General features: G+C 64.6%; 43 protein-coding genes. 27 read left to right on the top strand and 16 right to left on the bottom strand.

The window, feature by feature from the left end; all coding sequences use genetic code 11:
• Positions 1-171 precede the first annotated feature (171 nt).
• From HNR59_RS18410 to HNR59_RS18350, 13 genes are all read left to right on the top strand, one after another.
• Positions 172-1,383, top strand: coding sequence for an isochorismate synthase (locus HNR59_RS18410; protein WP_425488679.1), 1,212 nt, complete (start codon positions 172-174; stop codon positions 1,381-1,383).
• The gene (locus HNR59_RS18405; protein WP_183832509.1) at positions 1,380-3,008 is read left to right on the top strand and encodes a (2,3-dihydroxybenzoyl)adenylate synthase; all 1,629 of its coding nucleotides are present in this window, start codon (positions 1,380-1,382) and stop codon (positions 3,006-3,008) included. Before HNR59_RS18410 ends, HNR59_RS18405 begins: the two co-directional genes overlap by 4 nt.
• A gap of 4 nt (positions 3,009-3,012) precedes the next feature.
• Positions 3,013-3,648, top strand: coding sequence for an isochorismatase family protein (locus tag HNR59_RS18400; protein WP_183832508.1), 636 nt, complete (start codon positions 3,013-3,015; stop codon positions 3,646-3,648).
• An 11-nt stretch (positions 3,649-3,659) separates the two neighbouring features.
• Complete coding sequence (locus HNR59_RS18395; RefSeq protein ID WP_183832507.1) at positions 3,660-3,926, top strand: phosphopantetheine-binding protein; 267 nt, start codon at positions 3,660-3,662, stop codon at positions 3,924-3,926.
• Between the two features lie 2 nt (positions 3,927-3,928).
• Positions 3,929-7,816, top strand: a complete 3,888-nt coding sequence (locus HNR59_RS18390; protein WP_183832506.1) for a non-ribosomal peptide synthetase — start codon at positions 3,929-3,931, stop codon at positions 7,814-7,816.
• Positions 7,817-7,829: 13 nt separating this feature from the next.
• Complete coding sequence (locus HNR59_RS18385; RefSeq protein WP_183832505.1) at positions 7,830-8,606, top strand: 2,3-dihydro-2,3-dihydroxybenzoate dehydrogenase; 777 nt, start codon at positions 7,830-7,832, stop codon at positions 8,604-8,606.
• A gap of 101 nt (positions 8,607-8,707) precedes the next feature.
• Positions 8,708-10,135 (top strand): YncE family protein, encoded by a 1,428-nt coding sequence (locus HNR59_RS18380; protein WP_210307432.1) that lies wholly within the window; start codon positions 8,708-8,710, stop codon positions 10,133-10,135.
• Between the two features lie 113 nt (positions 10,136-10,248).
• A complete protein-coding gene (locus HNR59_RS18375; RefSeq protein WP_246374850.1) occupies positions 10,249-11,235 on the top strand; it encodes an aldose epimerase family protein in 987 nt (328 codons plus the stop codon).
• A 150-nt stretch (positions 11,236-11,385) separates the two neighbouring features.
• On the top strand, positions 11,386-12,702 hold the full coding sequence (locus HNR59_RS18370) for an NAD(P)H-dependent oxidoreductase (protein ID WP_183832503.1): 1,317 nt from the start codon (positions 11,386-11,388) through the stop codon (positions 12,700-12,702).
• Positions 12,703-12,713: 11 nt separating this feature from the next.
• Positions 12,714-13,739, top strand: coding sequence for a thiamine pyrophosphate-dependent dehydrogenase E1 component subunit alpha (locus HNR59_RS18365; protein WP_183832502.1), 1,026 nt, complete (start codon positions 12,714-12,716; stop codon positions 13,737-13,739).
• Positions 13,739-14,737, top strand: coding sequence for an alpha-ketoacid dehydrogenase subunit beta (locus tag HNR59_RS18360; protein ID WP_183832636.1), 999 nt, complete (start codon positions 13,739-13,741; stop codon positions 14,735-14,737). Before HNR59_RS18365 ends, HNR59_RS18360 begins: the two co-directional genes overlap by 1 nt.
• A 3-nt stretch (positions 14,738-14,740) precedes the next feature.
• A complete protein-coding gene (locus tag HNR59_RS18355; RefSeq protein WP_183832501.1) occupies positions 14,741-16,063 on the top strand; it encodes a pyruvate dehydrogenase complex dihydrolipoamide acetyltransferase in 1,323 nt (440 codons plus the stop codon).
• A gap of 165 nt (positions 16,064-16,228) precedes the next feature.
• Positions 16,229-16,597, top strand: a complete 369-nt coding sequence (locus tag HNR59_RS18350; RefSeq protein ID WP_183832500.1) for a hypothetical protein — start codon at positions 16,229-16,231, stop codon at positions 16,595-16,597.
• Positions 16,598-16,606: 9 nt separating this feature from the next.
• Here the strand turns inward: HNR59_RS18350 and HNR59_RS18345 are convergent, their stop codons facing one another.
• Positions 16,607-17,590, bottom strand: coding sequence for a sugar-binding transcriptional regulator (locus HNR59_RS18345; protein WP_183832499.1), 984 nt, complete (start codon positions 17,588-17,590; stop codon positions 16,607-16,609).
• Positions 17,591-17,910: 320 nt separating this feature from the next.
• On the opposite strand from HNR59_RS18345, the gene HNR59_RS18340 reads away from it, so the two are divergent.
• The 5 genes from HNR59_RS18340 (at position 17,911) to HNR59_RS18320 (ending at position 23,803) form a co-directional block, all read left to right on the top strand.
• The gene (locus tag HNR59_RS18340) at positions 17,911-18,897 is read left to right on the top strand and encodes an ABC transporter substrate-binding protein (protein WP_183832498.1); all 987 of its coding nucleotides are present in this window, start codon (positions 17,911-17,913) and stop codon (positions 18,895-18,897) included.
• Between the two features lie 217 nt (positions 18,898-19,114).
• The gene (locus HNR59_RS18335; RefSeq protein ID WP_183832497.1) at positions 19,115-20,818 is read left to right on the top strand and encodes an ABC transporter permease; all 1,704 of its coding nucleotides are present in this window, start codon (positions 19,115-19,117) and stop codon (positions 20,816-20,818) included.
• A complete protein-coding gene (locus HNR59_RS18330) occupies positions 20,806-21,900 on the top strand; it encodes an ABC transporter ATP-binding protein (RefSeq protein ID WP_183832496.1) in 1,095 nt (364 codons plus the stop codon). Before HNR59_RS18335 ends, HNR59_RS18330 begins: the two co-directional genes overlap by 13 nt.
• Positions 21,897-23,066 (top strand): MBL fold metallo-hydrolase, encoded by a 1,170-nt coding sequence (locus tag HNR59_RS18325; RefSeq protein ID WP_343060865.1) that lies wholly within the window; start codon positions 21,897-21,899, stop codon positions 23,064-23,066. Before HNR59_RS18330 ends, HNR59_RS18325 begins: the two co-directional genes overlap by 4 nt.
• Positions 23,066-23,803 carry a 5'/3'-nucleotidase SurE gene (locus HNR59_RS18320; protein WP_183832495.1) on the top strand — a complete coding sequence of 246 codons (738 nt, stop codon included), beginning with the start codon at positions 23,066-23,068 and terminating at the stop codon, positions 23,801-23,803. The genes HNR59_RS18325 and HNR59_RS18320 overlap by 1 nt, the downstream gene beginning before the upstream one ends.
• A 97-nt stretch (positions 23,804-23,900) precedes the next feature.
• Here the strand turns inward: HNR59_RS18320 and HNR59_RS21050 are convergent, their stop codons facing one another.
• Positions 23,901-24,035: a DUF1127 domain-containing protein gene (locus HNR59_RS21050; protein ID WP_425488681.1), complete on the bottom strand. Its 135-nt coding sequence runs from the start codon at positions 24,033-24,035 to the stop codon at positions 23,901-23,903.
• 247 nt (positions 24,036-24,282) lie between these two features.
• Between HNR59_RS21050 and HNR59_RS18310 the strand changes: the two genes are divergently transcribed.
• Positions 24,283-25,011: an ArsR/SmtB family transcription factor gene (locus HNR59_RS18310; RefSeq protein WP_183832493.1), complete on the top strand. Its 729-nt coding sequence runs from the start codon at positions 24,283-24,285 to the stop codon at positions 25,009-25,011.
• A gap of 76 nt (positions 25,012-25,087) precedes the next feature.
• On the opposite strand, the gene HNR59_RS18305 is transcribed toward HNR59_RS18310, so the two are convergent.
• From HNR59_RS18305 to HNR59_RS18295, 3 genes are all read right to left on the bottom strand, one after another.
• Entirely contained in the window at positions 25,088-25,765 is a 678-nt protein-coding gene (locus HNR59_RS18305; protein ID WP_183832492.1) for an HAD-IA family hydrolase, read from the bottom strand.
• A 145-nt stretch (positions 25,766-25,910) separates the two neighbouring features.
• The gene (locus HNR59_RS18300) at positions 25,911-26,561 is read right to left on the bottom strand and encodes a hypothetical protein (RefSeq protein WP_183832634.1); all 651 of its coding nucleotides are present in this window, start codon (positions 26,559-26,561) and stop codon (positions 25,911-25,913) included.
• 156 nt (positions 26,562-26,717) lie between these two features.
• Positions 26,718-27,551: a hypothetical protein gene (locus tag HNR59_RS18295; protein WP_343060864.1), complete on the bottom strand. Its 834-nt coding sequence runs from the start codon at positions 27,549-27,551 to the stop codon at positions 26,718-26,720.
• A 268-nt stretch (positions 27,552-27,819) separates the two neighbouring features.
• Between HNR59_RS18295 and HNR59_RS18290 the strand changes: the two genes are divergently transcribed.
• Entirely contained in the window at positions 27,820-28,788 is a 969-nt protein-coding gene (locus tag HNR59_RS18290) for a sugar-binding transcriptional regulator (protein ID WP_343060868.1), read from the top strand.
• Between the two features lie 15 nt (positions 28,789-28,803).
• Here HNR59_RS18290 and HNR59_RS18285 read toward each other — a convergent pair whose 3' ends face one another.
• The 8 genes from HNR59_RS18285 to HNR59_RS18250 all read right to left on the bottom strand — a co-directional run bounded on the left by HNR59_RS18285 (position 28,804) and on the right by HNR59_RS18250 (position 42,705).
• Entirely contained in the window at positions 28,804-29,256 is a 453-nt protein-coding gene (locus HNR59_RS18285) for an RrF2 family transcriptional regulator (RefSeq protein WP_183832491.1), read from the bottom strand.
• Positions 29,257-29,438: 182 nt separating this feature from the next.
• Positions 29,439-30,425 carry a sulfate ABC transporter substrate-binding protein gene (locus tag HNR59_RS18280; protein WP_183832490.1) on the bottom strand — a complete coding sequence of 329 codons (987 nt, stop codon included), beginning with the start codon at positions 30,423-30,425 and terminating at the stop codon, positions 29,439-29,441.
• 135 nt (positions 30,426-30,560) lie between these two features.
• A complete protein-coding gene (locus HNR59_RS18275; RefSeq protein ID WP_183832489.1) occupies positions 30,561-31,616 on the bottom strand; it encodes a sulfate/molybdate ABC transporter ATP-binding protein in 1,056 nt (351 codons plus the stop codon).
• A gap of 13 nt (positions 31,617-31,629) precedes the next feature.
• A complete protein-coding gene (gene cysW / locus HNR59_RS18270; protein ID WP_183832488.1) occupies positions 31,630-32,511 on the bottom strand; it encodes a sulfate ABC transporter permease subunit CysW in 882 nt (293 codons plus the stop codon).
• Positions 32,504-33,355, bottom strand: coding sequence for a sulfate ABC transporter permease subunit CysT (cysT, locus tag HNR59_RS18265; protein WP_183832487.1), 852 nt, complete (start codon positions 33,353-33,355; stop codon positions 32,504-32,506). The genes cysW and cysT overlap by 8 nt, the downstream gene beginning before the upstream one ends.
• Before the next feature lie 37 nt (positions 33,356-33,392).
• Positions 33,393-34,421: a sulfate ABC transporter substrate-binding protein gene (locus HNR59_RS18260; protein WP_183832486.1), complete on the bottom strand. Its 1,029-nt coding sequence runs from the start codon at positions 34,419-34,421 to the stop codon at positions 33,393-33,395.
• Between the two features lie 196 nt (positions 34,422-34,617).
• On the bottom strand, positions 34,618-36,693 hold the full coding sequence (gene pbpC / locus HNR59_RS18255; RefSeq protein WP_183832485.1) for a penicillin-binding protein 1C: 2,076 nt from the start codon (positions 36,691-36,693) through the stop codon (positions 34,618-34,620).
• Positions 36,694-37,245: 552 nt separating this feature from the next.
• The gene (locus tag HNR59_RS18250; RefSeq protein WP_183832484.1) at positions 37,246-42,705 is read right to left on the bottom strand and encodes an alpha-2-macroglobulin family protein; all 5,460 of its coding nucleotides are present in this window, start codon (positions 42,703-42,705) and stop codon (positions 37,246-37,248) included.
• Between the two features lie 267 nt (positions 42,706-42,972).
• Here HNR59_RS18250 and HNR59_RS18245 point away from each other — a divergent pair, with 267 nt between their 5' ends.
• Together HNR59_RS18245 and HNR59_RS18240 are read left to right on the top strand one after the other, a co-directional pair.
• Positions 42,973-44,904, top strand: coding sequence for an autotransporter assembly complex protein TamA (locus HNR59_RS18245; protein ID WP_183832483.1), 1,932 nt, complete (start codon positions 42,973-42,975; stop codon positions 44,902-44,904).
• Positions 44,905-44,929: 25 nt separating this feature from the next.
• Positions 44,930-49,108, top strand: a complete 4,179-nt coding sequence (locus HNR59_RS18240) for a translocation/assembly module TamB domain-containing protein (RefSeq protein WP_183832482.1) — start codon at positions 44,930-44,932, stop codon at positions 49,106-49,108.
• Between the two features lie 264 nt (positions 49,109-49,372).
• On the opposite strand, the gene HNR59_RS18235 is transcribed toward HNR59_RS18240, so the two are convergent.
• On the bottom strand, positions 49,373-49,969 hold the full coding sequence (locus tag HNR59_RS18235) for a transglycosylase SLT domain-containing protein (protein ID WP_183832481.1): 597 nt from the start codon (positions 49,967-49,969) through the stop codon (positions 49,373-49,375).
• 263 nt (positions 49,970-50,232) lie between these two features.
• On the bottom strand, positions 50,233-51,006 hold the full coding sequence (locus HNR59_RS18230; protein WP_183832480.1) for a VOC family protein: 774 nt from the start codon (positions 51,004-51,006) through the stop codon (positions 50,233-50,235).
• Positions 51,007-51,267: 261 nt separating this feature from the next.
• Between HNR59_RS18230 and HNR59_RS18225 the strand changes: the two genes are divergently transcribed.
• From HNR59_RS18225 to HNR59_RS18210, 4 genes are all read left to right on the top strand, one after another.
• Complete coding sequence (locus tag HNR59_RS18225) at positions 51,268-52,635, top strand: NAD(P)-dependent oxidoreductase (protein WP_183832479.1); 1,368 nt, start codon at positions 51,268-51,270, stop codon at positions 52,633-52,635.
• 2 nt (positions 52,636-52,637) lie between these two features.
• Entirely contained in the window at positions 52,638-53,951 is a 1,314-nt protein-coding gene (gene preA, locus HNR59_RS18220; RefSeq protein WP_183832478.1) for an NAD-dependent dihydropyrimidine dehydrogenase subunit PreA, read from the top strand.
• Positions 53,952-54,143: 192 nt separating this feature from the next.
• Entirely contained in the window at positions 54,144-54,647 is a 504-nt protein-coding gene (locus HNR59_RS18215; protein WP_183832477.1) for an RrF2 family transcriptional regulator, read from the top strand.
• 37 nt (positions 54,648-54,684) lie between these two features.
• Entirely contained in the window at positions 54,685-55,143 is a 459-nt protein-coding gene (locus HNR59_RS18210) for a carboxymuconolactone decarboxylase family protein (RefSeq protein ID WP_183832476.1), read from the top strand.
• Between the two features lie 78 nt (positions 55,144-55,221).
• Here the strand turns inward: HNR59_RS18210 and HNR59_RS18205 are convergent, their stop codons facing one another.
• Positions 55,222-55,845 carry a TetR family transcriptional regulator C-terminal domain-containing protein gene (locus tag HNR59_RS18205; protein ID WP_183832475.1) on the bottom strand — a complete coding sequence of 208 codons (624 nt, stop codon included), beginning with the start codon at positions 55,843-55,845 and terminating at the stop codon, positions 55,222-55,224.
• A gap of 225 nt (positions 55,846-56,070) precedes the next feature.
• Here HNR59_RS18205 and aptA point away from each other — a divergent pair, with 225 nt between their 5' ends.
• The gene (gene aptA, locus HNR59_RS18200; protein WP_183832474.1) at positions 56,071-57,399 is read left to right on the top strand and encodes an omega-aminotransferase AptA; all 1,329 of its coding nucleotides are present in this window, start codon (positions 56,071-56,073) and stop codon (positions 57,397-57,399) included.
• Positions 57,400-57,671: the final 272 nt, after the last annotated feature.

Below are 57,671 nucleotides of genomic sequence, written 5' to 3'. Positions count from 1 at the left end.
TGTTTTCGCTCCCTGCTGGCACGGCATTATATGGCTGGCATCCCGGATTCATGTCTACATTGCAAGTTTGTAAGTTGACATAGGCATTCATATTTTGTTGGTGCCCGCAAAGTGACGTCGGATCATCGCTAAAGATGCTCTGCATCCAAGGCGGCGATAATCAAAATTCAGGTGCTGGTCTTGTCGTCGGGAAATGAAAGTTCAAATTCCGCTTCCGCGCAGGGGGTGGATGAGGTGTTCCGCCTGCAGGGCAGTGCGCGCAGCGTGACCGGGCAGGGGCTGCGCGCGGAAGTCGAGCGCGGGGCGATCGACAGTCTGGCCGCGCGGGTGGCTGCGTTTTTCGCGGAAAACCAGGGCGGTCCGCGGGTGGTCATGGGTGCGCTGCCGTTTGACCGTTCGCAGGCGGATTATCTTTTCCAGCCGCAAATCTGTGCCGACGCTGCCGATGACAGGGGCAGCGCCGGAAAGCGCATGGCGCTGCCGGATGCAGTGCGCTGCGCCATCACGCCGGTTCCGGCGCCCGTTGCGTATGGTGAAGCCGTTGCGGCCGCTCTGAAGCTGATTGCCGGGTCGGCGGGCGAGCCCGACCCGCTCACCAAGGTTGTGTTGTCGCGCAGTCTTGAGCTGGCTTCGACGCATGAATTCGACGCCGCACGCCTGCTGGCGGCGCTGGCCCGAGACCCCAGCATCACCGCTTTTTCGACGCTTCTGCCCGCCGGGGCAGACGCAGCGCGCCCGCTGCTGGTGGGGGCGACGCCGGAATTGCTGGTGTCGCGCAAGGGCAGTGAGGTCGTTTCGCATCCGTTGGCCGGTTCGGCGCGCCGTTATGCCGACCCTGCCGCGGATCGCGCTTCCGCCGCCGCGCTGGAGACATCGGAAAAGGACCGGCGCGAGCATCAGGCGGTGGTCGATGCCGTGTTCGACGCGCTGTCGCCCTATTGCCGCGATCTGAATGCGCCGGAAGGCACGACGCTGCGCTCGACCGCTTCCATGTGGCATCTGGGCACGCGCATCGTCGGCACGCTGAAGGATGCGCAAACGCCGGTGGCGGAACTCGCATCCGTGCTTCACCCGACGCCGGCCGTGTGCGGCCTGCCGCGCGAGCGCTCCGCCGAGGTGATCGGCCAGCTCGAAGGCTATGACCGCGGCTTCTATGCGGGCGCAGTCGGCTGGGCCGACGAGGCGGGCGACGGTGAGTGGTATGTCTCGATCCGCTCGGCGCGGCTGGCTGGCAGGCACGCGACGCTCTATGCCGGGGCGGGCATCGTCGCGGGCTCCGACCCTGCCGGCGAGACCGACGAGACCTCGGCCAAGTTCGTGGCGCTGCTTTCGGCACTCGGTATTGACGAGCACGGTCGACCCCTGCGAGAGCATGCGGCATGAGTGAAGTCAGCCAGACATGGCCGGAGGAATTCGCCCGGCGCTACCGCGACAAGGGCCATTGGCGCGGTGAAACTTTTCCCAAGATGCTGCGCGAGCGCGCCGCCGCCTTTCCCGACCGCATCGCGGTGGTGGGCGGCGATCAGCGCTGGAGTTATGGGGAGTTGCATGCGCGCGCCGAGACGGCGGCGGCCGGTTTCCTCAAGCTCGGGCTGAAGCCCGGCGAGCGGGTGATCGTGCAGATCGGCAACCGGCCGGAGTTTCTGTCGGTGGTGTTCGGCCTGTTTTATGCCGGGCTGATCCCGGTCTACGCGCTGCCGGCGCACCGCCGCACCGAGATCGCGCATTTCGCCGGGAAGGCCGAAGCTACCGGCTATGTGGTGGCCGACAGGGGCGACGGCTTCGACTATCGCGCCCTTGCGCGCGAGGTGAAGGCTCAGGCGCCGACGCTTCGCCATGTCGTGGTGCTGGGCGAGGCGGAGGAATTTGCGCGCTTCGAGGATTTTGCCGCCGATCCGGCGCTGCTGCCGGGCGATCCTTCGCCTTGCGCTGTCGCCTTCCTGCAGATTTCGGGCGGCAGCACGGGGCTGTCGAAGCTCATTCCGCGCACCCATGACGACTATATCTATTCGTTCGGGGCGAGCGCCGAGATTTGCGGGCTGGACGAGAACAGCGTCTACATGGCGGCATTGCCGGTGGCGCATAATTTCCCGATGAGCTCGCCGGGCGTGATGGGTGCGCTTTACGCGGGCAGCCGTATCGTCATGTGCCCTTCGCCCGACGCGCAGACGGCTTTCGCGCTGATCGCTGAGGAGAAGGTGACGATCACCGGGCTGGTGCCGCCGCTGGCGCTGTTATGGATGCAGGCGGCGGCCAATGCGAAGCACGATTTGTCCAGCCTGAAGGTGCTGCAGGTGGGCGGGGCGAAATTCATGCCGGAAGCCGCGCGCCGCGTGCGCGCCACACTTGGCTGCCAGCTCCAGCAGGTGTTCGGCATGGCCGAAGGGCTGGTGAACTATACGCGCCTCGACGATCCCGATGAGATCGTGGTGGAAACGCAGGGACGGCCGATCAGTCCGGACGACGAGGTGCTGATCGTCGACGATGCGGGCAATCCCGTGCCGGAAGGCGAGGCCGGCAATCTCCTGACGCGCGGGCCTTATACGATCCGCGCCTATCACAACGAGCCGGGCGCCAATGCGCGCTCCTTCACCGAAGACGGTTTCTACCGCACCGGCGATGTGGTGAAGCGCACGCCGAAAGGCTATCTCGTGGTGCAGGGGCGGGCGACCGACCACATCAACCGGGCCGGCGAGAAGGTTTCGGCGGAAGAGATCGAGGACCATCTTCTGGCGCATCCGAACGTATTCGACGCGGCGGTGGTGTCGATCCCGGACGAATTTCTGGGCGAGCGGAGCTGCGCTTTCATCATTGCGCAGGGCGAGAAGCCGAAGGGCGCGGCGATCAAGGCGTGGATGCGCACCCGCAACGTGGCCGAATTCAAGGTGCCGGACCAGATCCTGTTCGTGGACGCGTTCGAGACCACGGCGGTCGGCAAGATCAGCCGCAAGGAACTGCGCGCGCGGCTGCGGCAGGCGTTCCTCGACGCCGAAGCGGAGAAGGGGTGACGCCATGGGGCTTCCAACCATACAGCCATATGATTTGCCGTTGGCGGCGGAGCTTCCAGCTTCGCGCGGGCCTTGGCAGGTCGAGACCGGCCGCGCGGCGCTGCTGATCCACGACATGCAGAACTATTTCGTGCGGCCCTTCGTGGCGGATGCTTCACCGCTTGCGCCCGCGACCGCGAATATCGCGCGGCTCGCGGCGCATTGCCGGCAGAAGGGCATTCCGGTTTTCTACACCGCCCAGAACGGCGATCAGGACCGGCGCGACCGCGGCTTGCAGGCCGACATCTGGGGGCCGGGCATGGGCTCGGCCGAGACGGATCAGGCGATCATCGCGCCGCTTGCGCCTGAAAAGGGCGATTTCGTGCTGGTCAAGCAACGCTACAGCGCCTTCCAGCGCTCCAATCTGGAGACGCTGATGCGGGTGCGCGGACGCGACCAGCTCATCGTCACCGGCATCTATGCCCATATCGGCTGCATGATGACGGCGGCGGAAGCCTTCCAGCGCGACATCGAGGCGTTCTTTGCAGCCGATGCGCTGGCCGATTTCTCACGCGAAAAGCACGATCTGGCGCTGGACTGGGTGGCGGGGCGCTGCGGCGTCGTTGCCGGCACCGACAAGCTCATCGCCGCTTTGGTCTGACGGAGGCTCATATGGCCATCACGCTGGAGCGCATGCGCGCCGACATCGCAGGCATGATCCACGAGGACCCGGAGGAGATCGGGCTCGAGGACAATCTGATGGACCTCGGCATCGATTCCATGCGTCTGCTCAACCTCATCCTGAAATGGCAGGAAGACGGGCTCGACCTCGAATTCGCCGAACTGGCCGACCGCTTCACGCTGGCCGGCTGGTGGGAGGCGGTCGAGGCGAAGCGGGCGGGGCAGGCCGGGCAAACGGGTACGGGCAGCGGGGCATAGAGATGGATGCGAAGCCGCCTGCCGCCATTTCAGGGACAGGCGCGCCGCTGACCGAGGCGCAGACGGGCCTGTGGTACACGCAGCGCATCGACCCGACCAATCCGATCCTCAATACGGGGCAGTATCTCGATATTTCCGGGCCGCTCGACGTCGACGCCTTCCGCAAGGCGGTGGACGCGACTGTTGATGAGGCGGAGGCGCTGTCCTTGCGTTTCGAGGACCGTCCCGACGGGCCGGTGCAGGTGGTGGATCCGTCGCGGCGGCCATTGCTCGAAGTCATCGACGTTTCGGGCGCGGACGATCCGGCGGCGGAGGCGCTCGCCGCGATTGAAGCCGACACCAACACGCCGGTGGACCTCGCCCGCGACCGGATCGCGGCCTTCCGGCTCTATCGGCTGTCGGATGAGCGGCATTTCTTCTACGAGCGCATCCATCATCTGGCCATCGACGGCTTCGGCATGGTGCTGGTCACCAACCGGGTGGCGGAGCGCTATTCATGCCTGATGAAGGGCACGGAGCCGGCGGCGAATTTTCCGCCGTTGCAGGTGGCGCTGGACGATGACCGCGCCTATGCCGGCTCTGAAAAGCGCGCGGCGGACCGCGCCTTCTGGCACGAGGCGATGGCCGGGCTGGAGCCGGTGAGCGGCATGGCGCCGGGGCGCGCCATCTCCGGCCCGAGCTTCCACCGGGAAAGTCTCTACCTGCCGCAAAGATTCATGGAACGGCTGCAAGCCTTTGCTTCGGAGGCGAAAGTGACGTGGCCGGATGCGCTGACGGCGCTGGTCGCGGCCTATTGCCGGCGCTTTGCCGGGACGGAAGAGATCGTCGTCGGCGTGCCCCATATGGGCCGGCTCGGCAATGTGGCGGCGCGCGTGCCATGCATGCTGATGAACGTTCTGCCGCTGCGCGTAGCGCCCGACGAGGCGCAGGCGACGGGCGATTATCTGGTCGGCGTGTCGAAGCAGATGATGCGCGCGCGCCGGCACGGGCGCTACCGCTCGGAGCAGTTGCGCCGCGATCTGGGTCTCGTCGGCGGCTCGCGTCGGCTCTATGGGCCGCTGATCAACATGCAGCCCTTCGACCTGCCGCCGACCATGCCGGGGCTGGACGTGAGGCTGAACATTCTGGGCGCGGGGGCGGTGGACGACATCACTTTCACCTTCCGGGGCGATGCGCTGAGCGCGCTGCTGATGGAGGTCGATTCCAATCCGGCGCTCTATTCGGCGGAGGCGACGAAAGCGCATTCGCGGCGGCTGGCGGCTTTTCTCGAAAAGGCCATGGACGCGACGACGCTGGCCGATGTGCCGATCGCCTGCGATGCAGATGTCGAGCGCTATCTGGTGGAGGCGAACCGGACCGAGCATGACGTGCCAGACACGACGCTGACGGCGCTGATCGAGGCGAAGATGGCTCAGACGCCGGATGCGCCGGCGCTGGTGTTCGGCGACACGATGCTCAGCTATGCCGAGCTTGACCGGCGCACGGCAGCACTTGCGGGCGAACTGGTGAAGCGCGGCGCAGGGCGCGACCGGATCGTGGCGGTGGCGCTGCCGCGCTCGGCTGAACTGGTGATCGCGTTGATCGCGAGTTTGCGGGCGGGAGCGGCTTACCTGCCGCTCGACCTCGACAATCCGCCGCAGCGTCTGGCTCGCATCGTGGCTGCGGCAAAGCCTGTGTGCGTTCTGGCAGAGCCGGGCAACGAAGCCTTTGCGGGGGCGCAGGTGCTGGCCCCGGCCGACTGGCCGCAGGAGCCGGGCGAGGGCGCGCTGCCGCAGGTTGAGCCCGGCGATATGGCTTATGTCATCTACACCTCGGGCTCGACCGGCGACCCGAAGGGCGTGGTGATCGAACATCGCGCCATCGTCAACCGGCTGGAATGGATGCGCACGCATTATGGCTTCACGGCCGATGATCGCTTCCTGCAAAAGACGCCCGCCACCTTCGACGTGTCGGTGTGGGAGTTCTTTCTGCCGTTCCTGTGCGGGGCGCGGCTGGTGGTGGCACCGCCCGGCGCGCATCGCGACCCGGCGGCGATTGCGGCACTGGTGCGCCGGCACGGCATCACCACGCTGCATTTCGTGCCCTCCATGCTCTCGGCGTTTCTCGCTTCGCCGGCCTCGCAGGGCTTGAGCGTCGCGCGCACCTTCTGCAGCGGCGAGGAACTGACCGCCGACCACCGTGACCGCTTCCATCAGCGCATTGCCGGCGAGTTGCACAATCTCTATGGGCCGACCGAGGCGGCTGTCGATGTCAGCTACTGGCCGGCGGGGCCGGACGATACGTCTTCGCCGGTGCCGATCGGGTTTCCGGTGTGGAACACGCGGCTTTACGTGCTGGACGCGCGGTTGCGGCCGCTGCCGCCCGGTGTTGCAGGTCATCTCTATCTTGCGGGTGTGCAGCTTGCGCGCTGTTATCTCGGGCGGCCGGATCTCACGGAAGAGCGCTTCGTGGCCGATCCGTTCCGGCCGGGCGAGCGCATGTACATGACCGGCGACCTGGCGCGGCTGCGTGAGGATGGCGCGGTCGTCTATCTCGGGCGCTGCGACTATCAGGTGAAGATCAGGGGGCTGCGCATTGAGCTTGGCGAGATCGAGGCGGCGATTGCCGGTTCCGCTCTGGTGAGCGATGCGGCGGTGATCGTGCGCGAGGACCGGCCGGGCGACAAACGCATCGTCGCCTATGTGGTGCCGGGCGAGGGCTACGAGGCGGAGCGGCTGCGCCGGAATATGGCGGCGCGGCTGGCGGATTATATGGTGCCTTCGGCCGTGGTCGAGATGCAGGCGATGCCGGTCAACGCCAATGGCAAGCTGGACCGCAAGGCGCTGCCGGCGCCGAGCTTCGAGGTGCAGGCCGTGCGGGAGCCGGCGACGTCGACCGAGGCGGCATTGTGCCAGCTCGTGGCCGATGTGCTGGGGCTTGAAGCGCTGCCCGATCCAGATGCGGATTTCTTCAATCTCGGCGGCGATTCGCTGCTGGCCGTGCATCTCTTGTTGCGGGTGCAGGAGCGGTTCGGCTTCGATCCGGGTCTCGGCGTGCTGTTCGAGCACCCGACCATCGCCACGCTCGCCGCTTCCATCGATGCCGACCGGGTGCATGACAGCGGACTTGAGCCGATCATAAAGCTGCGCGGCGGTGATGAAGGCAGGCCGCCGCTGTTCATCGTGCATCCGGCAGGCGGTCTCTCGTGGGGGTATCGCACGCTGGCGCGGTCGCTGGGAACCGGGCGCGCGGTCTATGGGTTGCAATCGCCTTCCATCGACCCGGAGCATCCGCTGCCGGACAGCCTCGACGCGCTGGCCGCCGATTATGCCGAGAGGATCGCGGAGCTTTATCCGCAAGGGCCGTATCATCTGGCCGGATGGTCGGTGGGTGGCATCATCGCGCATGCCATGGCTGTGCATCTGAAAGCGCGCGGGAAAGAAGTCGGCGTGGTGGCGATGCTCGATTCCTATCCGGCCGAATGCTGGCGGGCCGAACCGGAACCGGACGAGGCGGCGGCGCTGCGGGCGCTGCTGGCGATTGCCGGGTACGATCCGAACGCACATCCCGAACTGACGACGCGCGCCGCCATCATCGAGTTCCTGCGCGAAGGCGACAGCCCGCTCGGCAATTTGCCGGGCACGGCGCTGGACGGCGTGGTGCGGGTGGTGCTCGACACCAACCGGCTGGTGCGTACCCATTATCATGGCCGCTACGAGGGCACGGTGATGCATGTGCGCGCCGGGCTCGACCACGAGGACAGGCCGGACCTCAAGCCGGAGCTGTGGCTGGCGCATGCAGCGGCGCTCGATTGCGTCGAGGTGCCGTTCCTGCATCCGCAACTGACCGCGCCCGCGGCTTCGGCGCTGATCGCGCCGGAGCTGGACCGCCGGCTTGCCGAACACGACTGAAGGAGTTTTTGCCATGCGCCCGACCGGACTTGAGGGAAAGACCGCGCTGGTGACGGGTGCCGGCGGCGGCATCGGCGTCGAGGTGGTGCGGCTTCTGGTGGAGGAGGGCGCAAGGGTTCTGGCGACCGACTTCGATGCGGCGGCGCTGGACGTGCTGGCCGATCTGCCTGAAGACAAAGTGAAGCGCGCGGCGCTCGATGTTCGCGATTCTTCCGCCGTGGAAGCGCTGGTGGCGGCGCATGAGGCCGATGCCGGGCCGATCGATCTGGGCGTCAGCGTGGCCGGCATTCTGGCTACCGATCTCGTTACAGAAACTTCGGACGAGACATGGCGCAATGTCTTTGCCGTCAACAGCGACGGCGTGTTCCATGTGATGCGGGCCTTGTCCCGGCGCATGACGGAAAGACGGCGCGGTGCGCTGGTGACGGTCAGTTCCAATGCCGCCGGCATTCCGCGTCACGCCATGGCCGCCTATGCGGCCTCCAAGGCGGCGGCCACCATGTTCACCCGCTGCCTCGGGCTGGAACTGGCGCCGTTCGGCATACGCTGCAACATCGTGGCGCCCGGTTCGACGCTGACGCCGATGCAGACCGGCATGTGGTCCGACAAAAGCGGTGCGCAAAAGGTCATCGCAGGGTCGCCTGAAACCTTCAAGAGCGGCATTCCGCTGGGCAAGCTGGCGACGCCCGTGGATGTGGCAGAAGCCGTGGTGTTCCTGCTCTCCGACCGCGCCGGCCATATCACCATGAGCGATCTTTATGTGGACGGTGGCGCAACGCTGAGGGGGTGACTGCAATATAACTTGAGAAAAAATATCATGTTATGTAGAACGATCCCGTATCATGAAATGATCGCTTTTTGAGGCGGTCTCAACTGACAGGAAGGCTATCCATGCACGGCACTTCATCCTCCGTTTCCCGAAACCGGTCCGCTGCGGGGTTGCGCTTCATCATTGCCGCTGGCGCGCTGGCGCTCAGCCTTGGCACCGCGCTGGCGCAGGTCGCCTTCGATGCGCCGGATTCCGATTATCAGGGCCGCGTGCGCGCTTCGGCCGTCGAGCAGGGCAAACCGATCTATTCGGGCTCGGAGATCAAGGTTTCGGGCCAGGACTTCAAGCCCGGCCAGTCGGTGACCTTCCTGCGCGGGGCGCAGGTTCTGGGTGAAGGCCCGCTCACGGCCGATCAGGAAGGCAAGTTCGAGGTGACCTTCAAGCTGCCCGAGGACGCTGCCGTCGGCACCCATCCGCTGGTGCTGACCACTGCCGCACCCTACCACGCCGAAATCGTGGAACTGAAGGTTTCGCCGCAGGTGCCGCTGTCGGGTGCAGACAAGTTCGAGGTCAAGGATAACAAGCTCGTGCCCGGCCTCTATCAGAGCGCATACAGTGCCAAGAGTGACGCCGTGTTCGTGACGTCCGCCGTCGGCCGCCCGCCGGTCAAGGCGTCTGCTCTGGTGAAGGTGAACCCGGAGACGCTTGAGATCGTGGCGCAGGTCTCGCCCGGCGAAGCCCCGGCGCGCGAGGACGGCAAGGAAGGCGGCCTTTATGCCGTGTATGGCGTTGCCGTCGATGACGCCAACGATACCGTGTGGGTGACCAACACCCGCCAGAACACGGTTGCGGTCTACAAGCAGTCCGACCTTTCGCTGGTCAAGCAGTTCGAGCCGGGCGCTGCCGCGCATGCCCGTGACGTGGTCGTGGACGAGAAGGGCGGCAAGGCCTATGCAACCGCCTCCGGTTCGCCGGAAGTGGTGGTGTTTGACGCCAAGACCCTTGAGCCTGCCGGCGTGATCGAGATCAAGAGCGGCAAGCGCGGTCAGAACTTCTCCGTCGGCAGCCTCAAGTTCGACGCCGATTCCGGCAAGCTGTTCACCGTCAGCATGTCCACCGACGAGGTGGCGATCATCGACTCCGCCAGCGGCGAGGTGGAAAAGGTGATCCCGATCAAGGGTTCGCGTGGCGCCATTGGCGTTGCCTATGACGGCGAGACGAAGCGTGTCTTCGTGGCTTCGCAGGGCAGCGACAACCTGCTGATCGTGGACACCGACAGCGGCGAGACGCTGCACAATGTGCTGGTGGGTGCCGGCGCGCTCAACGTCGCCTTCGATCCGGTGTCAAAGCACGCTTATGTCAGCAATCGCGGCGCGGGCACGGTTACGGTCGTCGATACGGACGGCAACATCGTCGCCAACCTCGAAAATGCGCCGTTCGCCAACCACGTCGCAGTCGACGACAAGGGTGACATTTTCGCCGTCAACAAGGCGCAGGGTGAAGACAATCCGGCAAACGACCGGATCAGCAAGATCACTCCCAAGAAGTGATCGCGGGACGCCGGTCGGGCCATCGCGCCCGGCCGGCCGTCTGAACGCAGGCTGCATGGCGGCTCTGTTGCGGTTACACTGGCAGCGCAATGATGTGGCGCACAGGGGAGCCGATGATGGAAGATCGCCATGACGTGATCAGGATTGGCGCCGGCGGCATCACCGCCGGCGTCATTTCTTTTGGGGCCTCGCTGACGGAACTGATTGTGCCCGGACGGGACGGTCCGGTGAATGTCGTGCTCGGCTTCGACAACCTCAGCGCCTACCGGACGCATGGCGCATTCTTTGGCGCTATTGCCGGGCGCTGCGCCAACCGTATCGCCGGGGGCAGGGCGCATATCGGGGGCAGGGATCACCGACTCGATCTCAACGAACATGGCCGCACCCATCTGCATGGCGGGGCGGAGGGCTTCGCGGTGCGCGACTGGACGGTGGAGCGGCGCTCCGCCGATTGCGTGCTTCTTTCGCTGGTGTCGCCGGATGGCGATCAGGGCTATCCCGGAGAGATGCATGCAAGCTGCTTCTATCGGGTGGAGCCCGGCCGGCTGGTGATCGAACTGGAGGCGCGCACGGACCGCGAAACGCTTGTCAACCTCGCGGCCCATGCCTACTTCAACCTCGACGGCGGCGGCAGTGCGCTGGACCACAGGCTGCGCATAGCGGCGGATGCCTATACACCGGTGGATGCCGACAACATCCCGACCGGCGAAATCCGTGCAGTGGCCGACAGCCGATTCGATTTTCGCAGGCTGCGGCCGGTCTGTCGTGAAGGCGGGCGTTTTGAAGGCTACGATCATAACTTCGTGCTGGCGCGTCAGGCGCGCGAGGCGCCGGCCTTCGCCGCCCAGCTGGAAGCGGCGCGTTCCGGCATCGCGATGGACGTGCTGACCACGGAGCCCGGCCTGCAATTCTATGACGGCGGCAATCTGCCGGTGCGCGAAAGGCTGCACGGCGGTGTGCAAGGCGTGCGCCATGGCGGGCTGTGCCTTGAGCCGCAGCGCTTTCCCGATGCCGTCAATCATCCGGGCTTTGCCGATGCCGTTCTGAGGCCCGGCGAAACCTATCGCCAGATCACCGAATACCGGTTCGGATTGCTCTGAACGGCTATTATTTCACATTCTCTGCTGCCATCCACATTCTGTCGCCGCGAAGCCGCGGCGAATGGGTGCTATTATGCAAGCAATGAACATTCGACTTGATTGAAAAACACATGTTCATTATTGATGGTTCAACTACGGAGGATTCACGAAATGGGCATCAACATCTCCCCGACCGGTCTGGCGCGGGATCTTCAGGAGCGCGCAGCTTCGGGCAAGCCTATACGCATCGGCCTCATCGGCTCCGGCGAGATGGGCACCGATATCGTCACCCGCGTGGCGCATATGGCCGGCGTGGAGATCGGTGCGATCTCCGAGCTCAACATGCCCAACGCTCACAAGGCGGTCGACATCGCCTATCGGAAAAAGGGGCACTCCCGCGAGGTCGGCACCGCTTCCGACATGACGGCAGCCATGGAAGCCGGCAAGATCGCGGTGACGGATGATGCCGATCTGGTGCTTGGCAACGATCTGATCGACGTGGTCATCGATGCCACCGGCGTTCCGGCCGTGGGGGCCGAGATCGGCCTGCGCGCCATGGAGCACGGCAAGCATCTGGTGATGATGAACGTCGAGGCCGACGTCACCATCGGCGCTTACCTGAAAAGCGAAGCCGATCGCCTCGGCGTCACCTATTCGCTGGGCGCGGGCGACGAGCCGTCTTCCTGCATGGAGCTGATCGAATTCGTCTCGGCCATGGGCCATCCGATCGTCGCCGCCGGCAAGGGCAAGAACAACCCGCTCAACATCGATGCGACGCCGCCCGCCTATGAGGAGGAAGCGCACCGCCGCAACATGAATGTGCGCATGCTGGTCGAGTTCGTTGACGGCTCCAAGACCATGGTCGAGATGGCGGCGATCGCCAACGCCACCGGTCTGGTGCCCGACAAGCCCGGCATGCACGGCCCCGCCGCCACGCTGGACCAGCTTTCCAGCGTGCTGGTTCCGGAAAAGGATGGCGGCGTGCTCTCCAAGATCGGCGTTGTCGACTACTCCATCGGCAAGGGCGTGGCGCCGGGCGTGTTCGTCGTCGCCGACATGTCGCATCCGCGCATTTCGGAGCGCATGGAAGACCTGAAGATGGGCAAGGGCCCGTATTTCACCTTCCACCGCCCCTATCACCTGACGTCGCTGGAAGTGCCGCTGACCTGCGCCCGCGTCGTGCTCTACGGCAAGGCCGACATGGTGCCGCTGGCCAAGCCCGTCGCCGAGGTCTGCGCCGTCGCCAAGAAGGACATGCAGCCGGGCGAGAAGCTCGATGCCATCGGCGAATATTGCTACCGCGCCTGGATCATGACGGCGCCGGAAGCACGCGCCGCCAAGGCCATTCCCTGCGGCCTCCTGCAGGGCGGCGCGGTGACCGCGCCGATCAAGAAGGGTGAACTGATCACCTATGCCAACGCCGCGCCGGCGCCGGGATCGAAGATCGCCGAACTGCGCGCCCGGCAGGACAAGCTCGTTTACGGTTAAGGAGCCTGAATATGGCCACAGCGAACAAGGCGGCGGGGCAGACGAACCTGCCCTTCGCCTACACCCGGTACAGCCACGAGCAGCTCAGGGACGTGCTGCGCAAGATGTATCTGATCCGCCGCTTCGAAGAGGGCGCGGAAGACAGCTACATGCGCGGCCTGATCCACGGCACCATGCACCTGTCGATCGGGCAGGAGGCGAGCGCCATGGGCATCTGCATGCCGCTGACCGACGAGGACCAGATCACCTCCACGCACCGCGGCCATGGGCACTCCATCGCCAAGGGCGCGGACGTGAAGAAGATGTTCGCGGAGTTCTTCGGCAAGACGACCGGCTACTGCAAGGGCCGGGGCGGCTCCATGCACATCGCCGATGTCAGCAAGGGCAATCTGGGCGCCAACGGCATCGTCGCGGGTGGCATCCCGATCGCCGTGGGTGCGGCGCTGTCGGCCAAGCGCCTCGGCAACGGCAAGGTCGTGGTCTCCTTCTTCGGTGACGGAGCCAACAATGAGGGCGCGTTCCACGAATCGCTCAACATGGCCTCGATCTGGAAGCTGCCGGTGATCTTCGTGTGCGAGAACAACGGCTACGGCATGTCCACCTCCACGGCGCGCTCGACGGCCGTGGCCAACATCGCCGACCGCGCCGCCGCTTATTCGATGCCGGGCGTGATCGTCGACGGCAACAATTTCTCGGAAGTGGCGGAAGCCTCGCATGCGGCAATCGAGCGGGCGCGGGCCGGCGAGGGGCCGACGCTGATCGAATCCAAGACCTACCGCTATCGCGGCCATTCCAAGAGCGACCGCAACCGCTATCGCACCAAGGAAGAGATCGAGGACTGGATGACCAACCGCGATCCGATCACGCTGTTCGAGACCGAGCTGAAGGAATTCGGCGTGATCGACGATAAGGGCATCGAGGCGATCCGCGAGGACGTGGCGCGCGAGATCGCGGAAGGCATCGAATACGCCAAGGAAGGCCCCATGCCCGAAATCTCCGACCTTGCCCGGTTTGTCTATACGGAAGAGGTGGCATGATGGATGCGGCTGTGCGCGAACTGAGCTACTCGCAGGCCATTCAGGAAGCCATGGCGATTGCCATGGAGGCCGACGAGCGCGTCATTCTCATGGGCGAGGACATCGGCGTCTATGGCGGCGCGTTTCAGGTGACCGGCGATCTGGTCGAGCGCTTCGGTCCCGACCGGGTGATGGACACGCCGATCTCCGAGCTTGGTGGCGCGGGCGTCGCCGTGGGTGCTGCCGTGACCGGCCTGCGCCCGATCTTCGAGTTCCAGTTCTCCGATTTCGCCACGCTCGGCATGGAGCAGATCGTCAATCAGGCTGCCAAGATGCGCTTCATGCTGGGCGGCGAGGTTTCGGTTCCGGTCGTCATGCGCTTTCCGGCCGGTTCCGGCACGGGGGCTGCGGCCCAGCACAGCCAGAGCCTCGAGGCGTGGCTGGCGCATGTGCCGGGCCTGAAGGTGATCCAGCCGGCAACCCCGCATGACGTGAAGGGCATGCTGCTGGCGGCCGTCGCCGATCCCGACCCGGTGATGATCTTCGAGCACAAGCTGCTCTACAAGATGAAGGGCCCGGTGCCGGAAGGCCATTACACGGTGCCGATCGGCAAGGCCGAAGTGCGCCGCGAGGGCAGGGACCTCACCATCGTCGCGACCTCCATCATGGTGCACAAGGCGCTGGAAGCGGCGGAAGTGCTGGCCGGCGAGGGCATCGACATCGAGGTCATCGATCTCAGGACCATCCGCCCTATCGACCGCGAGACGGTGATTGCGAGCGTGAAGAAGACCTCGCGCCTGCTGTGCGTCTACGAGGCGGTCAAGACGCTGGGCATCGGCGCCGAGATCAGCGCGATGATCGCCGAGAGCGAGGCGTTCGACTATCTCGACGCGCCCATCGTGCGGCTTGGCGGGGCCGAGACGCCGATCCCCTACAATCCGGAGCTGGAAAAGGCCGCCGTGCCGCAGGTGCCCGGCATCATCGCCGCTGCCCGCGATCTGGCGAAGGGAGTGCGCTGAGACATGGCCGTCGAAGTCATCCTCCCAAAGGTCGACATGGACATGGCGACCGGCCAGATCTCGCGCTGGTTCTTCAAGGAAGGCGACGCCGTCAGGCAGGGCGACGTGCTGTTCGAGATCGAGACAGACAAGGCCTCGATGGAGATCGATGCGCCGGCCAGCGGCATCCTGCGCAACATCACCAGCAAGGAAGGCGTTGACATTCCGGTCGGCCATGCGGTGGCTTGGATCTATGCCGAGGGCGAGGATACGGGTGTTGCCGCTCGTCCGGCTGCCGAAGCCAAAGCTGACAAGCCTGAATCTTCATCTGCTGAATCGTCCTCCCAGGACAGGTCCGCGCAGGCTGCGCCCGCCGTACGGGATATGCCCGTGCAGGCGGGTGCGGTCCGCGCCACGCCGCTGGCGCGGCGTCTGGCCCGCGAGGCCGGTCTCGACCTGTCAGGCGTGTTCGGTTCGGGTCCGCAGGGGCGGGTGGTGAAGGCCGACGTGGAAGCCACGATTGCCGGGGGCGGGGCGAAGGCTGCGGCACCCACAACCGCAACCGCAGCACCTGCCGCTGCTCCCGCCGCCAAGCCGATGTCGGACGACGCCGTGCTGAAGCTGTTCGAGGAAGGCTCCTACGAGCTGATCCCGCACGACAATATGCGCAAGACCATCGCACGGCGTCTGGTCGAGGCGAAGTCGACGGTGCCGCACTTCTACCTGACGGTGGATTGCGAGCTGGATGCTTTGCTTGGCCTGCGCAAGCAGCTCAACGACGCCGCTCCGGTCAGAAAGACCGAAAAGGGCGAGGAGCCGGCCTACAAGCTCTCCGTCAACGACCTGATCATCAAGGCGCTGGCGCTGGCCCTGAAGGAGGTTCCCGACGCCAACGTGTCGTGGACCGAGGGTGCGATGGTGAAGCACGCGCATGCCGATGTCGGCGTCGCCGTCTCCATCCCCGGCGGGCTGATCACGCCGATCGTGCGCCGTGCGGAGGAAAAGAGCCTGTCTTCGATCTCCAACGAGATGAAGGATCTGGCGGCACGCGCCCGGACCCGCAAGCTGAAGCCGGAAGAGTATCAGGGCGGCACCACGGCGGTGTCGAACCTCGGCATGTTCGGGATCAGGGACTTCGCCGCCGTCATCAACCCGCCGCATGCGACGATCCTTGCCATTGGCGCGGGCGAGCAGCGGGCGGTGGTGAAGGATGGCGAGGTGAAGGTCGCGACGGTGATGTCGGTGACGCTGTCGACCGACCACCGGGCGGTGGACGGCGCGCTGGGTGCCGAACTGATCGGCGCCTTCAAACGCCTTGTCGAAAACCCGATGGGTCTGGTGATCTGAGCCGGCATTGGTGTTTCCCGGCAAAGGACCTATATTCGGCCTGATAATTTTCTGCTCCCGGTCAACGCCGGGGGCGGGGAATGCTGTTCCAGAAGATTGATCGGGCAGGGGAACGGAAAGCTGTTTGGCTTCCGTTTCGGCGCCCCGGCAGCAGGGAAACTCAACATGCCTCCGTTCGGTCCCTCCGACGTCCGCAACATCGTCTCCAAGGTGATGAGCGCCTCGCCGGCCGATATCAAGCTGGTGGCGCAGCGTCTGCACGACCATGCCTTCGAGGAACGGCTTTCAGGCGAGGATACGGCACTGCTGGTGCAGGAGCTGGGCTATGAAAGCCTCGATGCCTTCTGCACCGATCTGCAACTTCCCGCCCATATTGCCGAGCGCTGGGCGCGCTTCGGCATTTCCGTGGAAATGCGGCAGGTGCTGACCCTGCTCGTCACCCACCGCCGCCGCATGAACGACGCGGTGCGCGAATTCGAGGACGTGACCAATGCAGGCCTCGACGATTTTCTGCGCGAGCGCGGGCTGATCTGAACCGGACGCTTAGCCGGCCACGGTCAGCGCCTGCGCGGTGTCGCTGTCGGTGATCAGCACGTTCGTCTCGAAGGCGTTGAGCGCGGCGCGGATGGCGGCGATCTTGTGGCGGCCGCCGGCGGCCAGAACCACGTTGGGAATGGCGCCGACCACATCGAGGCCGATCGCCATCACCCGGTCGTTGACCTCGTGATCGACAAGTTTTCCCTGCGTATCGATGAAATAGGAAAGCACATTGGCCGTCGCCCCCTTTGCCCGCAGCGAGGGGATGAGCGCAGACGGCACCAGACCGTGCCGGAAGATGGTGGCGTCACGAGAAATCTCACCCACCGTCAACAGGGCGATGTCGGCATTGGCGGCGCGGGTGCGGACGTCCAGCAGTTCGGGCTGCGCCCACAGAAGATCGCGCAGCGCCGGATCGTGCAGCATGACGGGCGCGGTGATCTGGTAGCTGTCGACGCCGAAAATATCGGCGACCTTGGCCGCCACGATGGACGGGTTGATCCATTGCGAATGGGGCAGGGCCCCGACTAGGCCGATGACGGACGCATTCTGCAATTGCCGGCGGCCGAGATAGGCGAGGCTGGCGTGCAGCGTCGCGCCCCCGCCGATGGCAAGCGTCATGCCGTCCTGCATCTGCTCGCCGAGATAGAGCGCGACCGCATGGCCGATGGCCTTCTCCAGATGGGCGGCATCTTCCGGTGTCGGCACCACGACGGCCGCATCGAGGCCGAAGCGCTTTTCCAGCGCGCGCTCCAGCGCCACCTGTCCGGCGGTTTCGGCATTGATGGTGGTGACGACGACGCCCTCGGCAGTGCAGGCGGCCAGCGTGCGCATGACCTTGACGCGGCTGACATTCAGCTTTTCCGCGATCTGCTCCTGCGTCAGACCCTCGACATAGTAGAGCCATGCGGTCTTGACGTTGATGTCGGAGGAGACGAGCGGCGCTTCGCGCACTGGCGCGGCCTGCTTCCTGTTTGTTGATCGCTGCATCTGCTTTTCCCGATTCGCACCTGAAGTGCTGCGCAATCCTTCAGATTCGCTCCCCGCACTTCAAGCTCCTGCTTTCACGCCTGTCGTTGCCCCGAAACCGGTTCCCACTTTCGGGAGACATGCTTTAACATCGTGGATAAGCACTGTGTCGGCAAGGACACAGTTCATGTGTTCATTTGTGTTTGACAAGGAACAAATGAACATTGCATATGAACAACGGGCGTGCTGTCATCTATGGGTCATATACGCCGTGCAGGGAGGAGCAGGCTTGGTCGGCAAAGAAGCCGCAAGCCATGCACAGAAGACGATCAGGAGGTCTCATGAACACGCGTTTCGTCTCACTACTCGCGAGCAAGGTGGCGATTGCCGCAATGCTCTTTTCGGGCGCCGCCAGCGCCGATACGCTGACGCTTTACACGTCGCAGCCGGAGGCTGACGCGACAAAGACCGTCGAGGCCTTCAAGAAGGCCAATCCGGGCACCGAGGTCAGCATCTACCGCTCCGGCACCAGCGACATTCTGGCCAAGCTCGCGGCCGAGTTCGCCGCCGGCAGCCCGCAGCCCGACGTGCTGCTCATCGCCGATGCGGTGAGCATGGAACTGCTCAAGGGCGAAGACCGCCTGCTGGCCTACCCGGAAGCCAAGATTGACGGCATCGAGCCGGATGCCGTGGACGCCGACAAGACCTATTTCGGCTCCAAGCTGATCACCACCGGCATCGCCTACAACACCGCTGCCGCCCAGAAACCCGAGCACTGGGCCGATCTCGCCAAGCCGGAATACAAGGACGGTCTGGTGATGCCGAGCCCGCTCTATTCGGGCGCTGCAGCCTATCTGCTCTCGGGCTTCGTGGCCGACAGCAACTATGGCTGGGACTTCTTCCAGAAGCTGAAGGACAACAACACCATTTCCGTGCGCGGCAACGGCGCGGTGCTGAAGTCGGTGGCCAGCGGCGAGAAGCCCTACGGCATCCTCGTCGACTTCATGGCCATGAACGCCAAGGCCAAGGGCTCGCCGATCGAGTTCGTGTTCCCGTCCGAGGGCGTGCCGGCGGTGACCGAACCGGTCGCCATCATGAAGACGGCGAAGAATGTCGAGGGCGCCAGGGCGTTTGTCGACTTCATCCTGTCCGATGAAGGCCAGAAGCTGGCGCTCGACATGGGCTACCTGCCTGCCAAGGCATCCGTCGGCCGGCCCGAGTGGCTGCCGGAGGGCGTCGAGTTCAAGGTGATGTCGTTCGACCTGCCCACCATCCTCAAGAACACCGAAGCCGACAAGGCGAAGTTCTCCGAACTGTTCGGGGGCTGACATCAGGGCGATGGGGCCGGCGGCGAGGAAATTCCTGCCGGTCCCCGTCCGATCGCGGTGGCCATCCGCCATTCGCCATCTATCGGGCGCTTAGAGCGCGTCGCGTTCAAATGAAATCAGGCAACGTGTTTTAAGTCCTTATCCTTACGCATGTCGTTCCCCTGAAATCGGTTCCTGTTTGGGGTGACATGCTTCAGGGCTTACCGGGAAATCAACAATGTCCGCACCTGTAAAAGAAAGCCGGGGCCAGGAGATGGCCCTGACGGTGGTGGTTGCCATCGTCATCGTGCTGCTTTCGCTGCTGCCGATGCTGCGCCTCGTCAAAGAGATCGTGGCGCCGGGCGGCGCGCTTTCCGACACGGCGATCCGCATGGGGCTTGCCAATCCCGCCACATGGACCGCCACGGTCAACACGCTGGTGGTCGGCTTCGGCGGCACCGCGCTTGCCGTGGTGCTCGGCACCTTCATGGCGCTTCTGGTGACGCTGACCGACATACGCGGCCGCTCCATGCTGGTGCTGTGCTACGTGATGCCGCTGATGATCGCGCCGCAGGTGACCGCGCTGGCCTGGCTGCAACTGTTCGGGCCAGCAAGCCCGTTCCTCAAGATGATCGGCATGGCGCCGCCCATCGGCACCCGCAATCCGCTCTATTCGACGGAAGGCATCATCCTGCTTCTCGGCGTGCAATACGGGCCGCTGGTGTTCCTGCTGGTGCGCGCCGGCCTGCGCAAGCTGCCGCGCGAGCTGATCGAGGCGGCGCGCTCGGGCGGGGCGGGCTGGTTCACGGTGCTGTGCACCATCGTGCTGCCTTTGATGACGCCCTCCATCGTGGCGGCCGCGGCACTCGCCTTCGTGTCCTGCGTCGGCAATTTCGGCATCCCCGCCTTCCTCGGCATTCCGGCGAACTATCTCGTGCTGCCGACGCTGATCTACCAGAAGCTGGCCGGCGGCGGTCCCTCGGTGCTGGGCGAGGCCGCCTTCCTTTCGGTGCTGATCGGCGTCATCGCCATGGCCGGCATCGTCGGGCAGGAGCTGATGAGCCGGCGCCGCGACTACCGCATCTCGTCCACCTCGCTGCCGGCCGATCCCTATCCGCTCGGCCGCTGGAGGCTGCCGGTGGAGATCTGCATGTGGCTCCTGATCCTGCTCATTCTCGTGATGCCGATGTTCGGCCTGCTGCTCACCTCGCTGGTTCCGGGTTACGGCATTCCGCTCAGCTGGGCGACGGCCACGCTCGACAATTACCGTTTCGTGCTGTTCGAGCATGCGGCGGCGAACCGCTCCTTCTTCAACTCCTTCGCCCTGTCCATCGCGGCGGCGGCGTTCGCCGTTCTGGTCGCGGTGCCGGTGGGCTACATGGTCGCCTGGGGCAGGCAGAAGTGGATCCGCTACGTGAACCTCGCCATCGAGCTGCCCTATGCGCTGCCCGGCGTGGTGCTGGCGATCGCCGCACTTCTGATGTTCCTGCGGCCGATCCCCTTCACCGGCATCCAGCTCTACAACACGGTCTGGATCATCCTCTACGCCTATCTCGCGCGCTTCCTCGTGCTGGCGCTGAGGCCGACGGTGAGCGGCTATCACCAGATCGACAGGGCGCTGGAAGAGGCCGCGCAGGTGGCGGGGGCGGGGCTGTTCACGCGGCTACGCACCATCGTCTTCCCGCTGGTTGCGCCGGCGGCCCTTGCCGGCGGACTGCTCATCTTCATGACCGCGCTCAGCGAACTGACCGTCTCGGCGCTGTTGTGGTCCTCCGGCTCGGAGACAATCGGCGTGGTGATGTTCTCGTTCGAGCAGGGCGGCGATTCCAGCTATGCGGCGGCGATGTCGGCCATCACGGTCGCCGTCACCTTCGTGCTGATGCTCGCCACCAACCTGCTCGCCCCCTACCTTCCCAACGGAGTTCTGCCATGGCGGGATTGACGCTCTCCAACGTAACCAAGACCTTCGGCGATTTCGACGCCGTCAAGGACGTTTCCATCGACGTGCGCGACGGTGAGTTCCTCGCCGTGCTCGGCCCCTCGGGCTGCGGCAAGACCACGCTGCTCAGGCTGGTGGCCGGCTTCGAGCAGGTGAGCGGCGGCGACATCCGCATCGGCGGCAAGACGGTCTCCGATGCCGGCGGCAGCGTTCCACCGGAGAAGCGGCGCGTCGGCATCGTGTTCCAGAACTATGCGCTGTGGCCGCACATGACGGTGGCCGAAAATGTCGGCTATTCGCTGAAGGTGGCCAGCGTGGACAAGGCCGAGGCGAAGCGCAAGGTGGACGAGGCGCTGGCGCTGGTCGACCTGACCGGCCTTGCCGACCGCCGCCCGGCCAATCTCTCGGGCGGGCAGCGGCAGCGCGTGGCGCTGGCGCGCTGCCTCGTGGCCGCTCCCTCGCTGGTGCTGTTCGATGAGCCGCTGGCCAATCTGGACGTGCATCTGCGCGCCTCGATGGAGGACGAGTTCGCCGCCTTCCACAAGCGCACCGGCACCACCATCGTCTACATCACCCATGACCAGTCGGAGGCCATGGCGCTCGCCGACCGTATCGCGGTGATGGACCATGGCCGGCTGGCGCAGCTCGCCACACCGCGCGAACTCTACACGGAGCCGGCGAGCGAAATGGTCGCCTCGTTCATCGCGCAGGGCATCGTGCTTCCCGCAAAAGTGCTTTCGGCCGAAGAGGGCGGAAAGGCGCGCGTGGAGGTGCTGGGGCAGGAGGCGACGGTGCGCTGCCGCGCCGGCGACGGACCGCGCGCGGCCGCCAGCATCTGCGTGCGCACGCCCGATCTCGAAATCGCAGGCGAAGGCGAGCCCGGCATCGACGGCACGGTCGTCCGTGCGGTCTACAAGGGTGGCGCGCTGCGCATCGACTTCGCGCCCGCCGCCGATCCGGAGCGGCTGATCAGCTTTGAATATCCCGGCCATGAAGGGTTCGAGGAAGGCGCGCGGCTGCGGCTGCGCATCGTTTCGGGCTGGCTGATTCCGCGGAACGGGACGGAGAATAGGCAATACGCATGACACTGGACGTAGAACTCGCAGGCGGCTTCGGCGAGAAGGGCCGCACCAGCGTCGTGGTGGGACGCGAGGGCCAGCGCGTGATGCTGGATGCCGGCATCAAGGTGGGTGCGACCGGCCGCGACTACTATCCGCGCCCGCTGACGCCGGTGGACCGGCTCGACGCCGTGCTGATCTCGCATGCGCATGAGGATCATGTCGGCGCGCTGAACTGGCTTTTGTCGGAAGGCTTTCGCGGGCGCATCCTGATGACCGCCGAAACGCGCGACGAGGCGCCGGCGACGCTGGCCGCCTATGGCGAGCAGGCGCTTGTCGAGGCCTATCCGTTTCCCGCCGACAGGATCGAGCTGTTCAGGCCGGGCGACGTGCTGGACGTCGCCGGATTCCGCATCGCCACAGGCCGCTCCGGCCATGTGGTGGGCGGCGTGTGGTTTGCGCTGGAGGATGACGGCACCCGTGTCGTCTACTGCGCCGACGTGGTGCCGGACAGCGCCGTCTTCGTCATGGACCGGATGCCCGAATGCGACCTCTTGCTGCTCGACGCTTCCTATGGCGCGGACCCGGTTTCGGGTCACGAGCGGGCGCAGCGCATCGCCGCATGGATCGCCGAACGCGCCGGCGGCTGCCTTCTGCCGACGCCGCTTTCGGGGCGCTCGCTGGAACTGGTGGCGGCGATGCCCGGCCGCTTCGCCATCCATGCCTCGATGCGCGAGCATCTGCTGGCGCAGATCGAGGCGGTCCAAGCGCTGAAGCCCGGCATGCCCGAGCTGCTGCGCGCCCGCATCAATGCCGCGCTCGACTGGAAAGATGGCGAGGCGCTGCCGGACTGCCCGCTGCTGGCCGATGACGGCATGGGCAGGGCAGGGCCATCTTCGCGCCTCATTCCGCTGGCTGATGCGCAGGGGTTTCCGATCCTGCTCTCCGGCCATCTGCCGGCCGGCACGCCGGGCTTTGAGCTGCACGCGAAGGGGCGCGCCGACTGGATCAGGATGCCGACGCATCCGACGCTCGCCGGCAATGTCGAGATCTGGGAACACGCAGGCCGCCCGGCGGTGCTCGGCCATTCCTGCGGGCCCGACGAGATCGCCCGGCTGGGCGAACATATTCCGGCGCTGCAAAGCGGCCGGCGCACCGGCGACAGGCTGGTGGTGGGACAAGAGGTACTTTGATGAGAATTCTGGTTTCCAACGACGACGGCATCGATGCACCCGGCATCGCCCGCCTGACAGAAGCCGCGCGCCGCGTGAGCGAGGACGTGTGGGTGGTGGCGCCGGACCGCAAGCACACGGCGGCGGGGCCTTCGCTGACCATCGCCCAGCCGATGACCATGGAAAAGCGCGGCGACAGGCGCTTTGCCTGCTCCGGCCGCCCGGCCGATTGCGTGGTGTCTGCTTTTGCCTGGCTGTTCGAGAACGACCGCAAGCCGGATCTCGTCCTGTCCGGCATCAATGACGGGCGCAACGTGGCGGAAGACCTCGCCTATTCGGGCACGCTCGGCATCGCGCGCGAGGCGACATTCTGGGGCGTTCCGGCCATCGGCTTCTCGCAGGTCAAGAACCCCGAAATCACGGACGAGGGCGAATTGTGGCTCTCCGCCTTCATCGGCAAGCTGTGGGACAAGCGCGCGCAATGGGCGGCGCAGGGCCATTGGCTGAGCGTCAACCTTCCGACGCGTCTGCCGGCCGAGGTACGCCAGCCGGTGATCGGCCGCGACAAGATCGCCTCGAAGGCGGACGTCGTGGAAGAAGACGGCGACCGCACCGTGATCATCGTGCCGCGCGGACGCCCGCATACCTCGATCGAGGGCGACGAGAACAGCATGATCGATGCTGGCTTCGTCACCGTCAACCGGCTCAACTGGTTCGGCGGCACGCGGCTGGAAGACGAGCTTGTGGCGGGGCTCTGAGCCCCGCCAGCGAAATCGACGTCAAACCCGGAGCGGACCGAAATCCTTGCGGCGATGGACCACTATTGTGTCGCAGGTTTTGGGAGATCCGCGGCATTTATTGCCAAAAAGGCTTTTCACCCTCTCGCTTCGCCTCGCTCCTGCTGATGCCGAGATCATGCAGCCGGTCCTCGTCCATTTCGCGAAGGTCACGGCGCTGCTTCCAGCGATCCGGCCAGATGCGGAAGATCATTCCCACCATATGAGCCAGCCATGACATCCCGTTATCCCCTGCTTTCCGGCAGGGAGTGTCGTGATGATGCTTCCGGCCACCACGCAAGCGCGCCCCGGTGTAAATATCGTCTTGGCATCCATCGTATTCCCGTTTCGATTGACGTGGTCTTGCTCTCCTGACTAGCGGGAAACGGGAGTGGGATGTTTCGGCCGTGGCCGAACTGTGGGACGCTGACGGCGTAGCGTTTGGCTGCTAAGATTCGGCCATGTCGAATGTCGCCTCGGGAAATACGATAGCGGAGGTTGCAAGCCTGATCGGGGATGCAGCGCGCGCCAACATGCTCTCTGCCCTTATGGGCGGACAGGCATTGACGGCGGGCGAGCTCTCGCGACATGCCGGCGTCACCGCACAGACCACAAGCGGCCATCTCGGCAAGCTGACGGAAGCCCGGTTGATTGCCGTCGAGAAGCAGGGACGGCATCGCTATTATCGGCTTGCCTCGCCCGACGTGGCGCATGCCATTCATGCCCTGATGTCGGTTGCGGCGAGCGGGCCGAAGCGTCACCATCCGATCGGCCCGAAGGACGAGGCGTTGCGGTTGGCCCGCACCTGCTACGATCATATGGCCGGCCGGCTTGCTACTGCCCTTGCGGATGCTCTCACCGGCAAGGGCTATGTTATATTGGCGGATGGAGCCGGCCTTGTGACCGAGGAGGGCTGGCGTTTCCTGTGCGAGTTCGGCATCGATCCGGGCGACGCGACGCGCTCCAGACGCCCGCTTTGCCGAACCTGCCTCGACTGGAGTGAGCGGCGGCCACATCTCGCAGGTCGTCTTGGAGCTGCGCTTCTCGACCGGACACTCGCGCTTGGCTGGATCGCCCGCACAGCAGAAAGTCGCGCTTTGCGCATCAGCCGCGCCGGAGAAGCCGGGTTCAGCGGTACGTTCGATCTTCCGGCAGACTGGCGCAGGTCACCGTCAACGCCGTCCTCCTGAAACTTGCGACAAAGCTATCCGTGGGCGCCAGCCGCGTTCAGGTGTCGGTCACGGCAGGAGTTGGCTCGGGGATGGCTCAGTTCAGCTGAAAGCCCAGCCGGTCCAGTTCGGCCGTGATGCCCGCCCAGTCCGCGCAGGCGCGGGTGGCACCGCTGGATGTGAGGCGCTCGCCATGGCCAGCGTCGCTGTGGCCGCCGCCGATGTAGCCGATGGCTTTCATGCCTGCGGCGACTGCACCCTGAACGCCGAAATGCGAATCCTCGATCACCACGCAGTCGGCCGGATCGGCCCCCATCTTTTCAGCCGCAAACAGGAAGATGTCGGGCGCAGGCTTGCCGTTCTTCACCATTGACGAGGAGAAGATCGCATCGCCGAAGTGGGGAGCGATGCGGGTAACGTCGAGGCTGTGATGGATGCGCTCCAGCGATGAGGATGAGGCGACACAGCGGTCGATCTTCAATTCCGACAGGAATTCGGGCAGGCCGCTGGTCGGCTGAAGCCGCTCGGTGAACAGCGCCTTCGTTTCGAGCCAGAGGTCGTCGCGTGCGTGGTCGGGATACTGGTGGCCGGTCAGTTCCCGGATGCGGGCGATGATGTCGGCCTGTTTCATGCCAAAACACTGGCTGATGATGTCGACGCCGACGCCGGGCATGCCGTGGCGTTCGTAGACCCGTTCATAGGCAAGCACGGCGAGCGGTTCGCTGTCGACCAGTACGCCGTCGCAATCGAAGATGATGAGCTGTGATCCGGCCACTGTTTTCTCCTGATGGGGGATTTTTGCGATTATGTGAGGGGTTAAAGCATGTCGCCCGAAAGTGGGAACCGGTTTCGGGATAACGACATGCGTAAAAACAGAAACTTAAAGCGCCGGGAGCCAATCTGAAAGATCGCGATACGCTTTAGTGGCCTTGTATGGCAGGCTGGGCCGCGCCCTGAAGGGCAGGGTTCACGGCCTGCATGGCATGGCGCGCGGCCGGGTGGCCCGGCGCGATCCAGTTGGGCTCGCCGCCGAGAAAGCGGTCGAGGAAGGCGACGGCACAGGCCGGCACCTCGGCGACATTCTCGCGATAGGACCACCATGTGCGCAAATCGTCGGCGCAACTGTCGATGGCCGGAACCGTGCCGAATTCCTGCTCGTGGATCGCGGCCACGGCCGAGACGCAATAGTTGGTGTAGAGAAAGCCTTCCGGCCAGAAACGCACGATCTCCTGCGTGGACGTGGAAACGCCGGCGCCGGTTGCCGGCGCATCGAGCCCGGTGACGGCGCGCGCCGGATCATGGCGGATCAGCTCGCGCAGGGCCACACCGGCTGCAAAGACGATGAAATCGGCGCGGTTCACGCCGGCATAGACCTTCTGCCCTTCCGCGATCTCGATCCAGTCGAGGAAGGCGCGGGTGAGGCGGGCGTCGTCGATTTGGAACTGCACGCCGCAGGCGCGGGTCACGGCCTTCGCGCTGGCGCGGAAGGTGGCACGGAACCAGCGCAGGCGGCGCAGCCTGTGGTGCAGATCCGGCATCGCGGCCAGTTCGTCCTTGAACCGAAGGTCCATCATCCGTCCTCTTTGCAGGCTATTTTAGCACAGTCGCACCACCGCCCGCAGTCGATAAGGAAAGACATACATATTCCTGATAGCGAAAACAAATGTTCTCGATGGGGCGTCTCTCGCCATCAGGGCTTCGCTACCGGCACAAAGCGGGGGCCGGCCTTAGCGCAGGTGGAAGATGAGCATCGCAAAGATTGGCGTCAGATCGGCTGCCGGGTCTGCGGCACGGCAGGCTGGCATGATGCGGTCGAGACGGGCCTCCACCGCCAGCGCGGAAATGTCGAGCAGGTCGGAACCGCTTTCGGCATCGGCGTCTGAACTGGCAAGAGCTACGGCCAGCGCCATCGGCGCCAGCACTGAAACGGCCAGAACGGTTTCTGCTTCCAGCACATTGGCGATCCTGCCTTCGGGCAGGCGGGGCCGCACCGGCCTTGCCCGCAGAAGCTCGACCAGAAGTGCGGCGCACAGCGCGGCCGCGCGGGCTGTGCGTTCGGTTTCGCCGGCATCCGGTTTCAGGGGCTGGAAAAGGTTGCCGTGCTGGCGCAGCATGGCGGCATGAACGGCGGCGAAGCCGGCTTCCTGCACCGGTTCGGCAACCGCATTCCTGCGGGCCAGCATGGACTTTGCCAGATAATACATATCGCGGCGGAAAGCCCGCTCGCCGTCGAGCAGGCTGCCTGCGGGACGGAAATAGGTGTCGAACGGCATCGGCTTGGAATGGCCGCGCCCGTCATGGGGCACCAGTGTTTCGGCCATGGTCATGGCGTCGTCGAACACGCTGACGGCGCGGCTGACCAGTCCGTCGATCTCGGGCAGGGGGAAGGGCGTGCGCCCGCCGGGCGGCGGCGGCAGAACGCTGGCATCGCCGGTATCGTGCCGGTGGCGGCGGATGGCATGGCGCATTTCCCGCAAGCGGTCCTTGAGGTTTATGCGCACTTCCTCGGAAATTTCACGCAGCATTCCTGTAACCTGCACTTCGACACGGAATCCGGACACCAGGTGTTTCCCGGACCATTTCGATTTTCAGACTGACTACCAAAGCGTCATTTCCATGTCGGCATGGACATCAGAGTGCTTCGGGCAGTCTCGTATATTTTAGCATGATATGCCGAAAACAGGATTGCTCCTATCGTGCCTTGGCGGTCAATAGACCATATTGTGCGGTCGCTGAATCGTTACGGCAGCGGCGGCGTCGACCGGGGAGAGGGAATTGGCAAAGAAGCCCAAAGGAGACAGCGCTGCGAAGGCGGGCGGCGATTTCGCCGTGGGAAATGGCGGCACGGAAAGCCGCAGCGACCGGCTGCGCATTCGCGCGGCATGGATGTATTTCGTCGAGCAGATGACCCAGAACGAGATCGCCGACGTGCTGGGCATCGGGCGGGTCACGGTGGTGCGCATGCTGGCCGAGGCGCGGGCGCGCGGCGAGGTCAAGATCACCATTGAAAGCGAACTGGTCGAGATCGCCGCTCTTGAGCGCGAACTGGAGCGCGCCTTCGGGCTGGAGCAGGCGATCGTTGCACCGCTTTCCGCCCCCGGTTCCGATCCGATACCGGCGATAGCGGCCAGAACCGGCAGCTATGTCTCGGACATCATGAAGGCGGGCATGCGGGTCGGCGTCGGCTGGGGCCAGACGCTGTTTTCCAGCCTACAGTTCCTGAGCGCGCGGGCGCTGGCCGATTTCAAGGTGATTTCCCTGCTGGGCGGCGTCGGCGTGGCCCGCCGCTACAATCCGGCCGAATTCGCCTGGCGCTTCGCGCAGACCTTTCAGGGCGACGGCTATCTGATCCCGACGCCGGCGGTTGTGGACAGCATCGAAACCAAGACGGCGCTGGTGGAACGGTGCGGGCTGCAGGAAATCTTCCAGCTTGCCGATACGCTCGATGCCGTGCTGGTCAGCGTCGGCGGCATCGCATCGGCGACCACCTTCTATCGCGGCGGCTTCCTGAAAGAGGCGGACCGGGAGCAACTGGTGGAGAAGGGCGCGGTGGGCGATCTTCTGTTCCACTTCTTCGATCGCAATGGCGATCTGGTCGATCATCCGGTCAACAAGCTGGTGATGTCGGTCGAGGTCGACCGGCTGCGGCGGGCGCCGGTGCGTGTGCTCACGTCTGGCGGTGCGGAAAAGACCGATGCGCTGCTCGGCGCGATGAACCTGATCAGGCCGACCGTGCTGATCACCGATGAGGAAAGCGCGCGCCGGGTGCTGGCCGAACGCGCGGGCGCCGCGTCATAAGGCGGCTTCAGAGGCTCAGATGTTGAGGGCGATGTCGCCCGGAAAATCGTCGTTTGCAGCATCACGCATGGCGGCGAGGCTGCGGCTGTCCAGCACATTGGCAATGGCCTGACGCACCTCAAGCATCATGTGACGGACCTCGCAGGTCGCCTCGTCATCGCAATCGTCGCAGCGCTGGTACTGGGTGCGGCTGGCGCAAGCCAGCGGCGCCAGAGGCCCGTCGAGAACGCGGATGACATGGCCGATGCGGATTTCCGCCGCCGGACGGGCAAGGCGATAGCCGCCATCCTTGCCCTTGCGGCTGACGACGAAGCCTGCATTGCGCAACTCGACCAGTATCGCATCGAGGAATTTCTTCGGGATGTTGTTGGTCACCGCGATGTCGTTGACGAAGGCAAGCTTCCCTGATGGCAGCCTCGACAGGTGAACGAGGGCTTTCAGACCGTACTTGCCTTTTTTGGTGAGCATGCGTGCCGATGTCTTGCTGAATGCCGGATCGGGTGCTGAGCCGGAATTGGGCGAACGGGAAATTCAGGCCGGAACGACCTGAATTCCGAGGATAAGGCCATGTGTTGAATTCGACAAGAGCGGCGCCGAATATAGGAAAAGCCGGCGCGGGGCCGGCTTTTCCGTTTCAGAGGCAGAATGGGTCAGCGGTTGCCATAGGCCTGATCGAGCAGCGCGCCTTCGGCGAAGTGCTCGGCCTGAACCTTGTCCCAGCCGCCGAACACGTCTTCGACCTTCACGAGGCGCACATCCGGGAACTTGTCCCTGAACTCGGCGGCGACGGCCTCGTCGCGCACGCGCAGGCCGTTCTCGGCCTCGATCTTCTGGCCTTCCGGCGAATAGAGGAAGTCGAGATAGGACTTGGCGAGATCACGGCTGCCGTTCTGGTCCACGACCTTGTCGACGATGGCGACCGGGAACTCAGCCAGCAGGCTGACGGAAGGCACGACCTGCTCGTATTTGTCGGTGCCGTATTCGTTGGCGATGCCTTGCGTTTCGGACTCGAAGGTAATCAGCACGTCGCCGATACCGCGCTCGGCGAAGGTGGTGGTGGCGGCGCGTCCCCCGGTGTCGAACACCGGCACGTTGTTGAAGATTTTGGTGACGAATTCCTTCACCTTGGCCTCGTCGCCATTGAACTTTTCACGCGCATAGGCGGTGGCGGCCAGATAGGTGTAGCGCGCATTTCCGGAAGTCTTGGGGTTCGGGAAGATGATCTGCACATCGTCGCGCACCAGATCGTCCCAGTCCTTGACGTTCTTGGGGTTACCGGCGCGCACCAGGAAAGAGGGCAGGGAGTAGAAGGGCGAGGCGTTGTCCGGGAATTCCTTCTGCCAGTCGTCGGAGACCAGACCCTGCTTGACGAGGAAGTCGATGTCGGTGACCTGGTTGAAGGTGACGACATCGGCGGCGAGGCCATCTGCGATGGCGCGCGCCTGCTTGGAGGTGCCGGCGTGCGACTGGTCGACGGTCACGCCCGGATGTTCGGCCACGAAAGCCTTGTTGATCTGGACGAAAAGCTCGCGGGCCACGTCGTAGGAGGCGTTGAGCAGCTTGTCGGCCGCGAAGGCCGAGGCGGAGGAGAAGAGCAGACCGATGGCGGTGGTCGCGGCAAGGAGAAGGCGTTTCATGACGGGCTCCAGATGAGAATGTCCATCATATAGCCGCCGCTATCGTGTCGCCGCGAGGCATGGCTCTTCTATTGAAAGCTCCGTGTTGGAAAAAAATTCCACCATTTTGCCGATTTGGTGGAATTGTCGTCCTCGTCATTTTTCCTGAGTGGCGCTTTGCGGAAAAACCTTCCACTTGCGTGGACGGAAGGCCACCCGGCTCTTCTGCGCGGCCGGGTGATCGACGGGGAGTTCGATCTCCACCCGCTCGCGGTGTCCGCCGATTTCAAGCTCGACGCGGCGTGTGCCCGCCACGCGCCGGCTGGCGACGACCGTGCCGGCGATGCAACCGGAGCAGCCGTTGAGAAGCTCGATGTCGTGCGGGCGGAAGAACAGGGTGCCGGGACCGGCCGGCAGGCCGGGGGCGGAAAGGCCGACCGGACGCTCCGCCAGCCAGACCTGATCGTCCTCGACCTTTACCGGCAGCGAGCTGGAATCGCCGATGAAGCCGTAGACGAAGGGCGAATTGGGGTCGTCATAGACTTCATCGGCGGTACCGACCTGTTCGATGCGGCCCTGGCTCATCACCACGACGCGGTCGGCCAGCTCAAGCGCTTCCTCCTGATCATGGGTGACGAAGACGGTGGTGTGGCCGGTCGCCTCGTGGATTTCGCGCAGCCAGCGGCGCAGGTCGCGGCGCACCTGCGCATCGAGTGCGCCGAACGGTTCGTCGAGCAGCAGTACCTTCGGTTCGATGGCAAGCGCGCGGGCCAGTGCAACGCGCTGGCGCTGACCGCCCGACAATTGCGCGGGGTAGCGCTTTTCGAGGCCCGACAGCTGCACCAGATCGAGCAGCTCGGAGGCGCGCTGGCGGATCTGCGTGGCCGGCGGCCTTGTTCCGGACGGGCGCACCTTGAGCCCGAAGCCGATATTGTCGGCCACCGTCATGTGACGGAACAGGGCGTAATGCTGGAACACGAAGCCGACATTGCGCTCGCGGATGCTTTTTTCCGAGGCGTCTTCCTCGCCGAAGAAGATGCGGCCGGTGGTGGGCTGCTCCAGTCCGGCGATGAGACGCAGCAGCGTCGTCTTGCCGGACCCGGAAGGCCCGAGCAGGGCGATCAGCTCGCCGGAGCGGATTTCCAGAGAGACGTCATGGAGCGCCGGGAAGGTGTCGAATTCCTTGCGGACGTTGGTGACGCGAACTTGCATGGGCTCAATCCTGTCAGTGTCCGCGGGTGGCGGCGAGTTCGGCGCCGTAGCGCATTTCAAGGAGCGACTTCAGCGCCAGCGTCACCAGCGCAAGGCCCGCCAGCAGCGAGGCGACCGCAAAGGCGCCGGCGGCATTGTAGTCGTTGTAGAGGATCTCGACATGCAGGGGCATGGTGTTGGTCTGGCCCCGGATGTGGCCCGACACCACGGAAACGGCGCCGAATTCGCCCATGGCGCGGGCGTTGCAGAGCAGAACGCCATAGAGCAGGCCCCATTTCACATTGGGTAGGGTCACATACCAGAAGGTCTGCCAGCCATTGGCGCCGAGCGAGATGGCCGCCTCCTCATCTTTGGTGCCCTGTTCCTCCATCAGCGGGATCAGCTCGCGCGCCACGAAGGGGAAGGTGACGAAGATGGTGGCCAGCACGATGCCGGGAACGGCGAACAGGATCTCGATGCCGTTCGCCTTCAGCCACGGCCCAAGCGCGCTCTGGGCGCCGAACAAAAGTACATAGACGAGGCCGGAAATGACCGGCGACACCGAGAACGGCAGGTCGACCAGCGTGGTCAGGAAGGCCTTGCCCTTGAATTCGTATTTGGCGATGGCCCAGGCCATGGCGACGCCGAACACCAGATTGAGCGGCACCGATATGATGGCCACGATCAGCGTGAGGCGGATCGCGGAAATGGTGTCGCGTTCGGTGAGCGTGGAGAGATAGAAGCCGATGCCTTTCCTGAAGGCTTCCATGAACACCAGCACCAGCGGCAGGAACAGGAAGACGCCGAGGAAGACGAAGGCGACCGCCATCAGCGTCCAGCGGGCGTGGCGGCCTTCGGTGATGCCGGCATCGGCTGGCGGGGCCGCGCTGGCGGCGGATGCGACAGGATCAGCCATAGCGCTTGCGGCTCCACGATTGCAGCAGGTTGATGACGAGCAGCATGGCGAAGGAGATGATCAGCATGATCGCCGCGATCGCCGTGGCGGCGGGATAGTTGTATTCCTCCAGCCGGATGATGATGAGCAGCGGTGCGATCTCGGACACGTTGGGCAGGTTGCCGGCGATGAAGATGACAGAGCCGTATTCGCCCACGCCGCGTGCGAAGGCGAGCGCGAAGCCGGTAACGATGGCCGGCGCAAGGCCGGGGAACAGGACGCGGGTGATCGTCTGGAACCGCGTGGCGCCAAGCGTGGCCGCCGCTTCCTCGATCTCGCGGTCGATCTCCTCCATCACCGGCTGCACCGTGCGCACCACGAAGGGCAGGCCGATGAAGACAAGCGCGATGACGATGCCGAGCGGCGTATAGGCGACCTTGATGTTGAGCGAAGCGAGCGGGCCGCCGATCCAGCCATTGGGCGCGTAGAGCGTGGTCAGCGCAATGCCGGCCACCGCCGTTGGCAGGGCGAAGGGCAGGTCGACCATGGCATCAACGATGCGCCGGCCGGGAAAACGATACCGCACCAGAACCCAGGCGACCACCGTGCCGAAGACGACATTCACTACAGCTGCCGCAAGGGCGGTTCCGAAGCTGATCTTCAGGGCGTTTATGGTGCGTGCATCGGTGAGAATGGCCCAGAATTGAGGCCAGCCCAGCGAAGCCGAGCGCCATGCAAGGCCCGACAGCGGAATGAGGATAATGAGGGTGAGGTAGGCAAGCGAAAGGCCGAGCGTCAATCCGAAGCCTGGAATGACGCTCGGCTGCCTGAATCGCCACCCCGCTCTGGCGGGAACTGCGGTCATGTCGTCCCTTGTGTGTTAGGGTTTGGTTCTCCCAGACCTACTGGGCCGGCTTGTAGATCTGGTCGAATATCCCGCCATCGGCGAAATGGTAAGGTTGTGCTTTCTCCCAACCGCCGAAAATGGGGTCATCAATTCCAACAAGTTTGACTTCCGGGAAAATTTTTCTCTCTTCCTCGGGAACGAGGTCCGGTTTCGACGGTCTGTAGTAGTTTTTGGCCGCGATGCGCTGGCCTTCTTCCGAGTAGAGGTACTGCAGATAGGCCTCGGCCGTCTTGCGGGTGCCCTTGGCATCCACATTGGCGTCGACGATGGCGACGGGCGGTTCGGCAAGGATGGACTGCGAGGGAATGATCGTCTCGAAAGCATCCTCGCCATATTCCTTCTTGGCCAGGAACGCCTCGTTTTCCCATGACAGGAAGACGTCGCCGATCTTGCGCTCGGTGAAGGTGAGAAGCGAACCGCGGGCGCCGGTGTCGAGGATCGGCACGCGGCGGAACAGTTCCGCGATGTATTCCTTGATCTTCGCCTCGTCGCCGCCGAATTCGTGATGCGCCCAGCCCCAGGCAGCGAGATAGTTCCAGCGCGCGCCGCCGGAGGTTTTCGGGTTCGGCGTGATGATTTGCACGTCGCCCTTGACGAGATCGCCCCAGTCCTTGATGCCCTTGGGGTTGCCCTTGCGCACCAGCAGCACGATCGTGGAGGTGTAAGGGGCGGAATTGTTCTCGAAATGCTTGCGCCAGTCGGGCTTGATCTTCTGCGTGGCCTCGACGATGGCGTTGATGTCGCTTTCGAGCGCCAGCGTGACCACATCGGCATCGATGCCGTCGATGACCGAGCGGGCCTGCTTGCCGGAGCCTCCATGCGATTGCTGGACGTTGACCGTCTCGCCGGTTTCGGCCTTCCAGTGTTTGGAAAATGCCTCGTTGAACTCCTTGTAGAGTTCGCGCGTCGGGTCATAGGATACGTTGAGAAGCGTAGTGTCTGCCAGCGCAAAGCCGAGGGTTCCGAATTGTACGGAGCCGGCGATGAAGATGCCGAGCAGGGTATTCTTAGGGAATTGGCTCATTTCAGCCTCCTGTTCATACCATTCTACTCTATCGAATTGGTAGAAATTAGATGCACAGGACGTTGCGTTTTTCAACGCTCACGGGCAAAGCCCTGCCGCCCGCGGCTGCTATTTGAAAAAATCTTCTCTTTCCGCTACGGAAGAAATGTCGAGCGTGCGAAAGGTTTCGTGCGGCGGCGAAAGAGGGCGCAGGCGGCTACTCCACGATTACCTTCACGCTTGCAGCGCGTCCCGCCGCGTCGATGACGGTGAGGGTTGAGGTTCCCGCACCATCCGGCTGCCATGTCGCCGTGCGGCGGCGGTCTTCCTGTCCGAGCGGCCTGCCGTTGGCAAGCCAGCGGAAGGGCGCGCGCCCGCCCTGAAGCTTCAGAACCAGCGGGGTGACGGCGCTGGAGGCGGTTCCGAGATCGACGCGCGCGCCATCGGGCGGAAAGACGATGCGCGGTGCGGGCTCCACCGGACCTGCGGGTGCCGTGGCATCGGTGCCGAAGCGGGCGAGGGTGACGGGAAGCTCATCGCGGCGCGGATGGCGGCTGCCGGGTGGCGGACCGGGGAACGGCACGGCGGCGAGGCCGGAGCGGGCGAGACCCTCGAACACGATGGGTGCGGCCGAGACATAGCCGGAGAGGCCGGGAACCGCGGCGGCATCGGCGCGGCCGACCCAGACGCCCAGCACATGGCGCCCGTCATAGCCCACGGTCCAGGCATCGCGATAGCCGTAGGAGGTGCCGGTCTTGTAGGCGACGGCGCGCCGGGGCGCACCCTGCGGCGGGCGGATGCCGGAGAGAATGTCGGTGATCTGCCAGTTGGCCTGCGGGTCGAGCAGCGTCGCGCCCGAAGGCGTGGCGGAAGCGGGCTCGGTGCCGTCGCGCAGGCGGTGGACCTTGCCGCCGTTGGCGAGGCCGGCATAGAGCTGGACCAGATCGCGCAGGGTTATGCCGGCGCCGCCGAGCCCGATGGCAAGGCCGGGCGGCTCGTTCGGCGGCAGCACCAGCGACACGCCCGCATTGCGCAGGCGCGCGGTGAGCCTTGCCGGGCCGACCGCATCGAGCACGCGCACGGTCGGCACGTTGAGCGACAGTTGCAGGGCGCTGCGGATGCTGACATCCCCCTGATAGCCCATGTCGAAATTCTTCGGACGGTAGCCGGAGAAGTCGGCGGGGCTGTCGGAGATCAGCGTTTCCTGCGCCACCAGCCCCTGCTCGAAGGCGAGGCCGTAGATGAAGGGTTTCAGCGTCGATCCCGGCGAGCGCAGCACGCGGGTCATGTCGATCCAGCCGGAGCGGGCGGAATCGGTGTAGCCGGCCGAGCCCACTTCGCCGAGAATCTCGCCGGTGCGGGAATCGGCCAGAACCATGGCGACCGACAGCTTCGGGCCGAGCCGCGCGGCGGCTTCGCGGGCGACCGCCTCCAGCCCTTCCTGCACACGGCGGCTGATGGTGAGGCGAGGGGGTTCTTCGCCGGTGCGCAGCGCGCGCAGTGTGGCATGGGCGGCAAAGGACGGCATGGCGCGGCGGTAGGTGGGAACTTCTTCCAGTGCCGCGCGTGCCGCCTCGCGCTCACTGAGAAGGCCTGAGCTGACCATGCGCTCCAGAACACGATCGCGGGCAGCGCGGGCGGCCTCCGCATTGCGGTCGGGCCGGCGCTTTTCCGGCAGCTGCGGCAGGGCCACCAGCAGCGCGCTTTCGGATACGGTGAGGCGCGCGGGCTCCTTGCCGAACCATGCGAGCGAGGCTGCGCGCACGCCTTCCAGATTGCCGCCATAGGGGGCGAGGGTGAGATAGTGCCGCAGGATCTCGCGCTTCGGCAGCCGCCGCTCGATCTGCGCGGCGCGGGCGATCTGGCGCAGCTTTGCCGCGATGCTGCGGCTGGTGCGCGGCTCGATGAGACGGGCAAGCTGCATGGAGAGCGTCGAGCCGCCCGAGACGATGCGGCCATTGCTGCCGAATTGCAGCGCCGCCCGGCCGAGCGCCAGAAGGTCGATGCCGCTGTGGTCCCAGAAGCGCTTGTCCTCATAGGCGATGAGCATGTCGAGGAAGGCCGGATCGATGCGGTCGAGCGCCGCACCGAAGCGCCAGTATCCGTCCGGCGTGGCGAAGGCGCGCAGCAACTGGCCGTCGCGGTCGAGCACCTCGGCCGACAGGATGGGCTTTTCTGGCAGGGGCGGCGGGAAGGCGCGGTCGAGCCCCCAGAGCGCGGCCGTGCCGATTGCAACGGCGACGGCAGCGCTGATCGCAAATCTGCGCAGGGCTTTGCCTGAAAAACCCCTCATGCGACCTCGCTTCGCCAGCCAACCTTCTCCCACAAAGGGAGAAGAGGAGGTGCTGCGATATCGCTTGCGCAAATCTCTCCTGCCGGCAGGTGGCGACAAGGCTGTTGCAGTATCTTCCTTCTCCCTTTGTGGGAGAAGGTGGGTCGGCGCGCAGCGCCGGGATGGATGAGGGGTTCTTTCCTCAGCCTCAAGGCGTTGTGGGCTTCAGCACTCTTCATCCGAACACGCTTCGCGAGCCCACCTGCTCCCACAAGCTGAGAAGGGGATGTGCCGCATGATCGCTCATGCGAATTTCCACCGGCATGGTTGGCGGCAAGGTCGATGCAAGCGCTCTTCATTTTCCCTCTGCGGGAGAAGGTGGATCGGCGCGCAGCGTCGGGACGGATAAGGGGTTCCCTCCTCAAGCTCGTTGCTTTGCAGGCTTCAGCGCTTCTAATGCGACTAAGCTTCGCAAGCCCACTTGCTGCCACAAGCGGAGAAGGGAACGCTTGCGTCGGCGTTGTGGGGACATGTCCGCACTGTCTGCTTGCACAATCAGGCATGGCCATATCCTTACGGCGCCTGCACCTCCATCATGCCGGTGGCGGTGCGGGCGGAGTATTGAGGGCGGTACATGTCCTCGACGCTGGCCGCCGGATGGGCGTAGACGCCGGGTGTCACGGCGCGCACCACATAGGCGAGCGTCACCTCGCCCTCGCTGCTGCCGCCCGGATCGAAGGCGGCGACGAAGCGGTCATCGCGGAATTCGAGATGCGCGGCATTGGTCTGCGGCAGCCAGCCGAAGTTGGAAAGCTGGGCGCTGGAGACGAGGCCCGGATTGTCGATCTCGAAGCCGGCCGGCAGAAGATCGGTGACGAGCATGCGGGTCGGCCAGTCGTTCAGGTTCCGCACCTTGATCACGGCCACGTAGCGCTCGTTCTGCCGGGCTTCCGTCACATTCGCTTCGTGACCGTCGAGCGTATAATAGGTGCGCCCGATCTCGAAGCCGTCGCCGCCGGCGGGCAGCGGCTGGGCGGGTGCTGCGACCGTGGTGACCACGGCGTCGATGGCGTCCCTGCCCGCATTGGCGATGGTGAGCGGGTTCTGAACGAGGTCGGCGCCGTCGATCTCGCGGGCGAAGGCGCCATCATGGGCGGCGCCGTCCACGGTCAGCGAAATGGCGTCGTTGCTTTCCTTCAGGCCGCGCGCGGCCAGCAGCATCCACGCATTGTCCTGCGTGCTGGTCCATGTGGACGATGCGCGCTCGCGGTTCACCAGCTTGACCAGTTCCGGCACCACCGAAGGTGCTGGCTTGCTGTCGGCGGCCAGCGCCAGCATGGCAGCCGCATCGCGCAGCGGCGAGGCATAGTCGGCGCGGTACTGGTTGAAGGAGGCGGTGTTGCGGGCAAGCTGGAAGGCCGCCTGGAACGTCGCCTCCGAGCGCTGCGCATCGCCATAAAGGGCGAGTGCCGTGCCAAGCTGGGCGACCGCCAGCGGACTGGAGAAGGCTTCCAGTTTCGTGTCGGCATAGTAGCGCAGATCGCCGACCGAGGCCTTCTTGTTGCGGGCCAGAACATAGAGTGCGTAAGCCATCTCGCTGCCGCGATCCTGCACGTCCTGATCATAGCCGAGGCTGTTCTGCAGGTTGGACAGCGCACGGGTGACGGCGCGTTCGGGCACGTCATAGCCTTGCTCGCGCGCCCGGGTCAGGAAGTCCGTGGCGTAGGAATCGAGCCACAGGTCGCCGGAGCCCGGACCCCACAGGCCGAAGCCGCCGGTGGAGGACTGGTGGGCGATGACGCGGTAGATCGCCTGCTGCACGCGCTCGTGCAACCCGTCATCGACGGGGATGCCGAAGCCCTGCGACAGGTCGCTCACATATAGAAGGGGCAGCGCGCGGCTGGTGGTCTGCTCGGTGCATCCATAGGGATAGCGATCGAGCGCCAGAAGCAGGGACGGCACATCGAGTGCCGCCGTGCGCGAGACGCCGATGCTGACCGACGCGCCGGGCAGGAGGCTTGCCGACAGCAGTTCCTGATCGATGCGCAGCGACGCGCCGGGCTTCAGGTCGACGACCATGCGGGTGGTGACCGGAAGCTGTGCCGGGCGCACGGGCAGGTAGAGCACCTGCTCGGCGGATGTGCCGCCGGCATGGCTGAGGCGGACGGTGAGCGAGGCGTCGCCCGGCTCGACCGCCATCAGCGGCACCTCGAAGCCGCGCCGCTCGCCGGCACCGAGCGTCACGCCGGCCGGCACGCCGTCGTCGCCGATGGCGATGCCGCCGGTGGTGTCGATGGTAACCGCATAGTCGCCGGCCGGGCCATCGGTGTTGGCGACGTCGAGGCGCAGGGTGGAGGCGTCGCCGGGGGCGAGGAAGCGGGGCAGGCCGGCGGTGATGACGACGGGATCGCGAACGATCACGTCCTTTTCCGCATTGCCCACCGCCGATTTCGTCCAGGCGACGGCCATGACGCGGACCGTGCCGTTAAACTGCGGCACGTCGAACGCCACGCTGGCCTTGCCGTCATCCCCGACTTCCACGATGCCGGAGAAGAAGGCGACGAGCTTTTCCTTGGGCGGATTGCCCTGCGACTGGATGGCGGCACCGTCGCCGCCGGTGCGCAGCCGGCCGGCCGCGCCCAGCGAGCCGTCGATGAGGCGGCCGTAGAGGTCGCGCAGCTCAAGGCCCATCATGCGCTGGCCGAAGAACCACTCGCCCGGGTCCGGGGCCTTGTAACTGGTGAGGTTGAGGATGCCGACATCGACGGCGGCAACCGTGACATAGGCTTTTTCGCCGGAAGCCATGCCGGAGACTTCGACCGGGATGGTCAGCGGCTGGCGCGGTTCGGTCTTTTCGGGGGGCGCAAGGGCAATCGCCAGCTTGCGTGCCGCGGGATCGACCTTCAGCCATTTGACGCCGATGGCGCGGGCGGGCATGCGCGTTTCCTGCGCATCGCCCGGACGGAACAGGGTGGCGGTGACGTAGGCACCCGCACCCCAGTCCTCGCCGACCGGAATGTCGACCGTGCCGCCGCCCGCCGGAACCGAAGCGGAAACGACCTTGAGCAGCCTGTCGGCGCCCACGGCGACCAGAAGCTCGCCGGCGAATTGCGGCGAGACCTGAAGCTTAGCGATTTCGCCGGGCGCATAAGTGTCCTTGTCGAGTGCGATTTCGAGCCCATCCGGCGTTTCGGTGGACGAGGCTTCGACATACCAGCCGGCGTCGAATTCGTGGCTGGAGGCAGGGCCGTCCGCATCGGGGCTCTCGACCTCGAGGCGGTAGCGGCCCCAGTCGACCGGCATGGAAACGGAGGCGATGTCATTTTCGCCGATGTCCACGCTGCCGGTGGCGATGGCGCGGGTGAAGGTTACCGGCTCGTAGTTCCACGATCCGCCGTTGCGATACCACTGGTAGTTCCGCTCGACCCTGACCAGCGACCATTTCGCGCCCTCAAGGCTGGTGCGTGCGCCTTGTGAATCGACGGCGATGAGGCTGAACTTCGCCACGCCGCCCTGCGGCACTTCCGTGAATTCGGGACGGATGCCGATCATGTCGCCCTGCGGGCGTATATCCAGATCGAGCGAGCGCTCGACGGCGCGGCCGCCCGTCTCGCGCATGCGCACCGTGACCTTAGCCTTGACCAGCCGTGTGGTGGAGGGAAGCTGGTCGATGGCGAGCGGGAAGGTGGCCTTGCCGTCCGCGCCGAGCAGCGGAAGATCGGTCAGCGGTGCCACGGAGGGTTCGCCCGCCTCTTCGTCGGCGAGGCCGAAGGAGAAGCCCCTGAAGCGGTCCCACTGGCGGGTCAGCGAAAGCGTGCGCTCGCCCTCTATAGCGAGGCCTGCGGCCGGCGCGCCGTAAAGGAAGCGGCCATCGACGGTGAGGTTCGCCGTTTCGCCGGGTGCGATCTCCTTTTTGTCCGCGCTGAGGTCGAACTCGATGCGGTCGGGAACGAAATCCTCGACCAGAAACATCTGGCTGGCGATGGCGGGCTTTTTGGGGTCGGTGTGGATGGCGACCGACCATGTGCCGCGCATGGCATTGGGTTCGAGCGGCAGTTCGAGCGCGTGGCCGCCGGCGGCAGCCCCTTCGGAGACGATGCGGCGATCCTCGACGCCGTCGGGGCGCGAGAAGATGAAGGTGAGCGGCAGCTTTTCCACCGCGTCGGCACTGCCGTCGCGGGCAAGTGCGGCGACGTGCACGGTCTCGCCAGCGCGGTAGATGCCGCGCTCGGTCCACGCGAAGATGTCCAGCGCGCCGGGAGCGGCGCGGCCGCCCACGCCACGATCCGAAAGATCGAAGCCGGCGCGGCCCATGTCGAGGAAGACGAAATCGCTGTCGCCGTTCTTCGCGGTCAGAACCGCGGGCACCAGACCGCCTTCGCCACGGGTGAGGCCGGGATTGAAGATGGCGCGGCCTTCGTCATTGGTGACAGCGGTGCCCAGCACCTCGTTGTTGCGGGCAAGCAGGGTCAGTTCCGCGCCGGCGACGGGTTTCGCGCTGGCCAGCGAGCGGGCGAAGACGGTGAGGCCGTCCTCGCCGGTATAGGTGGTGAGGCCGATGTCGGAGACCACGAACCATTGCGTGGCGCGCGAGTTCCAGCTGTCGCTCTGGTCATCGAGCGGCTGGGCGGTCAGCACATAGACGCCGGGCTTGCGCTGCGGGATCGCTTCATCGACGGGGAAGGAGGTCGTGACCTCCTTGTTAAGGTCACCGGCGATTTCGAGCTGGCCTTCCCACACCGGCTCGCCCATCTGGTCGGCGATGCTGGAAATGTCGTAGCCGTCGAGCTGGCGCAGGAACTGATAGCCGGACAGCAATTGCGCCAGCGCCCGGTCGCCGATGCGGTAGAGCTTCATGTCCGCCGCATCCATGTTGACGGTGACGACGGGAATGCCACGCCGCGCACCGGCCGGCAGAACGAAGGAATCGCCGGTGAAGCGGGCCGAAGCGGCGCGATCCTGCACATATATAGAGAGCGTGACGGGCGCGGTCAGCACCTCGCCGATGGCGGCCGGCAGGCCGGCGCGGAAGGTGACTTCGTAGGACTGGCCGTGCGAAAGCCCCTCCACGCAGATCTGGCGCTCTTTGGCCTCTATGCCGGCCGGGGCGGACCCGTTGACGCGCACGAACTGCGTGTAGTCGACATCGGTGCGCACCAGATCCTCGGAGAACTGCGCGCAGATGCGCGGCGCTATCGTATCGGCATCGATGGAATGATCGACGATGCGAAAACCCTTGCGGGCCTTCAGGTCCTCATAGAGGCCGCGCACTGACGCAGAATTGACGAGCGCGAGGCTCGCCTCATAGGCCTGCAATGCGGGGCGGTAGAGCTCGCGCCCATCGAGCGCGGAGCCAAGATTGGCCAGCGCGTCGGCGCGGATCGCGGTGGTGCGCGACAGATCATAGGCATTGAGGGCGGCCGAAGTGGCATTGGTACGCAGCGTGGAGGTGTCGCCACTGTCGTGCGGGCTGACGGCGAGATTGGCACGGGCGAGTTCAAGCCAAAGCTTGCCCTCCTGAGGCAGGGCGGAGAGGGCCGTCTCATACTTCTGAACGGCGCCGCGCTGGTCGCCTCTTTGCGCGGCTGCTGCGGCATCCTCGACCAGCGCGCCCAATCCCTCTTCAGGCTTTTGGACGTGCGGGCCAGTCAGGGTCCTGCGGTACTGCTCGGCCTGAGACTTTATCCAGTCCGGCACATAGGTGAGTGCGGGCGGCGCGCCGATATCGGCGTCGCCCGACAGCGTCACGACCTTGCCGGCGGTGGCGCCCGCGAAAGGCTTCATCTGGTTGAAGTCGGACTTCAGGAAGCACCACTTCGCCTTGTTGTTGTAGGTGAAGGCGCGGCAGGCCGAATCGCCGAGGCAGGCGGATGAGCATTCATCGAGGCTCACATTCTGTTCGGAACGCAGGTCGAAACCGAAGAAATCCGCGTTTTCAGTGGTCACGATCCGACGCGCATCCTGCGCGTGGGACAGTCCTGTCATCGTCAGAAATGCGAAAGCAATTGCGGCAAGGGCCCGTGACGCGCGCATGATCGTGATGCCTCTTTGAGTTTGCGGCCAGATTTCGGCTATCGGCATGGCTTGTCAATGTCGCCGCCGCGCCACACGCGCCGTAACGGTTTCATTTCACAGCATTCGTCGTTATTCAGCCCGAATGTCGTGTTCACGCATTCTTGCCTGAACAGCGAAGGATTTGATTTTCAACCTTGTGCTCTTCTGGCACAAGCGGACGCAACGTAATTCATCAAATATCCGGAATTTCAGTCGAATTTTAACTTTGTTCGTTAAGTTGAGGGAATGCGGCACGAAACGAGGCAGAAACCGAACGAAGCAGCGGCAGGCATTTCCCTGCCGCACGCGCTGTTGTTCGCGCTGCTTGCCACGTCGGCGCTGACGGTTTCACCTCAGCCGGCCGCCGCATTCGAGTTGTTCGGTATCAGGCTGTGGGGCTCCGCCGCCAATGACGAGGACAGCGACATCGTCGATCCGATGAATTATTCGGTCACGATCAATGTGCCCGACGACCATGACGATCTGAAAAAGAAGCTGGAGGCGGCCTCGACGCTGAAGACGGACGAGGACAGGCCGGTTTCCGGCTCGCTCGGCCTGATGTCGAAAGCGCGTGGCGATCGCGAGCAGCTTGTCGCGGCTCTTTATGCAGATGCGCGCTATGAGGGTGTGGTCAATGTTTCGATCGATGGCCGCTCCATAGACGATCTGCCGCCCGACGCCGAGTTCAGGGGTCCGCAGCCGGTTCCCGTGGTGATCGAGGTAACGCCGGGACCGAAATTCACCCTTGGCGACATTCGCCTGACGGGCGATGCCGCCGGGCTGACCGGGGCGGACTTCGGGCTGATTTCCGGTGGCGATGCGGGATCGGGCGCGATTCTCAAGGCCGAGGCGCTGATCGTGCGGGCGCTGAAGGAAGAGGGTCGCCCTCTGGCCGAGATCACCGACCGCGAGATCGTGGCCGATCACAACACGACGACGCTCGACGTCACCCTTGCGGTGAAAGCCGGGCCGGTGGCCGGCTATGGCGAGACCACGGTCGAAGGCACCGAGCGGATGGACCCCGAGTTCACCCGCTACATGGCGGGGCTGAAGCGCGGCGAGCGCTATTCGCCCAAGGACATCGATGACGCGCGTGAACGGCTTCTGGGGATGGAGGTCTTCAACAGCGTGACGCTGCGCGAGGCCGACCAGCTCGACGGTGAGGGCAACATCCCGGTCGATATCAACGTCACCGAGCGCAAGACGCGCTATCTGGGCATCGGCGGCACCGTCTCCAATACCGAGGGCGTCGGTCTCGAAGGCTACTGGGGCCACCGCAACCTGTTCGGACGCGCCGAGAAGCTGCGTATCGACGGTTCGGTGAGCGGCATTGGCTCCAACGACATTTCGAAGCTCAACTACAATGCCGGCGTGATGTTCGAAAAGCCCGGGGTGATCGGGCCGGCATCGAAATTCTTCGCCAATCTGAAGACGGTGTACGAGCATCCGGACGCCTATGACCGTTTCTCGGTCAAGGGCGGCGCCGGCATCTCCTACCAGATCGACAAGAAGCGCAGTGCCTCGGCCGAGTTTTCGCTCGATTATTCGAAGATCACCGACAGCTACGGCAAGAACGACTATCTGATCGCCTCGGTGCCGCTGCAATATGTCTATGACAACCGCAACGACAGGCTCAATCCGACCAGCGGCTTCCGCGTGCTGGCCTATGCGGAGCCGAGCTACGACCTGCTCAACAGCAAGGCCTTCATCAAGCTGAGAGGCGAGGGCTCGGCTTACTATGCGCCGCTGGAAAGCAACCGCTTCGTGCTGGCCGGCCGCGTGGCCGGCGGGTCGATCCTCGGCGCGGGCGTCAGCCATGTTCCGGCGGACCGGCGCTTCTATGCCGGCGGCGGCGGCTCGGTGCGCGGCTATTCCTACCAGGGGATCGGGCCGAAGGACGCCAACGGCGATCCGACGGGCGGCCTTTCCTATTTTGAAACCTCGGCGGAACTGCGCATTGCCGTGACCGACACGATCGGCATCGTGCCGTTCGTCGATGCAGGCACGGTTTCCAACAAGCAGTTCCCCGAATTTTCCGACATGAAGGTGGGCGCGGGCATTGGCCTGCGCTATCTGACACCTTTCGGGCCTCTGAGGGTGGATGCGGCGATACCGCTCAATCGCGAGTCGGGCGACCCTCGCTATGGTATCTATGCGGGAATCGGGCAGTCATTCTGACCCGGCAGGACGGCAGGCAAGAAGCATGAAGATTGCAAAGCGGATCTTGCGCATCGTGTTCTATGCGGTGCTTGTCGCCGTAGCCGGCCTTGCGGGTGCGGCCGTTGTGCTGACGACCACTGAGCGCGGCCGCGAGAATCTGGCCGGCCTGATCTCGGACATGGCTTCTTCCGACGACATGAAGGTCGCCATTCGCGGCATCGACGGCATCTGGTCGGGCAATCTGCGGGTCGATCACGTGGTTCTGGAAGATCGCGAGGGGCCGTGGCTGGTGCTGCGCGAAGTGGCGGTGGACTGGTCGCCGCTGGCGCTGCTTTCGCGTACCTTCCTTGCCGACAGGGTGGCGGTCGGGCGCATCGAGGCGGCGCGCACGCCGGTTTCCAGCCCCGACGAAAAACCGCGCACAAGCAGCGGGTTCTCGCTGCCGGTTTCGGTGGATATCCGCGCCATCGACCTGCCGCAGGTCGCGCTTGGAGAAGCGCTTGCCGGTGCGGGCATTGCGGAACTCGCGGCACAAGGCCATGTGCGCGCGGAGCGCTCGCCGCTGGCGGTGGAGGCGGACCTTTCCGTGGAGCGGCGCGACGGTCATGAGGGTTCCGTCTCGGCGCTGGTGCATTTCCTGCCCGGCGACAACCGGCTCGATCTGAACGTTCAGGCTGCCGAGCCTGCCGGCGGTATCATCGCCAATCTTCTGCAACTGCCGGATGCTCCGCCGGTTAATATCGTGATTTCGGGCAACGGCCCGCTTGCCAACTGGACGGGACGCGGCACTTTCCATGCCGGTGGCGAACTGATCACCCAGATTTCCGGCCAGCACGCATTCATCGACGGTGGCAGCCGCGTCGAACTGCGCGGCGACGGCGATTTCGCCCGTTTCGTGCCGGCGCGCTTCAAGTCGCTTCTCGCCGGCCAGACCCGTTTCGAGATCGCCGGCAGGTCGCAGACCGAGGCGGGCATCACCATCGAAACGGCAACGGTCGACACCTCAGTGTTGCGCGGCGTGGCGCGGGGCAGCATCAATCCGGCAGGTGCGACCGATTTCTCACTGGAATTCACCTCCGCCGGGCCGACCGTGCCGCTGGGGCTCGGCAGCGAGGAAAGCCCGATCGACATCGAGTTGAAATCGGCTTCGTTGCGCGCCTTCGGCGAGGGCAGGGCGCCGATGGTCGACATCGAGACCCATCTGGCGAGCGTCGCCACCCGCGACATGCGCGTCGACAACATCGCGCTGGCGCTGCACTCAGATGGTTTCGACATCGAAAATCGCAGCGGCCCGATCGCCGGCACGGCGAGTGCCGACAAGATCGGGTTCGACAATCCTACCATCGCCCCGCTGATCGCCGGCCGCATCACGGCGCTGGTGGAAGGCAATGTCACGAAAGATGATATCACCATCGGCAAAGGCGAGATCGCCAGCGATGCGCTGAAAGGCGGCTTCGACGGTAAAGTCTCGCTGGCCGACGGCGCAATCGAACTGAACGTGAAGGCGGATGCCGCATCGGCGGCACTGCCCGCTGCTGCACGTCCGGCGCTTGGCGAGCGCACGACGCTTTCGGTGGCGGTGCGCCGCGACAGCGATGGCAATGTGACGGCCGACCGGCTGGAGCTATTGTCCGGCCCGCTTTCGGCTGAGGGCAAGGCAAGCCTCTCGGACGGCAACATTATCGCCGAACTGAACGGCGCGCTGGCCGATATCGCGCCTTTCGCGAAGGACGCTAGCGGCGCGATAGCGCTCGCCCTGAAAGCCAGCGGTTCGCTGGTCGCGCCCGATGTGGCGGCTACGATCAGCAGCAGCAAGCTGGTTGTGGCCGATCGTGAAATCACCGGCCTGAAGCTGGATGCGACGGCGAAGGCCGACGCTGCCAATCCCGCCGCCGACGTGACACTGTCGGGCAATGTCGCGGGCGAGGCGTTGCGGGGCAAGGCGACGCTGAAGAGCGAAGGCGGGCAAAGCCGCATTGACGGGCTGACGCTTTCGCTCGGCGCCAACCGTATTGCCGGCGATCTGGTGCTTGATGATGCCTTCCTGCCCGAAGGCCGGATCGGGTTCGAACTGCCGGATCTGGGACCGCTGGCCGCGCTGGCGCTGGAAAAGATCGAGGGCGCGCTCAATGGCAGCGTCGTCTTCTCGAAGCCGGAAGGCGTGCCGAAGGTGGCCGTGAAGGCCGTGACGTCCAGCCTGACGCGCGGCGACCTCAACGCCCGCAACGTGACGGTGGACGCGCAGGTTTCCAACTACGCCGAGGCTCCGGCGATTTCCGGTGCCATAAAGGCCGACGGCGTGACCTCTGGCGATACCGCTGTCACCGGCATCAACATAGACCTGAAACAGGAAGGCGACTGGACGGCGTTTTCCGGTGGCGCAACGGTGAAGGACATTCCCGCAAGCGCTGCGGGCCGGGTCCGGGTTGCCGACGGCACGACGACGCTGGAGCTGAAATCGGGGCAGGCGACGTTTCAGGGCGTACGCGCGGCCATCGCCGAGCCGTCCACCATCGTCGTCAAAGACGGCCGCACCGCGCTGGAGCGGCTGGTGATCGGCATCGGCAATGGCCGCATTACCGTTTCAGGTGCGGTCGCGGACGCGCTCGACATAAAGGCCGATCTCGCCTCCGTACCGGTTTCCGTGGCCAACAATTTCGTTGCCGGGCTCGATGCTGCGGGCAGTATTTCGGGCACGGTGAACGTGACCGGGCCGACCTCCGCGCCGGTGGTGAAATACGATCTGAAAGCCAGCGGTCTCGAAGCGGCACAGACCCGCTCTGCCGGTCTCGGCGGCATCGGCATCGATTCATCCGGCACCTTCGCCAACAACCGGCTCGACTTCACGTCAACGATCTCGGAAGGCTCGGGCATGCGGGTGCAGGGCGGTGGCGCGGTGACCACGCAGGGCACGCCCAACCTCTCGCTCGACTTCAACGGCAATGTGCCCTTCGCCATCGCCAACCGCATGCTGGCCGAAAACGGCATGTCGATGGAAGGAACGGCGGCGGTTGCCGTTAAGGTGAGCGGTCCGGCCAATGCTCCCGTCATCAGCGGCAACATCCGTTCCAATGGCGCGCGCTTCGTGGCGGCGCAGGCGGGGATCGCAGTCAACGACATCGCGCTCGATGTGGGCATGGGCAACGGCGTGGCGACCATCAACCGCTTCACAGGGCGGCTGTCGTCGGGAGGCACGCTGACGGTCGGCGGCACGGTCGGCATCGACGTCAATTCCGGGTTCCCGGCCGACATCAGCATCCGGCTGGCGGACGGGCGCTATACGGACGGCCATATCGTCACCGCCAATCTGAGCGGCGATCTGGCGATCAAAGGCCAGCTGACCGCATCGCCCATGCTTTCGGGCACGATCAATCTGGCGCGGACGGTGATCACCGTGCCGACCAAGCTGCCGACTTCGCTCTCGGAGCTGAACGTGCAGCACCGGAATGCGCCAGCGGCCGTGCGCGAGCAGGACCGGGCGCTCAATCCGCCAAGCAGCGGCGACAGCGGCCCGAAGAGCGGCATGAACCTCGACCTGACCGTCAACGCGCCGAACTCGATCTTCGTGCAGGGCAGGGGCGTCGATGCCGAGCTCGGCGGGAGCATCAAGTTGACGGGTGCGGCCACCTCTCCCGAGGCGGTGGGAAGCTTCGAGCTGAGGCGCGGCCGCCTTGAAATTCTCGGCAAGCGGCTGAATTTCACCGAAGGCACGCTGACCTTCTCCGGTTCGACGATCCCCTACATCAACTTCGTGGCCGAATCGACGGCTTCGGATGCGACGGTGACGATTACCGTGACCGGCGAGGCCACCAATCCGAAATTCGTCTTCGCCTCCGTGCCGGCGCTGCCGGAGGACGAGGTGCTGGCCCGCCTGATCTTCGGCCGCTCCATGTCCAACCTGTCGCCGTTGCAGATCGCCCAGCTTGCCGAGGCGGCGGCGCAGCTTGCCGGCGTCGGCGGCTCGACCTCGCTCCTGCAGAACCTGCGCAATGCCATCGGCGTCGACGATCTCGACGTCATCACCGACGATCAGGGCGGCACCTCCGTGCAGGCGGGCAAATATCTGAACGACCGCACCTATGTGACGATCCAGAAGGGCGAGAAGCCGGGCTCGGGCAAGGCGCGCATCGACCTCACCGTCGGGCGCGGCGTCAAGCTGCGCGGCGAGGCTTCCGATGCCGGCGAGGCCAAGGGCGGCATTTTCTACGAAAAGGAATATTAGGCCGCGCGAGCCTGCGCGTTACCTCGGGCGTAGCTGGAGCGGGGATGCCGGAATGCATGGAGCGCCGGCCGCGTTTCCATCACGTAGCAGGCTGGGTTGAACTCCAGCCTGCCAGGCTGTCGTCAATCCGGCAGGGAGACAGAGGAAAAGACTGCGGGACTTAAAGCGTGTCGCGATCTTACAGATTCGCTCCTTGCGCTTTAAGTCGTCGTTTTTACGCATGTCGTTGTCCCGAAACCGGTTCTCATTTTCGGGCGACATGCTTTACAGGCGGCCGCAGCTCTGCATCTGCTGGGCGTAGCGGCGGGCCATGGCGTCGGTGTCGCGGGCATAGCTGCGGATGCCGGCATTGCTTTTGTAAGCGCCGCGCTTGTAGCCGTTCCAGCCCGAATAATAGGCGAGATAGAGATTGTAGGTGTCGTTGCGGGCGATGCCCAGCGTGCTGGCGCTTTTGGCATGATACCAGCCGACGAAATCGACGGCATCGGCGAAAGAGGTGCGCCGGGCCGCGAAATTCCCGGTCTCGCTGCGGTATTGCGCCCAGGTGCCGTTCAGCGCCTGCGAATAGCCGGTGGCGGTGGACTGCCGCTTCCACGGAATGAAGCCGAGCAGCTTGGTGCGCGGCGGCTTCGCATTGGCCTTGAATCCGGATTCCTTGCGCACCGTCGCCATCAGCACCGGCACCGGTATGCCGTGCTTCGCTTCGGCCTTTTTCGCAGCCGAATGCCAGTTGTTGATCCAGCCGTCGCGCTGGTCGAAGACCGCGCAGACATTGTTGATCTGGCTGGGCGGCGTCGCGCAGGCCGAAACGCCCAGCAACGCCACAACAGGTAAAACTCGACTAAAATTGTACGCAGACATGGCCCGAGCTTTACGCGCAAATGATAAAGGGAGTGTTGAGCGGATTTTAACCTTTGTGGCGGGACAGGGGCAGTTCCCATCCTGATTCCGAAGCCGGCTGCAAGCCTATGAAAACAAAGGCCGCTCCGTGACCGCGCACGGCGGTGGAGCGGCCTGAAGCGTGTCGCGATCTTTCAGGTCGCACCTTACGCCTTGAGTGCCTGTTTTCACGCATGTCGTTGTCCCGAAACCGGTCTCACTTTCGGGCGAGATGCTTTCGTTTGTCAGCGGACCGGGGCAACGAGGCCGAAAAATGCGCCCTGCGGGTCGATGCAGTTGACGACCCACTGGCCGCCGGGAACTTCCTCCGGTCCGAATATCACCGTGCCGCCGCCATCGGTGACGCGCCTTGCGGCCGCATCGATGGCTGGCACGTTGAAATAGAACTGCCAGCAGGGCACCGGCATTTGTGGCGGGCGGTTCATCATGCCGCCGTTCTGTTCGCCATTGACGGCGAAAAGCTGGTAGGTGCCCATCTCGCCCATGTCTATGGCTTCATCTCCGGTCCAGCCGAACTGGCCGGAGTAGAATTCCAGCGCGCTTTCCCAGTCATCGGCATAAAGCTCGCGCCAGCCGATGTGACTGGGCGCGTCCATTGGCGCCGGCGGCAGTTCCGGCCCATTCCCGTGCAGCAGCATGAAGACCGCGCCTTGCGGATCGGCGACCACCGAAAAGCGCCCGACATCGGGAATGTCCGCCGGCTCCCGATGCACCGATCCGCCTGACGCCTTCACCGAGGCGGTGACGGCGTCGACATCGTCGGCCTCGATATAGCCCATCCATGCCGGTGGCAGGCCGCTGTCGCGGATTTCCTCGGGAAAGGCCATGAGACCGCCGACGCCGCGGTCTCCGGCCTTGACGACGAGATAGGGTGGAGCGCCGGGCGCATCGAAGGGCTCCGCCGTCCAGCCGACGACGCTGGTGTAGAACGCTTCGGCGGCTTCCAGGTCATTGGTCATCAATTCGTACCAGAAGAAGGATTTCGCGCGATCCGACATGAGATTTCTCCCCGTTTGGCGACCGTGTCGTACAGTCGCATCCATAGGACGGCCGATGCCGACCGTTCCCGACATGGTAAAACGCTGCAGATGTTCCGTGGTTGCAGCAAGATGTATAAAAACATGACATAATAAATCATGTTTACTGTGCGTTTTCAGTGGCTTTGCTGAAAATAGACCAATTGATAAAAGTTCCGGATGTGCTAGCCTTTCCTCAAATACAAGAACAAGGGGCCTGAAGAACAGCAAGGGGAGTGTGGAATGGCGACTGGTCATTTCAAGGAAGGCATTGCCGGTGGCCGGCTACCGGCTGAGACCTATGCTGAGAACTTCGCCGATCTTCATCCGCCGTTCGATCATCATGAGGCGCTGGTCGAGGCCGACCGGTGTTATTTCTGCTACGATGCGCCCTGCATGCAGGTCTGCCCGACCAGCATCGACATTCCGCTGTTCATCCGCCAGATCGCCACGGGCAATGCTGTGGGCGCTGCAAAGACGATCTTCGACCAGAACATTCTGGGCGGCATGTGCGCGCGGGTCTGCCCGACCGAGACGCTGTGCGAGGAAGCCTGCGTGCGCGAGGCGGCGGAGGGCAAGCCGGTGCAGATCGGCCGCCTGCAACGCTACGCCACCGATGTTGCCATGGAGGAAAGGCGGCAGTTCTACCATCGCCCCGAGCACGGCAGCGGCAAAAGGGTGGCAGTCGTGGGCGCGGGGCCGGGCGGGCTCGCCTGCGCGCACCGGCTGGCCATGCACGGCCATGAGGTGACCATCTATGAGGCGCGGCCGAAGGCCGGCGGGCTCAACGAATATGGCATCGCCGCCTACAAGAGCACCGACGATTTCGCGCAGGCCGAGGTCGATTATGTGACCGCCATCGGCGGCATCGACATCAGGAACGGCATGGCGCTTGGCCGCGACGTTGAGCTTGCCGATCTCGCCGCAAGCCATGATGCGGTTTTCCTCGGCATGGGGCTTGGCGGCATCAATGCGCTGCGGGCCGAGGACGAGGATGCGGCGGGGGTCGAGAACGCCGTCGATTTCATCTCCATTCTGCGCCAGACCTCGGATCTTGCTGCCCTCCCGGTCGGGCGACGCGTCATTGTCATCGGCGGCGGCATGACGGCCATCGACGCCGCCATCCAGTCGAAGCTGCTCGGCGCGGAGGAGGTGACGATCTGCTACCGGCGCGGCAAGGCCGACATGAACGCCTCGCTCTACGAGCAGGACCTCGCCGCCGCCAACGGCGTGATCATCCGCCACTGGCTCCAGCCGCGCCGCGTGATCGCGCACAATGGCAGGGCCACGGCGCTCGAACTGGAATACACCACCATGGATGGCGACCGGCTGGCCGGTACGGGCGAACTGCTCACCCTGCCGGTGGACCAGATCTTCAAGGCTATCGGCCAGACTTTCGCAGCCGACAGCCTCAACGGTTCTGGCAAAATCATCGAACTGGAGAATGGCCGCATACGGGTGGATGGCGACGGGCGCACCACCATGGCCAAGGTTTGGGCCGGTGGCGACTGCATACATGGCGGCGACGACCTGACGGTGACCTCGGTGGCGCAGGGAAGGGATGCCGCGGAAAGCATCCACCGCGCCCTCAGCGCGAACGGGAGGGCATGATCATGGCAGATCTGCGCAGCGATTTCGTCGGTATCCGGTCGCCCAATCCATTCTGGCTGGCCTCGGCGCCACCGACCGACAAGGCCTATAATGTCGAGCGCGCCTTCAGGGCAGGCTGGGGCGGCGTGGTGTGGAAGACGCTGGGCTCGGAAGGGCCGCCGGTCGTCAACGTCAACGGCCCGCGCTACGGGGCGATCTGGGGGGCGGACCGGCGCCTGCTCGGCCTCAACAACATCGAGCTGATCACCGACCGCGACCTGCAGACCAACCTGCGTGAGATGAAGCAGGTGAAGATGAACTGGCCGGACCGGGCGCTCGTCGCCTCCATCATGGTGCCCTGCGTGGAGGAGGAATGGAAGGCGATCCTGCCGCTGGTCGAGGAGACCGGGGCGGACGGCATCGAGCTGAATTTTGGCTGTCCGCACGGCATGAGCGAGCGAGGCATGGGCGCGGCCGTGGGGCAGGTGCCGGAATATATCGGGATGGTGGTGCGCTGGTGCAAGCAATATACGCGCATGCCCGTCATCACCAAGCTGACGCCCAACATCACCGACATCCGTAAGCCGGCGCGGGCTGCGAAGGCCGGCGGCACCGATGCGGTGTCGCTGATCAACACCATCAACTCCATCACCTCGGTCAATCTCGACACTTTTTCGCCGGAACCGTCGATCGACGGCCGGGGCAGCCATGGCGGCTATTGCGGGCCGGCGGTGAAGCCGATCGCGCTCAACATGGTGGCCGAGATCGCGCGCGACGGGGAAACGGCCGGCCTGCCGATCTCCGGCATCGGCGGCGTGACCACATGGCGCGATGCGGCCGAGTTCCTGGCGCTGGGGGCCGGCAATGTGCAGGTGTGCACGGCGGCCATGACCTATGGCTTCAGGATCGTGCAGGAAATGATCGCCGGCCTTGAGAACTGGATGGACGAGAAGGGGCATCGTTGCCTCGACGACATCATTGGTCTTGCCACGCCCAACGTCACCGACTGGCAGTATCTCAACCTCAACTATGTCGCCAAGGCGCATATCGATCAGGAAGCCTGCATAAAATGCGGGCGCTGCCATATCGCCTGCGAGGACACCTCGCATCAGGCGATCACGGCAATGGTCGACGGCGTGCGCCATTTCGAGGTTATGGAGGACGAGTGCGTCGGCTGCAATCTGTGCGTCAATGTCTGTCCGGTCGAAGGCTGCATCACCATGCAGCCGCTGCCGGCCGGCGAGATCGACGAGCGCACCGGCCAGCCGGTTTCGCCCGTCTATGCCAACTGGACCACGCACCCGAACAATCCGATGGCGCGCACGGCGGCCGAATAGATCCTCCCGGGCCGGGCGGGGTCGCCGCGTGGGGTAGCGGCCCCGCCTGCGCTTGGCGGGTGGCGGAAAAATGGTCTGAAATCGCGATCCCCGTTGCAGGAGGTGTCAGCAGAGACGCCTGCATTCCTTTCGCCTAATTGTGGACATAATTTATCCATGATAATCCTTGTCCATGAAATGGGATGTGATTGAATGAAACTCAGCGAGGGCGTCGAGGCGGCCATTCACTGCGCGGCGTCGCTGGCCGGGCTTGAGGAGGGGGCGACGATCCCCGGATCGGCGCTGGCCGCGCAGTTCGGCCTGTCGCCAAGCTACCTGCTCAAGCACCTGCAGGCGCTGGCCGGGGCCGGCATTCTGGAATCCGTGCCGGGGCCTGCCGGCGGCTATCGGCTGGCGCGGGCGGCGGAGCGCATTTCCCTGCTCGATATCGTGGTGGCGGTGGAGGGGCCGCAGCCGGCGTTCCGATGCGGCGAGATCCGTCGCAACGGCCCGGTGAAGCTGCCGGACGCCGCCTATGTGAAGCCCTGCGGCATCAAGGTTGCGATGCTGCGCGCGGAAAAAGCCTGGCGGATGGCGCTTGCCGCCGAGAAGCTCTCCACCATCGTGGCGGACTTCAGGAAGGACGCCGATCCGCGTTCGGTCGCTGCCGCCTGCGCCTTCGTGGCACAGCACGGGCGGCCCCAGAAGACTTCTTAGAAGCCTGATTCAGGCACATGACAGAAAGGATGAAGAGATGAAACAGAGAATGGATTTTTTCGCCACGGCCCCTGCGATCATGAAACAGGTGCTGAAGCTCAATCAGGCCGTCGAGGAGTCCGGTCTCGAGCACTCGCTGCTGCATCTGGTCAAGCTCCGGGCCTCGCAGATCAATGGCTGCTCCTTCTGCGTCGATATGCACAGCCGTGAGGCGATGCGCGACGACGAGAGCCAGCAGCGCGTGTTTCTGGTTTCCGCATGGAAGGAATCGCCGCTCTATTCCGAGCGCGAACGGGCTGCTTTTGCTTATACCGAAGCGGTGACGCTGATCGCGGGGCAGGGTGTTCCGCAGGCCCTTTACGAGGTGACCCTGAAGCATTTTTCGGAAGAGGAAATGGTCAAGCTGACGGTTGCCATCGGCATGATCAATATCTGGAACCGGCTGTGCGTGTCGTTCCATGCGCTGCATCCGGCAGAGGAGGCAATGGCCGCCTGATGCAGGTACCGCTCATCTTTCCTACCCGTATGGCGGAGGGCTGCAATCTCTTGCCGGCCGATAGGTCCGGCGGCTTCCTCAAACCCTGAGGCAGCCAAGGAAAAGCTGTTCGAGGAAGCGCGCGGCATCCTCGAACCGGCCCTCGCCATCCCGGTCCGGGCCCAGCACGGCGCGCACCTGCACATCGAAATCGGCATAGTGCTGGGTGGTCGCCCAGATGGCGAAGATGAGGTGGTAGGGGTCGGCTCTGGCGATCTTTCCGGCCCGCATCCAGTTCTCGATGATGCGAGCCTTTTCATCGACCAGATCCTTCAGCTCGCCTTCCAGCATCTCCCTGATGCGCGGCGCGCCCTGAAGAATCTCATTGGCGAACAGGCGGCTTTCGCGGGGAAAATCGCGCGCCATTTCGAGCTTGCGGCGAATGTAGCTCCTGATCTCGGTGATGGGATCGTCGGCGTCGTCGAACTCCAGAAGCGGAGCAAGCCAGGTGTGGAGCAAACGCTCCATCAGCGTGGCATGAATGTCTTCTTTGTTGCGGAAATAATAGAGAAGATTGGGCTTCGACATCCCCGCCGAATCCGCGACCTGATCGATGGTGGCACCCCGGAAGCCATGGGCCGAAAACACGTCGAGCGCCGCTTCAAGTATGATTTCGCGCTTTTCCTGCTGGATGCGCGTGAGTGGCCTTGCGGTGGATGCCATGAACACTCGGTCCTTCCGGCTCAACATAATCTGGACCAATTCTCTGGACCAGTTGTTCACGGTCCATTGGATCGGGCGGATCGTAGAACTTTTCGGTTAGTAATCGCTTGACCGCTCATACAGCGGTGCTAACGTTTGTCCAATCGGTCAAAAAATTGACTAGCACAAATTGGCTTGAGGGACCAAGCGTTGGCCGCGAGACATCAACCATCAGGAGGCTTGGTCATGTCCAACAGGCTTAAAGTAGCGCCTAACGATCTTTCCGCATTCTGGATGCCGTTCACGGCAAACAGGCAGTTCAAGCAGGCGCCGCGCATGCTCGTGGGCGCCAAGGATATGCATTATACCGCCGCCGACGGCCGCAAGATCATGGACGGCACCGCCGGCCTGTGGTGCGTGAACGCCGGCCATTGCCGCCCGAAGATCACCGAGGCGATCCAGCACCAGGCCGCCGAACTCGATTATGCGCCGGCCTTCCAGATGGGCCATCCCATCGTGTTCGAGCTGGCTAACCGGCTGGTCGATATCGCTCCGAAGGGCATGGAGCATGTGTTCTTCACAAATTCGGGTTCGGAATCCGCCGACACGGCGCTGAAGATGGCCATTGCCTATCACCGTGCCCGCGGCGAGGGCTCCCGCACCCGCCTGATCGGCCGCGAGCGCGGCTATCACGGCGTCAATTTCGGCGGCATCTCGGTGGGCGGCATCGTTTCCAACCGCAAGATGTTCGGCTCGCTGCTGACGGGCGTCGATCATCTGCCGCACACCCATCTGCCCGGCAAGAACACCTTCACCAGGGGCGAGCCCGAGCATGGCCTCGAACTGGCGGACGAGCTGGAGCGGATCGTCGCCCTGCACGACGCCTCGACCATCGCGGCCGTCATCGTAGAGCCGGTGGCCGGCTCGACCGGCGTGCTCATTCCGCCGAAGGGCTATCTCAAGCGCCTGCGCGATATCTGCACCAAGCACGGCATCCTGCTGATCTTTGATGAGGTCATCACCGGTTTCGGCCGTCTGGGAACGCCGTTTGCAGCCGACTATTTCGATGTCATCCCCGACATCATCACCACGGCAAAGGGCATTTCCAACGGCGTGATCCCCATGGGCGCGGTGTTCGTGACCAAGGACGTGCACGATGCCTTCATGAACGGCCCCGAGCATGTGATCGAGTTCTTCCACGGCTACACCTATTCGGGCAACCCGATCGCTTCGGCGGCGGCGCTGGCCACGCTCGACACCTACAAGGAAGAGGGCCTGCTGACCCGCGGCGCGGAACTGGCGCCTTACTGGGAAGACGCGCTCCATTCGCTGAAGGACGAGCCGCATGTCATCGACATCCGCAACATTGGCCTTGTCGGCGCCATCGAACTGGAGCCGATCGCGGGTGCGCCGACCAAGCGTGCATTCGACGCCTTCGTGAAAGCCTTCGAGCGCGGCGCGCTGATCCGCACCACCGGCGACATCATCGCGCTGTCGCCGCCGCTCATCATTTCCAAGGGCCAGATCGATGAACTCATCGATCATGTGCGTGAGGTGTTGAGAATGGTCGACTGACCGGCCACAATGAGAAAGGGTGAGGGGCAGCGCAGGGAGAAGTGCTGCCCCCGCCTTCAGGACAGTTCCAACAGAGACGGAAAGAATTCCGCTGGAACTGCCAAGGATAACAAGAACGGGTCTTCCTGACCGCGATGGCGGCGGGAATGCGCGCAAAACAAGAGGGAATGGAATGGTCACCTCCGGCGAGAACCTTCGCATTGATCCGGACCGTTTGTGGGATTCGCTGATGGAGATGGCGAAGGTTGGTCCCGGCATTGCGGGCGGCAACA

This window comes from Aquamicrobium lusatiense (assembly GCF_014201615.1).
Taxonomy (GTDB): Bacteria; Pseudomonadota; Alphaproteobacteria; order Rhizobiales; family Rhizobiaceae; genus Mesorhizobium; species Mesorhizobium lusatiense.
The sequence above is the reverse complement of the archived record's forward strand: the minus strand, read 5'-3'. Positions and strand labels throughout refer to the sequence as shown.

What these genes read in the sequence shown, in the direction of transcription:
- HNR59_RS18250 (WP_183832484.1), bottom strand. Translation starts at nt 42,705, where the DNA reads ATGCGCGCGTCACGGGCCCTTGCCGCAATTGCTTTCGCATTTCTGACG.
- HNR59_RS18370 (WP_183832503.1), top strand. Translation starts at nt 11,386, where the DNA reads ATGGGCATCAACATCTCCCCGACCGGTCTGGCGCGGGATCTTCAGGAG.
- HNR59_RS18225 (WP_183832479.1), top strand. Translation starts at nt 51,268, where the DNA reads ATGGCGACTGGTCATTTCAAGGAAGGCATTGCCGGTGGCCGGCTACCG.
- cysW (WP_183832488.1), bottom strand. Translation starts at nt 32,511, where the DNA reads ATGGCTGATCCTGTCGCATCCGCCGCCAGCGCGGCCCCGCCAGCCGAT.
- HNR59_RS18240 (WP_183832482.1), top strand. Translation starts at nt 44,930, where the DNA reads ATGAAGATTGCAAAGCGGATCTTGCGCATCGTGTTCTATGCGGTGCTT.
- HNR59_RS18365 (WP_183832502.1), top strand. Translation starts at nt 12,714, where the DNA reads ATGGCCACAGCGAACAAGGCGGCGGGGCAGACGAACCTGCCCTTCGCC.
- HNR59_RS18385 (WP_183832505.1), top strand. Translation starts at nt 7,830, where the DNA reads ATGCGCCCGACCGGACTTGAGGGAAAGACCGCGCTGGTGACGGGTGCC.
- pbpC (WP_183832485.1), bottom strand. Translation starts at nt 36,693, where the DNA reads ATGAGGGGTTTTTCAGGCAAAGCCCTGCGCAGATTTGCGATCAGCGCT.
- HNR59_RS18380 (WP_210307432.1), top strand. Translation starts at nt 8,708, where the DNA reads ATGCACGGCACTTCATCCTCCGTTTCCCGAAACCGGTCCGCTGCGGGG.
- HNR59_RS18355 (WP_183832501.1), top strand. Translation starts at nt 14,741, where the DNA reads ATGGCCGTCGAAGTCATCCTCCCAAAGGTCGACATGGACATGGCGACC.
- HNR59_RS18400 (WP_183832508.1), top strand. Translation starts at nt 3,013, where the DNA reads ATGGGGCTTCCAACCATACAGCCATATGATTTGCCGTTGGCGGCGGAG.
- HNR59_RS18350 (WP_183832500.1), top strand. Translation starts at nt 16,229, where the DNA reads ATGCCTCCGTTCGGTCCCTCCGACGTCCGCAACATCGTCTCCAAGGTG.
- preA (WP_183832478.1), top strand. Translation starts at nt 52,638, where the DNA reads ATGGCAGATCTGCGCAGCGATTTCGTCGGTATCCGGTCGCCCAATCCA.
- aptA (WP_183832474.1), top strand. Translation starts at nt 56,071, where the DNA reads ATGTCCAACAGGCTTAAAGTAGCGCCTAACGATCTTTCCGCATTCTGG.
- HNR59_RS18325 (WP_343060865.1), top strand. Translation starts at nt 21,897, where the DNA reads ATGACACTGGACGTAGAACTCGCAGGCGGCTTCGGCGAGAAGGGCCGC.
- HNR59_RS18335 (WP_183832497.1), top strand. Translation starts at nt 19,115, where the DNA reads ATGTCCGCACCTGTAAAAGAAAGCCGGGGCCAGGAGATGGCCCTGACG.
- HNR59_RS18320 (WP_183832495.1), top strand. Translation starts at nt 23,066, where the DNA reads ATGAGAATTCTGGTTTCCAACGACGACGGCATCGATGCACCCGGCATC.
- HNR59_RS18235 (WP_183832481.1), bottom strand. Translation starts at nt 49,969, where the DNA reads ATGTCTGCGTACAATTTTAGTCGAGTTTTACCTGTTGTGGCGTTGCTG.
- HNR59_RS18390 (WP_183832506.1), top strand. Translation starts at nt 3,929, where the DNA reads ATGGATGCGAAGCCGCCTGCCGCCATTTCAGGGACAGGCGCGCCGCTG.
- HNR59_RS18260 (WP_183832486.1), bottom strand. Translation starts at nt 34,421, where the DNA reads ATGAGCCAATTCCCTAAGAATACCCTGCTCGGCATCTTCATCGCCGGC.
- cysT (WP_183832487.1), bottom strand. Translation starts at nt 33,355, where the DNA reads ATGACCGCAGTTCCCGCCAGAGCGGGGTGGCGATTCAGGCAGCCGAGC.
- HNR59_RS18300 (WP_183832634.1), bottom strand. Translation starts at nt 26,561, where the DNA reads ATGGACCTTCGGTTCAAGGACGAACTGGCCGCGATGCCGGATCTGCAC.
- HNR59_RS18230 (WP_183832480.1), bottom strand. Translation starts at nt 51,006, where the DNA reads ATGTCGGATCGCGCGAAATCCTTCTTCTGGTACGAATTGATGACCAAT.
- HNR59_RS18360 (WP_183832636.1), top strand. Translation starts at nt 13,739, where the DNA reads ATGGATGCGGCTGTGCGCGAACTGAGCTACTCGCAGGCCATTCAGGAA.
- HNR59_RS18215 (WP_183832477.1), top strand. Translation starts at nt 54,144, where the DNA reads ATGAAACTCAGCGAGGGCGTCGAGGCGGCCATTCACTGCGCGGCGTCG.
- HNR59_RS18280 (WP_183832490.1), bottom strand. Translation starts at nt 30,425, where the DNA reads ATGAAACGCCTTCTCCTTGCCGCGACCACCGCCATCGGTCTGCTCTTC.
- HNR59_RS18395 (WP_183832507.1), top strand. Translation starts at nt 3,660, where the DNA reads ATGGCCATCACGCTGGAGCGCATGCGCGCCGACATCGCAGGCATGATC.
- HNR59_RS18375 (WP_246374850.1), top strand. Translation starts at nt 10,249, where the DNA reads ATGATGGAAGATCGCCATGACGTGATCAGGATTGGCGCCGGCGGCATC.
- HNR59_RS18245 (WP_183832483.1), top strand. Translation starts at nt 42,973, where the DNA reads ATGCGGCACGAAACGAGGCAGAAACCGAACGAAGCAGCGGCAGGCATT.
- HNR59_RS18310 (WP_183832493.1), top strand. Translation starts at nt 24,283, where the DNA reads ATGTCGAATGTCGCCTCGGGAAATACGATAGCGGAGGTTGCAAGCCTG.
- HNR59_RS18205 (WP_183832475.1), bottom strand. Translation starts at nt 55,845, where the DNA reads ATGGCATCCACCGCAAGGCCACTCACGCGCATCCAGCAGGAAAAGCGC.
- HNR59_RS18330 (WP_183832496.1), top strand. Translation starts at nt 20,806, where the DNA reads ATGGCGGGATTGACGCTCTCCAACGTAACCAAGACCTTCGGCGATTTC.
- HNR59_RS18345 (WP_183832499.1), bottom strand. Translation starts at nt 17,590, where the DNA reads ATGCAGCGATCAACAAACAGGAAGCAGGCCGCGCCAGTGCGCGAAGCG.
- HNR59_RS18210 (WP_183832476.1), top strand. Translation starts at nt 54,685, where the DNA reads ATGAAACAGAGAATGGATTTTTTCGCCACGGCCCCTGCGATCATGAAA.
- HNR59_RS21050 (WP_425488681.1), bottom strand. Translation starts at nt 24,035, where the DNA reads ATGATCTTCCGCATCTGGCCGGATCGCTGGAAGCAGCGCCGTGACCTT.
- HNR59_RS18275 (WP_183832489.1), bottom strand. Translation starts at nt 31,616, where the DNA reads ATGCAAGTTCGCGTCACCAACGTCCGCAAGGAATTCGACACCTTCCCG.
- HNR59_RS18285 (WP_183832491.1), bottom strand. Translation starts at nt 29,256, where the DNA reads ATGCTCACCAAAAAAGGCAAGTACGGTCTGAAAGCCCTCGTTCACCTG.
- HNR59_RS18340 (WP_183832498.1), top strand. Translation starts at nt 17,911, where the DNA reads ATGAACACGCGTTTCGTCTCACTACTCGCGAGCAAGGTGGCGATTGCC.
- HNR59_RS18405 (WP_183832509.1), top strand. Translation starts at nt 1,380, where the DNA reads ATGAGTGAAGTCAGCCAGACATGGCCGGAGGAATTCGCCCGGCGCTAC.